Consider the following 56,794-nt stretch of genomic DNA (forward strand, 5'->3'; position numbering starts at 1 on the left):
GTGAGGTCGGTGCGGGTCGTGCGGTGGGCGAGGTTCTCTCCGGCGCATTCGGGACACAGCAGGTGGTAGAAGTCGTGGACCTGCCGGTAGTGGTTCTTGCAGACGTAGCAGCGTTGGGGGCGGTTCAGCAGTCGTGACGGCCCGTCACTGTCCGGCGTACGGTCCGGCAGCCGGCGCTCCGCAGACGGCCCGGGCCGCAGCTGAACGTATTCGCTGACCGTCAGGCCTCGTTCCGGCGGGGCCGGTGCGGGCAGAGCGGCGTCCATGACGCGGTCGCAGGCGCCCATCGCGGTGGCGGCGAGCAGCTTCGCGTCGGCTGCCGCCCGCGCCGCGCGTGCCTCGGCACGGCGTCGAAGGCGGCCGTCGCGGACGAGCTGGCCGGCGGCCTGTTCCAGCAGGCGGCGCTGGGCATCGTCCACGGGTAGCTGCCGTGCCTGGTTGATCAGGTCCAGGCAGGTCTGTATGCGCTCACTGTCCATGGGGTGCCTTAGGTGTGATGGATCGTCGGCGACTCTTCCCCCTACCCGGTGGAGTCCATCGCACGTGGACGAGCGGGCCCCGCGCGGTGAAGGGCAGCCGGGCGCCGGTGGGGATGACGGGGAAGGCGTGCTCACTACGGACGCGTAGCACGGGCGCCGCGTCCGGAGGTGGTGATCAGAATAGGCCGTGGGCAGGAAAGCCGGGTGCCATTTTCAGCCCGGCCCCTGCACCCGGCGAACAGCTCCCCGGGAGTACGCCTGGGCAGCTGTCGGCCGACGAGGGCTCTCCCGGCGTCAGGGGGAACGGGTGTGAACGGGTGTCACTCGCCGCTGATCACCGATCTGATCCGATTGGTGATCAGCCGCCATCGCCGCCGCCCTCGCCAGTAGGCGGGATCGTTCCTGGTGCCGAGGGTGTCGGGGTGGTCCGGCCCCAGTACGCGTTCCAGATCCGCGAGCAGCTCCTCGAAGGCCGTGGCCGCCCCGGACGCGCCCCCTGCCTCCCCCCGCCAGTAGGCGAGGTTGCCACGTGTGGACAGGGTGGCGGGGTGGTCGGGTCCCAGTACGCGTTCCAGATCGGTGAGCAGTTCCTCGAAGGCCGTGGCGGCCCCGGCAGCGTCCCCCGTCGCCCCCTGCCAGGAGCCGAGGTGGCTCCGGGCGGTGAGGGTGTCGGGGTGGTCGGGACTCAGCCGGTGCCGGGTGGTGTTGGCCACGTGCTGCATGTGGTGCCGGGCGGCCGCGACCTGGCCCGCCTCACCGAGGCTCAAGCCGGTGCGGATGAGGGCGGGGTGGGTATCGGGCTGGTAGAGGGCGTCCTCGGCGTGGAGGGTGAGCGCCTCGGTGCTGGCTCGCAGGGCCTGGGCGAGGGCGGTGTCGCGTTCGACTTCGGGCCAGGCTGCGATCAGGGCATCGGCGGCGGCCCGGGCGAGTTGATCGTGCCGGCCTGCGGGGAGGCGGTCGCGGATGGCACGCTGGAGGAGCTGGTGGACGCGGACGGTGTGGTGAGGGCTGTCGGGGGTGTGGTCGATCAGGCTGAGGCGGTGCAGCGCACGCAGTGCCTGTGTCGCGTCCGGGGCCGTGATCTCTCCGGCACCTGTGTGCTCCGGGCCGGCACTACGGTGCCGGGCGAGGTGGTCCAGCGCAGGCGGACTGGTCAGGACGGCGATGGGGATGCCGTTGGGGTCGAGCATCGAGGCGAGCTGCAGCATGGGGCGGGCAAGCCCTGCCGGCGGGAGGCGGTCGGCGCTCTCGATGGACAGGGACCAAGCGGCGGCGACGGTGGTGGCCTGGTCATCGGGCAGCCCGGACGGGTCGGGCAGCGCGTCGGAGAGGGAGCGCGCGCGGTCGCACAGCCTGCGCCGGTAGGTGGCACAGTCCAGGTCGACGTCGGTGAGGTAGGCGACGGCCTGGGACAGCGCCAGCGGCAGGTGGCCGAGGTCGTCGGCAAGGCCGAGGAGTTGGTCGGCGGGCTCGTGGCGATCGTGTGCGGCCAGGGACGTGGTGAGGTAGGCGGCTGCCTCGTCCTCGGTGAACAGGCCCATCGGTACCACCCGTCGGCCGTGTCCGGTCAGGGCGGCGTCGCGGCGGCGGGTGGTGACCAGCGTGCGGCCGTGGTTGCTGGCAGGAGGCCATAGGTTGCGCAGATCGGCAGGGTCTGCGAGGTCGTCCAGCACGACCAGCCAGCGGCGCTCGTTGGCGGGCTTGGGCTCCAGCCAGGCCAGGAACGAGCGCGCGGCGGACTCCGGGCCGGCGGGGTCCGCGCCGAGAATCTCGGCCGCCGCCTGGGCGTAGCCGGTGACGACCGCGTCACGGCTGGCCGCGGTGACCCACACCAGCAGGTCCAGCTGCTCCGTCTGCCACAGGGTACGGGCGTGGTGGGCAGCGAGCTGGGTCTTGCCGACTCCGCCGAGGCCGACCACCACGTGGTAGGGCGCCGCGGTCCCGTTCCCGTCCGGCCCGTGACTCAGCTCCCGGGCGGTGGCACGGTCCTGGAAGCAGTCGGCTTCCCTGGGCAGCACGCCGACCTGGTGCGGCCAGGTCACCGGGGGACGCGGCGCGGCGTGGAACTCGACCTTGCCGGCCCGGCCGACGGCGAGACTGTGATCGCTGGCGGAAACCCCTCCTGGTCCGGCGGAAACCCCTCCCGGTCCGCACAGGGAGTCAGGCGTCGGGCCGGAGAGCGGGCTGGGACTTGCCGATCCGCTTAGCCCTCAGGCGGATCCGCCGCCGGAGGGGGGCCGATGGACGCGCCTCCGTGTATGACCCCGGCTGCGATGGATCCCTCCTCGGCATGGATGTCCATGCCGCCGCCGGTGGCCACCCCGCCCGCCCCGGCCGTCACCCGCACCTCGGGGACGTGTTGGGCCAGCAGGGCACGCAGCTGGTCGGCTGCACGGCCGCGCTCTCCCTCGTCCAGGTTTTCCAGCACGGTCTCGATACGTGCCTGCCAGGAGGCTTCCTGGCTGATGCGCGCCCGCTCCGCCTGAGCCGGGTCCGCCGTCCGGAGGACGGTCACGGTCTTGTCCAACCGCTCCAGCTCCGCCCGCTCCTGCTCGGCGTCGCCCCGCCCGAACCAGCGCGCAACCGCCTGCCGGAACCCGGCCCACGCATCGGTCCCCGCAGCCTGCACCACCGCGCTACCGCTGGCCGCTGCCAGGGCCGTCAGCGCTTCCACCAGCATCTCCGGCCTCCTCACTCGGACGGCCTGTCCTTCCTCCAGCCGCCCGCTACACCCAGTTGACCTCCGCCCGCTCCAGCAGGGGGTCGTCCACCAGCTGGAACAGCGGCACGGCGAAGTTGCCGGAGCGGAACCTGCCGCCGAAGTGCAGGCCGAGCACCCGGTGGTCGGCGAGGTCGAAGACCGGTGAACCGCTGTTGCCGCCGAGGGTGGAGCAGTCGTGCGTCATCGTGGCACCGGCCCCGTCCGGGACCAGGCCCGTCGCCGTACCCGGCTGGAGCCGCTTCACGTTGTAGATGTCCATGAAGATGCGGCTCATGGCCTCCGGCTCGTTGCGGCGGCCGTCCGCTGCCGGATAGCCGACCACGTACACCGGACGCCCCGCCAGCTCCGGCGGGGCGTCGCCCGCGACCGCGAGCGGCGTCGGCAGCACGCCACCGCCGTGCGTCGAGGGGGAGACCCGCAGCAGTGCCATGTCGACGTCCGGGTGGATACCGATCACCTCGGTGACCTCGAACTCGAACGAGTCGTCGTCGGCCGCGGCGCCGAGCTCCTCGGCGGTGTCGAGGCGGGCTCCCATGCCCTGGCGGAAGGTGAACCCGCCCTCCCCGTCCGCGCGCGTGAACTCGGCGGCGACGTGCCGGTTGGTCATCACGGCGAACGGCGATACCAGGAAGCCCGTGCCCAGCCAGTCCAGTTCCGCGTGCCCGGTGACCTCCACCCGGCCGACCCGGGCGATCGACTCGCGGATGCCCGGCCGCTGCCCCTCCAGCAGGGCCCAGTCACCCTGGGGCGAGGCGAAGTCCTGGCCCTGGACCAGGATCGCCGGGCGGCCTTCGAGCAGGACGATCGCCTCCACCCCGAAGTACTCGTCCTCGTCCACGTCCCCGCCGCGGCCGGCCGCCAGCTTCTCCAGCCCGCGCGCCCCCGCCTCCAGCACCCCGGCTCGCTCCTCCAGTGCGGCGCGTCCGATCCGCCCCGCCGTCTCCTCCCGGGGCGTGAGCTCCTCGGCGGACTCTGGGATCTCCGCCTGCAGTCCCTTGCGTACGCGTGCGGCGACCTCCAGCAGGTCCTCCCTGAAGACCTGCTCGGGTCCCGTCGCCACCGGTGATCCGCCACCCATCTCACACCTCCTGTGCCTGTCCCTGCCGCGCCAGCGCCGACTGGGCCGCCGCGATCTCCTCGTAGACCTGCGCGCTGTGCTCGCGCAGGTGCTCCATGACGGCGCTCAGCTGCGTGCCCACGTTCACGAAGGCCGTGCTCTTGCCCTGGAAACTGACGTCGGACACCCGGCGCGTACCGCGGTGCAGCGCCACGACCGTCCAGTCGTCGGTCAGCACCGGCGACCCGGAGGAACCGCCCCGGGTGTCGGTGAAGTACCGCACGTCCCGGTCGTCCGCGTCGAAGGCGAGGTTGTTGCGCAGCGCGATCCGCTTCGGCTCGCCCCCCGGGTGCTGGATGATGTTGACCGGCACCGGCGTGTCCTTGGGCACGACAAGCGCCTGCGTGGCGACGCGGAGGAAGGGCCGAGGCCGTGCGTCGGCCAGCCGCAGCACCGCGTAGTCCAGTTCCTCGTCCCAGGCCGCGAGTTCGCTCGCCGCGGCCTCCTCGGCCGTCGGGTCGTCCTCGCTGACGTAGTCGAACCGGCAGCGCGCCCCCTGCGCCTGGAGCCGCAGGTCCGTCGGGTCCGCCGACTGCTGCTCGCCGGCGCTGCGCTTGCGGGCGTTGACCACGTGGTGGTTCGTGACGAGCAGGCCGGGAGCGATGAGCCAGCCGGTGCCGGTGTGCGGCAGTGCCACCGGCTGGAGCAGCGCGCCCCCCTGATACGGCAGCACCTTGACGCGCGCGACCGACGCGCCGGCCAGCGCGCCGCCGCCGAGGAACTCGAAGGGGACCGTGTCGTCCCGGAAGACGATCTCTTCCTTGGTCTCTCCGGTGGGCACGTCGGGTGCCACGTCGGGCTCTCCGGCGGCGTCGCGCGACACCCGGTCCAGGGCTTTCAGGAACACGTCGCGGGCGGCGGCGTCGGTGAGCTGGTCGGCGGCGTTCCCGAGCCACCGGGCGAGCGGCACGCTGCCGTCGATCAGCCGTTCCACGCGGTTCATCTCGTTGAGGTCCGACTGCACCTGCGGGCCGGGCGCCGAGAGGACCGGCAGCGAACCGCGGTACTTCGGGAGGATGCCCGCGAACAGAAGGGAGCGCCGGGCCGGATCGGCGAGATCCGATTCCACCGCGGCGTCGCGCAGCCGTACGACGTCGTCCTGGGACAGATAAGGGTCGCTCATGGTCGATCAGGCCGCTCTGTGGCCGTTCCCTTCGACGGGGGTGGGGGAGCCTCCTGCGGGAGGTGCCGCGGCCCGGTCGCCGTCGGCCGGGCCCCGTGCCAGGTGCCGCTCGGCCGTGCGGATGGCCTGCCCGGCGTCGGCGGGGGCGCCCGCGGCCATCGCAGCCGCCACCCCCGCGGCGAGCTCGCCACTGCGGTCGTCGAGGTGCAGCAGGCTCCCGGCGAGCCGGTCCAGCGTGCCGCGCGCCCGCGCGGCACGCAGGATGCCCAGCACCCCGGTGTGCGAACTGCCGGAGGAGAGCGCCCCGTCCGACGGGCCGGCGGCGTCCTCCAGCAGGCCCAGCAGCGGGCCGCGCAGCTCGGGGCGGCCGGCCACCACACGGTCGATGGCCTTCGCGAGGGACTCCAGGACCGCCTCCTCGGTCTCCGGGAGGCCCACCACGTTCAGGGTGCGTTCCAGGACCCCGGGGTGGTCGCGCCAGACCGCGGCGGCCGCGGCCCGCACCAGCGCGGGCCGGCCGGCCAGTTCGGCGTCCGGCAGCCGCCGCAGCCGCTCGGCGAGCCTGCCGTCGATCTCGTGGTTGTGCGCCTCGGTGCCCGCCGCCAGCCGTGCCCGCCCCAGCAGGGCGCCCAGCGCCTCGAAGTCCCTTCCCAGACCCGTGGCGGCCTCCTCGGCCTCGGCGAGGTCGTCGTCCGCCTCGCCCACGTCACCGTCCGCCTCGGCGAGCCGGGCCGACAGCAGCAGCAGTTCCAGCCGCAGCTCGGGGAAGCCGGCCTCGTCGGCGCCCTGTACCGCCGCTTCGGCGGCCGCCCTGGCCTCCGGCCGCCGCCCCAGCCGGTCCAGGGTCTCCGCCCACAGCGGGTGCAGCGGGCTGCCCGCGGTCCAGGGGCGCCGCCCGTCGAGCCGGGCGGCGGCCGCTTCGGCGTACCCCTGGGACAGCAGGCCCTCCACCTCGTTGGCCGTGATGCGCTCCCAGTCCTCCTGGTCGGCCTCCGCCATGACCTCGTCCGAGGCGTGGCCGCCGAGGCGTCCCGAGAGGTAGGCGGCGGACCGTCCCGCCATGTCCTGCTCGGCCCCGGCGAGCAGCCGCTCGACGCCCGGCATCCAGCGCAGCTCCACCTCGCGGGGGCTCTCGTTCAGCCGCAGCCTGTGGTAGATCTCCTCCGCCCGCGCCTCCAGACCGTCCTGGGCCGCGTAGTACGCGACGGCCAGCCACCCGACCGCGCGCATCTGGTCCGTACGGGCCCGGTCGGCCAGCCGCAGCATGATCGCCCGCAGGTCGGACCGGTGGCACACGGTTCCGGGACCGGCGGACTCCACCAGATCGAGCCGGGACAGCAGCCCGAAGAGGCGCTCGGCCTCCTCGTCGGATTCCACCACGAGCCCGCACGGCGCGGCGAGGACCTCTCTGATCAGCCGGGGGGTGATGGACCGCAGCCCCAGTCCCGCCTGGGCCAGCGCGCGGACCTCCGGGTCGCGGATGCGGCCCAGGAGGCGCTCGTACAGGGTCCCCTGGATGAGCATCTGGTCGACCGTGCGGAAGAAGTGCCGGCGCCGCCGCGGCAGGCTCTCGATCAGCGCGTTCAGGGACCGGGTCCCGTCGCCGCTGTCCTCGCCCCCCTCCCTGTCGCTTTCGGCCGCCTGCACGGCCGCCCGCGCGGCCAGCTTCAGGCTCAGGGGGTGCCCTCCCACGCGCTCGGCGAGCTTCTCGGCCAGCCGCTCGTCCGCGACGCCGCAGGACACCAGCAGTGCCACCGCGGCCTCGTGGTCGAGGTCGCGCAGCTCGATGGCCAGCGGCTGCACCACCCGGGCCGGATGCCTCTCCAGCAGCCGCCCGGCGACGACGGTCCGCAGCCGGGGATGGACCTTCTGGAGCCCCGCCCAGACGCCCCACATGCGGCCCAGCTCGGGGGAGCCGCTGTACTGGGCCTCCTCGAAGGAGTCGATCACCACCACCAGGGGCGGCTGCTCCGCCGCGGGCACGCCCACGGCGGCGACGACGAGGGTCGCGAGCTGCGCCGCCAGGACTCCCTCACGGGCGGCGGCCAGCGCGTGCAGCCCCGAAGCGGAGAGCCGTCCCATCGTGGCCCGGGTGGTGGACAGTCCGTAGAGCTCGTCCACCGTGTCCTCCGCGGTGCGGTGGACGCCCGCCGCCGCCTCGCATTCGTGGGCCAGGGCGTCGAAGGCGGCGCGCTGCTGCGGGTACTGGATGCCGAGCTGCCGGGCCATCTCGGCGATCAGCGTGGCCGGTTCGTGGACCGACAGCGTGGGCCGTTCGAAGTCGATGTAGGCGAAGGGGAATCCGGTGGGGGAGTCGTGCAGGCTCTCCAGGAGGAACTTGGCGAGCAGGGTGCTCTTGCCGACACCGCCGAGCCCGTGGATGAGCACCGGCCGTTCCGTCTCGCCCGCCCGGGACACCTCGCTGCGGATCTGCCGCAGGCGCTCCGGCAGGGTGCCCGCGGGCAGTCCGATGTACGTGCGCAGCTGGGCGAGTTCGTCGGCGCGCCCCTGGAAGGGGCTCTGCACCAACCGCTCCAGTGGTTGCAGCAGCCGCGCCCGCTCCAGCATCCCCTGGACCGCAGCGGTCTCGGGCAGGCCGGTCATGCCGGGAATCTGGGCGAGCCACAGGACGGCCTGGAGGGTGTGCGGCAGCTCGTCCGCATCCTGCCGGGCGAGGTCCGGGGGATCGCCCGCAAGGTAGGCCAGGACGGTGTGCTCGGGTCCGGGTCCGGGCGGGATCCGGTCCAGGTTGGCCGCCAGGGCCTGGCGGGCCTGCTGAGGACCGGCGAAGCCGCGCAGCGCCGCGTCGCGGACTTCCGACTTGAGCACCCAGGTGCAGATGTTGCGCGCCCCGGCGGTCCGGCAGTCCTGCACCAGTTCCAGAGCGGCTCGGCCCGAGGGCTCCTCCTCGCCGGGGAGCCGCAGCTGCGCCGGGTCGAACCGGGTCAGCAGCGAGGCCGCTTCCCGGTAGGCCCGGCGGAGGTCCGACACGGGTGCGGGGCCGGGGGAGGCCGCCGCGGCGCACAGCCGCTCGCGCAGCAGGGCGCCGAAGTCCTGGCCCGGGGTCAGGGAGCGGTAGAGGCGCACGGACTCCTCCGCCGCCGTGCAGAGCTTGCGCATGTAGCTGTCCGGGCCGGGGGCGTCGCCGGCCTGCAGGACGACGGGGACGGTGGCCTCCACGAGGGCGGACATCCGCTGTTCGGCCGGAGGCGCGGCAGGGTCCGTCGTGGTCGGGTCCGCCGCGGCCGGGTCCGCCGTTGCGCCCGGCGAGGCCGCTTCCGTCGCTTCTGCTTCTGCCGCAGGCGCTTCCCTCGCAGCCTCCGTGAAGAACTGCAGGTAGAACTGGCGCAGATCCTCCGGACCGAGCTGCCGCGCGATGTCCCGGACCTCGTTCTTGCGGATCTCGTACGGGAGCTGGCGCATGGTCGGCGAGTACCCGAGCAGTACGAGCCGGGGCGCGGCGTCCGGCCGTACAGGCCTGTGCTCGTAGATGGTCAGGGCCAGCTTGCCGATGCAGTCCCAGACGTCGGAATTGACGTCGAGCTTGTCGCAGTCGTCGAGGACGAACCAGTACTGTCCGCTCGCGGCGGTGGCCTGGCTGACGATGCGGTGGAGCGCCGTCTCCATCTCGGGTAGTGGATCGTTCAATTGTGTTGGATTCAACGGCGCGAGGGCCGCGTGCGGGTCGCCGACGAACTCGGAGAGCCGGAGGATCACCTGCTCCGCGGTCGAGGCCCGGTTCAGCGTCAGCCGGACCGGGCGGAAGCGGGAGTGCAGGCCTATGTGCCGGATCAGGTGGTAGGTGTACGAGCGGCCGCTGTCCGGTTCCCCGTCCACCACCAGGACCGTCTTGTCGGGGTCCTCGACGAACTCGCGAAGCCTGTTTCTCAGGTCCATCCGGTCGATGAACACCTCGGTGCCCTTCCCGAGCACCGTCGAGAGGAAAGGGTCCTGCGGTGAGAGGTGCAGCCGGGCGGCGTGCTCCAGCTCGGACTTGAGCCGCAGCACCTCCCTTCCGGCCGGCAGTGAACTCAGCGAGTCGAGCCGTACGAGGGTCTCGAGGAGGTGGAGCTGGGCGTCGATGCCGTCGTTGCGGACGGCCTCGACAAGGGCAATGGCGTTGTCGCTGGCCACGTAGTTGAGCGGGATCCTGCCCACGAACTCCGGTGTGAATCCGAACTGCACCAGCCGGGAACGGGGTTCACCGGAAATGAACAGGTGGTCGCGCACCCATTCGGTGACGAGGCCCCACTCGGTATCCTTGGGAGACATACCGCACCTGCACACCCGCCGAAGCGGCGCGTAATGACGGACTGCCTGATACCTGCAATGGTTTCACTCGGCCGGTCCGGCCGCAACGCGGCAACCGGTGCCCCTGCGGAGCCGGGCCGCCGCGCCCGGTGGCGGGCGGCCCGCACCCCATCAGTTCCCCAGGACCATGTCCTCGTAGGACTCCAGTCGCCGCCAGCGCCCCTCGGGTGCGCGCGTCAGGGGCATGAGGTCCACCGCAGGAAGCGGTCCGAGGTCGAGTCCGGTCAGCTCCGCGATGTCCGCCACCGGCACCTGGAACGTGCGGTACGCGCCCAGCGGGGGCGGGTCACCGGGCTTGGCGCCGGCCATCGCCCGCTCGCGGTCCCGGCTGAGGTCGGGGCTCTGGTCGAGGATGTACGCGGTCGAGGCCAGCGCCCCGCCCTGGATGAAGGCGGCCACCTTCCAGAAGCGCAGCGGCACCTGAATGCCCCGGTAGGGCGGGTCGGAGTCGTGCAGGACGGGGCCGGTGAAGACGCTCAGCTTGCGGTCGAAGCGGGCCGCGTGGTCGAGCAGGTGGTTCTCCAGCCCCTGCCACAGCTGCTTGCCCTGGTTGAAGACGTCCTGCTGCGGGGCCGCATTGGTGAAGTGGAACGTGTCCGTGTTCGCGCGGCCCGCCTCCGCCGCCGCGCCCCAGACCGGGTCCAGGCGGCGGACCAGGTGCCCGCGGTCCAGGGGGTTGTCGCGGTAGATGTCGTTGCCGGCCTGCTGGGACTCGGGCACCCGGGGGTCGAACGTCCAGGCGTCGTCCCTGGGTACGTCCTCCAGGAGCTTCTCGCCGTCGATGCAGACGGCGGTGGAGGCGGCCAGCCTGCGGTCGGGGCGCAGGACGACGGTGAAGTGGGTGTAGGGGAGGACCACGGTGTCGACCGCGGACGAGGCCGGGAGGGGCAGTGGGACGACGGGCCCCAGGAAGGCTTCGTCGTAGCCGGTCCGGTCGGCGAGGGCGTCGGGGTGCGCCGCGTGGCCCGACGCGCGGTCCGGCGGCGTCTCAATTGCGTTCATATGATGGGAATACCGCGCAGAGGTGATCATTTACGGGGGCTCGTCACCGGCCACCCGAACAGCGGCCACCCTCCCGTCGCCCCCCGGCAGGCCCGATCGGGCGGCTTCCCACCCGCCCCGGTTCGGACGGGGCGGGCCGCGGAACCCATCCTTCGACCCCCTCCGCCCGGCGCGCCCCTAGGAGCCCCCGTGCCCACTGGCCTTTCCCTTCACGTCGGCTTGAACAAGGTCGATCCCGCCGCCTACGACGGCTGGGACGGCACACTCCTGGCCTGCGAGAACGATGCCCGAGACATGGCGGCGGTAGCCCGCGCCGCCGGATTCGAAGACACCCTCGTCACCACCGGCGACGGCACGGTGGAGAACATCACCGGCGAGCTGCGCGCGGCGGCCGCACGGCTCAAGGCCGGGGACATCCTGCTCTTCACCTACTCGGGCCACGGCGGCCAGATGCCCAACACCACCGGATCGGACGCGGAGCCCGACCGGCAGGACGAGACGCTGGTGTTCTTCGACCGCCAGTTCCTCGACGACGAGCTGTACCGCGAGTTCCAGAGCTTCGAGGAGGGCGTCAGGATCGTCGCCCTGCTCGACTGCTGTCACAGCGGCAGCGCCATCGAGTCCGTGCACGAGCTGCTGACCCCCGAGGCCATGCGGTCACACTTCCAGACAAGCGACCCGGGCGGACTGGAGGCCGCCACCCGCATGATGCCGCTGTTCAGGCAGCAGCAGGCCTTCGAGCAGCACCGGGCCTTGTACGAGGGGCTCCAGCGCGAGCTCAGGGACGGGAACGGCGGCCGCCCGGCCCCCGGCGCCGTGCTCATCGCCGCCTGCCAGGACAACCAGGTCGCCTCCGACGGCGACGTGAACGGACTGTTCACCGCGCAGTTGCTCAAGGTGTGGAAGGAGGGCGCCTTCCGGGGCGACTACCGCACCTTCCACCGGGACATCCAGAAGCGCATGCCCGCCATCCAGAGCCCGAACTTCTACACGACGGGCAACCCGCCCGAGGACTTCCTCCGGCAGAAGCCGTTCACGGTCTGAGCGCCCCTGCACCGGGCGGCGAGTCGTGCGCTCGCCGCGGCCCTGATGACTACCGTCCGTCCGAGGACCGGCCGGCATCGACCGGCGTGGGCCACTTCTTCCCCTTCAGCGCGGTCACTTCCTTGGTCAGCGCCATCACTTGGGCGGACAGCGCCCCGATCTGCTTGCTCAGGGCTGCCAGACCGTCCTCCCGGCCCACACCACCGTCCCCGCTGACCGGGAGGCTCCGCGCTCGGGCGACCCCGGCCGGGACCCCGCTGATCCGGATGCCCACCTCCTGCCATGCCGACAGCACGGCCAGCTGTTCGGCGCTGCCGTCCCCGTACAATTCCGCGGCCTTCCGGTAGGTGGTATCCGCGAAATCCTGGAACTGCGTGTCGACACTGGAAGCCTTGAGCGATTCGTACCAGATGACTCCGGGAGCGCCCCACGCGAACCCGCCGATGCGCGCCGACGTCAGATAGAACGCCCTGTTCGGAATGCCGGAGTTGATGTGTACCCCGCCGTAGTCCCCTCTGTCGTTGTCCGGCAGGTTGGCGAAATTGCGCATGTGGTCCGGCTGGGGGTCCTTGCCGAACAGGGCGTTGTCGTAGGCCCGCCCGGGAGCCTTCATCGACCGCAAGGCGTCGGCATCGATCGCCGGGGTGAACACCTCTGCCCCGATCAGCCAGTCCGCCGTCTCGGCCGATTGGTTCAGCGACCACTGCTTGACCAGCGTCCCGAAGACGTCCGACATCGACTCGTTCAACGCACCGGACTGATTGTGATAGGCAAGCCCCGCAGTGAACTCGGTGACTCCGTGCGTCAACTCGTGGGCGATGACGTCCAGGGAACCGGTGAAGTCGGTGAACAGCCTTCCGTCCCCGTCACCGAAGATCATCTGTTGCCCGTCCCAGAACGCGTTGTTGTAATGCATGTCGAAGTGCACGTACCCATCGAGACGCATTCCCCGGTCGTCGAGCGAATTGCGCTGGAGCACCCCGCTGAAGAAATCGCGTGTCCTGGCAAGTCCGTCGAACGCCCGGTTGACGGACTCGTCCGAGGACGCCGGCCCGTCCTCGGACCGGGCCAGCTCGGCGGAGGGGAGGTACCTGCCCCGCCGGCAGTCGAAGATGGTCCGCCGGCCATGGCCGGCGGCGGCGCCGACCCAGGGCGCCCGGACTTCCCTCCCGCCACGCAGTCGAGCCGTGCTCAGCAGGGAGTCCAGGGCGGCTTGACGCACCTCACGGTCTTCGCTCTCCAAGAGCTTGTAGAGGATGTGCGGGGGGACGATGCAGTTGAGGCGGCGGGTCCTGCTCATGGGGATATCTCCTGTAAGAGAGGAGCGCGACAGTGAATGCCCGGCCAGTTGCCGGGTACTCCCCGAGGGACCTTCTTCCTCCAGCGGCGCGCACCGCTATGGGCTGAGGCAAGAAGTGGATGTCCGGCCATCTCAGAGGCAGGCAAGGATGCATGGGGCGAGCGGCGACAGAAGCGCTCGGCGTCCACCGGACCCGTTCGCGCGGCCCCCCACGCTGATATCAACATGTTCCCGCCGACCCTGGCCACCGGCAAACGCAGCGAGAGCCATGTCCGCACCGTTCGGTGAGCTTCGGCGAGGGTTCGGCTCCGCTACGGGCGGCGCCGGAACGAGAGCGCCTTCCGGCACCGGGCGGTGGTCAGAGGAACCGGCGGATCGGGGTGACGGCGAGCTCTCGCAGCCGTTGCGCCGCCGAGCGGTGGTTCCAGCGCGCTGGAACCATCTGCTCGCTGGCCTGCAAGTCCTCGTCGAAGTGGCGGTCCAGGGTTGAGGTGAACTCTTCGTCCAGGACCGCGAGCATGACCTCTTCGTCGTGGTCCAGGGAGCGACGGTTGAAATTGGTGGAACCGATGAGTGCCGCGATCTGGTCGACGGTGATGACCTTGGCGTGCATCATCGTCGGCTGGTATTCGAATATCTTCACCCCGCAGGCGAGGAGTTCCGCGTAGAAGTTCTGACCGGCCAGCAGGCATACGCGCTTGTCGGTGTAGGGGCCGGGCAGGAGTATCTCGACCTCGACGCCCCGACGTGCCGCTGCGCACAGCAGCTCGATGAAATAGGCGTCCGGGGCGAAGTAGGCGGTGGACAAGCGGAAGCGTTGCTGGGCGGATTCGATGGCGACCCGGATCAGGGTCTGCATGTCCTGCCAGCCGATGCTGGCCGAGCCCCGGACCACCTGCACCACCGCCTCGCCCTGTGGCGTGTGGCCGGTGAAGCGGTCCCGGTCGTCGAAGAGGGTGTCGTGGCACTCGGCCCAGTTCTGTGCGAAGGCGGCGGCAACACCGTCCACGGCGGGGCCGCGTAGCCGGACGTGGGTGTCGCGCCACTCGTTCTCGTTGCGGGCGTTGCCGCACCATTCCTCGGCGATGCCGACCCCGCCGGTGAACGCCGTCTCTTCGTCGACAACGAGCACTTTGCGGTGGCAGCGGTGGTTCTGCTTGAGCGGGGAGAGGTAGAGGGGCTTGCGGAACCAGGCCACTTCGGCCCCGGCGTCCTCCATGAGGTCGAGCAGGTCCTGCTCGATGAGCCGGCTGCCGAAGCCGTCCAGCAGCAGCCGTACCCGGACGCCTGCGCGGGCCCGGTCCGCCAACGCCTGTGCGAACTGCCGGGCTATCTCGCCGCGCCAGTAGACGAAGGTCATCATGTCGACGGTGTGTTCGGCGGCGCGGATGCTGTCCAGCATCGCGGTGAAGATCTCGTCCCCGTTGCGCAGGGCGAGCAATGAGTTTCCTTCGGTGGCGGCGATGCCGATCAGCCGCTCGAGGCGGCGACGCATCCGCTGCTTGCGCTCGGCCACCGAGGGCACGGGGGCGACGGTCGTCCCGCCGGGCAGCTGCGTCCCACTGGTTGCATTCGTCATGACTTCACCTGACCGGTCGGGGACGACCGCCCCGCACGTCCGGCAACCGCCGGGGCGAGCCGACTGTACACAGCCGCAGACCGGGAACGGGTGTGCGTACTCCCCTCATCAGAGTACTCACGGCGCCGGGCAGGCCGCGGCGCCCTCTCGTGGCCGGTGCCCGCTGCCGCCCCGGTGTGGCCCTTCCGCCCGCGACCGGTGCTGTTCGAGGCCGATTACCTCACTGCCGGACACGCGAAAATCTATGCTGGCCAGAGTAGATATTGGGTGGTGGCCTCGTTATGGTTTGTCTTGTAGGTAAGAGAGACAGCAGAGCCCGGCAGGGATGAACTGCCGGGGTGAGTGCAACGAAGTGAGCAGTACCAGCGGCACCGGTAGTGCCCGGTGCTCTGCTGGGTAAGTACTTGATCGCCGAGGGAAGAGCGGAGGAGCGAGCGCCATCAGGATCGCCCGGGCGGAACTTTTGAGCCCGGGTACCGCAGGACATCGATAGCGAGGTGGTCTCCGGTCAAGCAACTGCGATCCCCGCACCCCCGACATCGCTCAAGTCGGGCACGCGGAAACGGAAGCCCGGCTCAGAACTGGTGCCGGAAGATGGTGTAGAAGTTCCCTCGGGGCCCTGGTGCCGTACGGCGCCAGGGCCCCTCCACGTGTTTCAGAGAGAGGTGCAATGACAGCAGAGAATCCGACAGGCCCGCTCGGCGGCCACCTGGACGACGACGACTACCCCGCGTACACCATGGGGCGCGCCGCAGAGATGCTCGGCACGACCCCGGGCTTCCTGCGTGCCATCGGCGAAGCACGCCTGATCACGCCGCTCCGCTCCGAGGGCGGCCACCGCCGCTACTCCCGCTACCAGCTGCGCATCGCAGCCCGTGCCCGGGAACTCGTCGACCAGGGAACCCCCGTCGAGGCCGCCTGCCGCATCGTCATCCTCGAGGACCAGCTCGAGGAAGCCCAGCGCCTCAACGCCGAGTACCGCCGCGCCGCCGGGCCGTCCAGTCCGCCGACTGCGGTCTGAGGTGAGCGGGCCCGCCGGTCTCGGCGGGCCGCGCACCGGTCCTCGGGCAGCGAAGGGCAATCCCTCTGCTCGGGAAAGGGTTGCGCCCGGGCTGCAAATATCTGTCGCCGCGATGTCAGGATTTAGCGGCCCATGCGGAGAGGGTTTTTAGCGCGGCGGTCAGGGCGAATTGTTTTTCGTACGCAGACCGCCACGGCATGCTATTGTCGATCTCAGTTGCAGTTGTGGTTCCCAAAACTTCAAGTGCTTCCAGTCGGTCTCCGTGCCGCATGGGAGTGCTTTGTATTTCCGGGTCATTTTCCGGGCGGGGCATCATCGCGGCGACACGGTGTCCGCACAATGCGGATGCTGGTGTACTGCCCCAAAGGAGATTTGACATGGCATCTGGCACCGTGAAGTGGTTCAACGCGGCAAAGGGTTTCGGCTTCATCGAGCAGGACGGTGGCGGCGCTGACGTGTTCGCCCACTTCTCGAACATCGCCGCCCAGGGCTTCCGTGAGCTGGCTGAAGGCCAGAAGGTCACCTTCGACATCGCGCAGGGCCAGAAGGGTCCGACGGCCGAGAACATCGTTCCCGCCTGACGCTGACGCGCACATCGTAGCTGGGGCCCGCATCCTTCGGGGTGCGGGCCCCAGCTGCAGGCATGTCCCGCAATGGGTTCTCCTGTGGATGCCCAGTACCACCCCGGAGGCCCTTCTCCAGCAGGCGGGCCCCTTCGGATCTGCACCCGAGTCGATCTCGGGTATTTCACGTCCAGCGTCACCCGTTACAGCACCTGCGCTCGCACGGACTCCTTGCGGCCAGATTTGCTTTCGCGTTCCAGTCGGCCCGTTCTTGCGATTCCCCGCACTGTTCTTCTGATGCCGGAATTCCTTGATGCGCGCCGTATCAAGGACGGCCCGGCGCGTGAACGTGCGGCAGTCCGCCTTCAACGCGGCGGCGGCCTGACAGCCACGTGATCAGGAATCCGACCCATCTCTGCAGGAGGCACGTTTTGACGTTGGTCCAGATGCAACCCCGCGCGGTGAACGCCATCCCTGTGCACCAGGCGGTGGTCGATGCCATGGAGGCCGCCGGGCCGCAGGTCTGTGACGACATGACCGTCGAGGTGGCCTTGTCCGTCATGGCCAGTGCCCGCGCGGAACATCTGCTGGTATCCGACGAGGGCGGCCTGTGCGTCGGGCTGGTAACCCCGGCTCAGCTCGCCGCCGTCCGTGACGGCGACGCGTACACGGACCGAGTCCGGCTGCGCGAGGTCCTCGGTGACCGCGGGCCGTTCACCTCGCCCCTCACCACGATGGCCGAGGCCGAGCACGCGATGCGCTACCGCCGGCTCGATGCCCTGCCCGTCATCGACGAACAAGGCAGCGCCCTGGGCGTCCTCGCCCTTGCACGCTGAACCGCCTCACCGCGGTCGGACCGTTCCCTCTTCTCCCCGTGAGGCACCATGCGCTGCGTCATCGCCCGCTTCCCCTTCGACCTCACCAAGAGTGGCGTCCTGGAATCGATGAAGGGCATCAAGCCCGAGCCGGTCCTCGGCGCGTCCGTGATCATCGGCCGCCGCACCTACCCCGTCAAGCAGGTCGGCCAGGTCATCACCCGCCAGGACCCCCGCGACTTCAGCGTCGGCGAAGTCCTCCGGGCCATGACCCGGCTCGGCTTCACCTGCCGCGGAATTCCCCGGGCCGCCGCGACCGCGCGTGCCCTCGGCCCGCTGCAGCAGGCATCCGTGATGCTCGGCGCCCCACTGGCCGTCTGACCGACGGGACCTGCGCGAGCCCAGCCCCCGATTGCGTCGCCAGCGCTGACGCTCCAGACCGAGGAACAGGATGACCGGATGGATATCCTCCGCAGGAACAACGTGAAGGGCAGCGGATCGGCCGGCAGTCCCGTGGTGATGCTGGCGCACGGGTTCGGCTGTGATCAGAACATGTGGGGCCTGGTGGCCCCGGCACTTGCCGAGGGATTCCGGGTGGTCCTGTTCGACTACGTCGGGTCGGGCGGCTCCGACCCGTCCGCCTGGAGCGCCGAACGCTACGGGTCGCTGGACGGTTATGCCCGCGACGTGGTCGAGGTGTGCGAAGCCCTGGACCTGCGGGACGTGGCCTTCGTCGGGCATTCGGTCAGCGCGATGATCGGGGTCCGCGCGGCGGCCACCGCCCCCGAGCGGATCTCGTCCCTGGTCATGGTCGGCCCTTCACCTTGCTACATCGACGACGACACCTATCGCGGCGGCTTCAGCGCCGAGGACATCGACGAGCTGCTGGAGTCGCTCGAGTCCAACTACCTCGGCTGGTCGGCCGCCATGGCGCCGGTGATCATGGCCAACCCCGAACGTCCGGAACTGGGGGAGGAGCTGACCAACAGCTTCTGCGCCACCGATCCGGCCATCGCCCGCGTCTTCGCCCGCACCACCTTCCTCTCCGACAGCCGTGACGAACTGAAGTCGGTGGGCGTACCGACGCTGGTACTGGAATGCGCCCAGGACGTGATCGCGCCGCGAGAGGTCGGCAGTTACGTCCACGCGGCCATCCCCGGAAGCCGCCTGATCACCCTGGACGCAACGGGCCACTGCCCCCAGCTGAGCGCTCCCGAGGCCACCACGTCGGCCATCCGTGCGTTCCTGCGGGAGCTTCGGTGATGAGCCGCACCGCCCAGAACCCCGAGCGGCCGGAAGGCGAAGAGTCCACCACCAACGCGGTGTTCTCCTCCCTGCTGGAGGACACCGCCGAGGAACTCTACGAATCCGCCCCCTGCGGCTACCTGTCCACTTTGATGGACGGCACCATCGCCAGGATCAACGGAACGCTCCTGGACTGGCTCGGCCTCGCGCGTGAGGAAGTCGTGGGCCGCAGACGCTTCACCGACCTCCTCACGATCGGCGGCAAGCTCTACCACGAGACGCACTTCGCGCCGCTCCTGCGGATGCAGGGAAAGATCAGCGAGATAGCGCTGGAGCTCAAGGCGTCGGGCGGCGGACGCCTCCCGGTCCTGGTCACCTCCAGCGTGAAGACGAGCGGCGACGGCGAGCCGACGCTGATCCGCACCACCGTCTTCGACGCACGACAGCGCCGCGCCTACGAAGGCGAACTGCTCCGCGAGCGTCAGGTGGCGGAGGAAGCCCGGCGGCAGGCCGAAGCCGACAGGGAGCGACTGCGGGAAGCACTCGCGGTGCTCCAGCAGAGCCTGCTCCCCGCTGCCCTGCCCGCGGTGCCCGGGATGGAAGCGGCCTCCTACTACCACACCGCCTCCGTCGACCGGCTCGGCGGAGACTTCTACGACCTGTTCCCGCTGGACGAAAAGCGCTGGGCGTTCTTCCTCGGCGACGTCTGCGGCAAAGGCCCCCAGGCTGCCGCAGTGACCTCCCTGACCCGCTACACCCTGCGTGCCGCAGCCCTCCACGATTCCGACCCCGTAGCGGCGCTGACCACCTTGAACACCGTGTTGCACGAGCGGTTCACGCACGGGGACCCGCGCTACTGCACCGCGATCTTCGGCATTCTGGAACCGGACGCCACCACCGGGACGGTTGCCGTGCACCTGGCGTCCGGCGGCCATCCCCCCGCACTCGTCATGCGTGCCGACGGCCGGGCCGACTACCTCCCCACCCCCGGCGGCCTCCTCATCGGGATCCTGCCGGACCCCCACTTCACCCCTGCCGAGACCACGCTCGGCCCCGGCGACTCACTCCTGCTGTACACCGACGGCCTCACCGAAGCCCGCGTCGGCACGAACCGCGCACTCTACGGCGAAGACGCCCTGCGCACTTTCACCGCCGGCCTCGCACCTGCAGGGGCACATGAGCTGATCACCGCCCTCACCCGTCTCCTGGACGGCTTCGGCGAAGGCCTGGACGACGACACGGCTCTGCTCGCCCTTGGCGTGCCACATCCCCTCCCCGTTGCGCGAGAGCACGATCCGACATGAGCGCCCTGACGATCACCGCCCGGGACGCCGCCACCGGCCCCGTACTGGAAATCGCCGGCGACCTCGACTACGACCAGGCCCCCCGTTTCCGACAGGCCGTGACAGCCCTCAGCCTGGAACCAGGACAACGCCTCGTCCTGGACCTCTCCGGCATACAGTTCTGCGACTCCAGCGGTATCACCGCCCTCATCGTCGCGCGCAACCACGCTGTCGCCGCCCGGGCGGACATCGCCCTGGCGGCCGTCCCCGACAACACGATCCGCATCCTGCGCATCGTCGGCCTCGACAGGGTCTTCACCCTCCACGCCGACGTCGACACGGCCACAACTCGCCGACCGGCCACCGGACATCGCTGAAGACGCCGGTCCCGGCACCCAGGGAGGGTGCCGGGACCGGCGTCGTGGTGCGGGAACGGGATCAGGCGGGGCGGCCGCCGAAGGGGGCGCCGGTGCCGTAGTAGGTACCCAGCTCTTCCCGGTAGCCGGTGTCGCCGAGGTGCTTGTCCCGGTGGAACTCGGGGGCGTTCTTGATCTGTTCCTTGGTGCGGTCGACGAAGACCTTCCGCTCCTCCGGGTCGACCTTGACGACCGTGCTCGCCGGCAGCAGGACCTCCTTACCGAAGATCCACACGCCGGTGTCCACGACCAGGTAGGCGTCACCGACCTCGTCGGAGTGCTTGTCGACCTTGCCGATGCTCCCGTCGGTCGCCTCGACCTTGTAGCCGGTCAGGTCCGTACCGGCCAGGTGGCCCGACGTCGACTTGTAACTCCACACATGCTCAGTCACGCTAAAACAACTCCTCGGTCAATGGGGGACGGCGGGGAAATGCTTCTCCGCCGATCCTCCTTGTTCCGTACCTTGTGCGCGGCGGGTCGTGCTTTCCGCCTGAATTTCACTTGCCCCGCTTTCCGAGCTTCACGCACCCGGATCGTGGCGGGACGGCTACCAGCGGTACCAGCGGCCGCTACCGCCCTTCGGACGGGCGACAAATCCGATCAGCCACAGCACCAGGACTGCGATAGCCACCCACCAGAGAATCTTCACCGCGAAACCCGCGCCGACGAGGATCAGAACCAGCAGGAGAACGAGAAGCAGGGGAACCATAGTTATCAACCTCCGGAGCACCGTCTGCCCGACCGCACCGAGGGCATGCACGAAATTCCCATGTGCGTGTCATTCCGGCGGCCGGGCAGGAAAATCCGCCCGCTCTTCGAGGAAATCCGTGAGGACGCCTTACCCGACGGTGTCGACGAGCCGGCCGGCGGGGTTACGCGCTCGGGACGGCCAAGGGATCGGCCGGGGCGGTCTTCTTCGCCGTTTCCATCCGGGCGCCGAGTTCCGTGAGGCGGTTGCGGCCCATGGCCTTGCGGACCTCGGGGAACCACTCCTTCTCTTCCTCCTCGACGTGGTGGCGGACGCTTTCCATCAGGACCGTCATCTTGGCGTCGAACCGCTCGTCGCTCGCGTCGAGCCCCTTGAGTTCGGAGAGCATCCACAGAACGACGTGGTGCTCCTCGATGCTTTCGAGGACGTGGTCCTTGGTGTCGGGAGCGGCCTCGCGGGCAGCCGGGTAGAAGATCTTCTCCTCGATCCAGGTGTGGGTGGTGAGTTCCTCGATCACCTGGTCGGCGATCTTGCGCTTCGTCGCGTGCGCATTGTCGCCGGCTTTCTCAAACTGCTTGAACAGCTTCTCGACCGTCTTGTGGTCTTCCTTGAGCAGTACGATCCCGTCCACCGGGCCTCCTTCGATCGTCCATCGGAGGGCGCAGCCGACGCCCTGACCCCGTGTACCCGGTGGGGCGGTGGCGACACTGCTCTCCGGGCGGGATGCCTCGTACAGGCGACCTTCCCTACGCCGAACGCTGATGCTTCTCCTGCCTGTCGGGGGAACCCGGCTCCGGCGCGGGGCCGCGTTCGGCACTGCCGTGATGCCGGCGGATTCGAGGAGCCGCTCCGCGCCGTTCCAGCCGCCCATGGCCTTGCCGTGCCGGTACGCCTCGGTGACGAGCAGCAGTACGCGGGGTCGGGGGCTTCGGGAGGCCGGGCAGTGCCGGCCTTGCGTCGCGCGCACCGTATGCGTCCGCGCCGGCCTGGGGCACTCCGGCCAGCAGGACGGCATTGAATTCGACGGAGCGGGCGGCGGCGAAGGTCCGCTGAACGGCGATCGGGTCACCCGTGGAGTCGAGGGTGCCGCCGTTCGGGGCGACGCCGAGGGGCACCATGCCCGCGTCCAGGACGGCCTGGCGGGCGGTTCGTACGCCGTCCAGATCGGCCGCGGTGTCGGCGACGATGCCGATCACGCGGCCATCGGTCGGCCAGGTCGCTCCTCTCTGGGAGAGGGCGGGGCTGGGGTCGGCTGCGACGAGCGGTACGGTGGCGGCCGGTGCCGGCAGGCCGAGACCTGCGGTGACCTGTTCGCACAGGTCCGGATCGATGTTCGCCAGCACCTTCAGGGTGCGTTCCTTGATGGCCTGCTCGTAGCACTTGCCGAGTTCGAAGGTGTAGGCGGCGATGATGTGTTCGCGCTCGGGCGGGGTCATGCCCAGCCAGAAGAGGCGCGGTTGGGTGAAGTGGTCGGAGAACGAGGCGGGGCGCCTCACGGACCTTGCTTGCCTCGGGGACGGTGACGGGTGTCTCGATGAAGGCGGCCGTGTCGGCGCCGGCGAGGAAGGGGCAGCCGCCGTCGAGGCTGTTGGGGTGGTAGGGAGCGACGCCACGACGGGTCCGGTCAGCAGTCCGGAGGCGGGGCGGCTGCCGCCGCGCCGGCAAGGGCACCGGAACGGCGCGCCAACGCTCGGGCTTTCGGAGACGGGGAGGCTTGAGGAGACGCGGAGTCCGGCGGCATGACCGCGAGCGGTCCGCCGGCGCGCATGAAAGCGGCGTTCTGGCGCATGAGCGGCGTATGGAATGCGTGGTGTACGAGGAACGGTCGGGCCGGTCGGAGACGGTGGAGTGCGGCCTTCAGGACGAGGCATGCCGACTGGTGCTGAAGCGGTTGCGCGGCCTGGGCGACGGTGAATTCGGCTGGGTGCGACTCGTGGACCCGGCCGAGGGTGAACTCGTGCAGCTGGCCGAGGAACTCGGTCTGCACCCCCTGGCAGTGGAGGACGCCGTTCAGGCCCGCCAGCGGCCGAAGTGGGAGCGCTTCGGGGACGTCCTGGCCGTCGCGCTGAAGACCCTTTGGTACGTGGAGGAGGAAACGGCGGTGGAGACAGGCGAGTTGATGCTCTTCGTCGGGCCCCGCTACGTACTCACCGTCCGTCATGGCGTGGTGGACCCGGCAGCCGAGGCGGCCCGCCGACTGGAAGCAGATCCGTCCATGCTGCGCTTCGGCCCGCTCTCGGTTCTGCACGCCGTACTCGACGTCGTCGTCGACGCCTACAGCGAGGCCGCCGAGACGGTGCGCGCCGCGCTCAACCGGCTGGAGGACCGGGTCTTCTCGTCTTCCCGCGTCGACCACACCGAGGACATCTACTCCCTGAAGCGAGAGGTTCGTGAGTTCCGGGACGCCGTGCAGCCGCTGGTGCCTGTCCTGCCCGGCCTGCTGAGCGGCCTGGCCGAGGAGGAGCATCCGGCGAAGGTCCTGCCGTACTTCCGCGACGTGGCCGATCACCTGCACCGCACCGACACCGAGGTGGGGACGCTCGACGAACTGCTCACCTCGGTCCTCGACGCACAGCAGGCCCGAGTCGGCACCTGGCAGAACGACGACATGCGGCGCATCTCCGCCTGGGCCGCGATCTTCGCGGTCCCCACCATGATCGCCGGCGTCTACGGAATGAACTTCGAGCACATGCCGGAGCTCGGCTGGAGCTACGGCTATCCACTCGCCGTCGGCCTCATGGCGACGGCATCGGGCATCCTCTACCGCTCCTTCCGCCGCAACGGCTGGCTCTAGAAATCCGGATCCGGGGGCCGCTCCCCGCACGAGGGCCCTTTTCCCGGGTGCCGTACGGGCATGACTGGCGCTGTGGTGGAAAGCCGCCGGGTATGACCTCCCCGCCGAACCGGGACCAGGGCAGTGACCGTGATCGTGCCGACACCGGGCGGGACGCCGAGGCGGGCCCGGGCGAGCTGCTGGCGCTCTTCCCCGCCCTCCTGGTTCTCGTGTCCCTGCTCGGCCTGGCCGGGGAGTCGACGACCGCGCGGCTGTTGGACAACCTTCGGCGGCTGACGCCCGGCTCCGCCCGCGACGTGATCAGAGACGCCGTCGAGCAGCTGCAGGGCCGGAGCCGCGTCGGGTCGCTGATGGCCGTCGTCGGCCTCGTCGTGGCGCTGTGGTCCGCCTCCGGCTACGTGGCCGCGTTCATCCGCTCCGCGAACGCCGTCTATGACATGCCCGAGGCCCGGCCGGTGTGGAAGGTGCTACCGCTGCGCCTGGCGCTCACCGTCACCCTGATGGTCCTCGCCTGCGCCGACGCGTTGATCGTCGTCTTCACCGGCAGCCTGGCCCGTCAGCGTGCGATCGCCGGAGGGCTGCCCGAGGACGAGGAACCCTATGTCCGACCCCGCGAAACCCGCGCCTGGAGCGAGCAGGACCGCCGCCGCATGGAGGGGTGATCGCACAGGACCGTGCTGCCTGCGCAGAAGCATCTGCCCGTGGCGTGGGTGCTCGTTCGTTTACCGGGTAGGCGCGCCACGACAACGGCGTGCGCATCGTAAAGGGGGACACCCGCATGAGCACGATAGAGCGGCAGACCCACAGCACCGGTGAATCAGTGAGCGTGCTGGTCTCGCGCGCTTCCCAGCAGATATCCGAGCTGGTCCGCGAGGAGATGCAGCTGGCTCGGGCAGAAATGACTCAGAAGGGAAAACGCTTCGGGAAGGGCGGCGGCCTCTTCGGTGCCGCGGGCCTGATCGGAATCCTGGCAGCCCAAGCCCTGACCGCAACCTGCATCGCAGCCCTCGCGTTGATACTCCCGGTGTGGGCGGCGGCCCTGATCGTCACGGTGGTACTGGCGGTGGTTGCCGCAGTGACTGCCATGGCAGGGAAGAAGCAGATCGGCGAGGCCGGCGCCCCCGTCCCGGAGCAGACCATCGACAGCGTCAAAGCCGACCTGGCCGAGATCAAGGAGAGAGCGCACCGATGACCCACGAATCCCGAACCAATATCGGCACGCCCACCCCCGACGAGCTGCGCGAGCAGGTCGAGCGCACCCGCGACGAACTCGGGCAGACCATCGAGGCATTGGCGGGCAAAGCCGACATCAAGGCGCAGGCGAAAGGAAAGGCGGCCGCCGTCAAGCAACAGGCCGCCGACAAGACCGCCGTGGTCTCCGACCAGATCCGTGCGAAGGCCCAGCATGCGGCGCAGCTGGTGAACGACACGACGCCCGAGCAGCTTCTGGACAAGGCGGGCCGGGCCGCGAGCGTGGCACGCGCCAACCGCAAGCCGCTTCTCGCGGCCGGCGCTGTTCTGGTCGTCCTCCTGCTGGTGCGGCGCAGCCGTCGAAGCCGATGAAAGCGTCCAAGGTCGCGTACAAGCCGGTGGGCCTCGCCCTGGGTGCCGTCAGCGGCATGATCGCGGGTGCGGCGTTCAAACAGGTCTGGAAGATCGTCGAAGGAGAGGGCGACGCTCCCAGCGCGACGGACGAAGACCGTTCCTGGAGGCAGATCCTGATCGCCGCCGCCATCCAGGGCGCCATCTTCGCCGTGGTCAAGGCCGCCGTCGACCGCTCGGGGGCCGTGGCCACCCGTCGCGTGACGGGTACCTGGCCGGGCTGACCCCTGCGACGCCGCCGTTCTCTGCCGGAATTCCGTAAGAGAGATATCCCGTAGGCCGGCCGAATGAGGGTAGGCGCCAGACATGATTCCTACCGAAATTCTCGCGGCCGAAGGCCAAGGAGCGTATTTCCTCATGTTCGCCGGCGTGGTGGTGGTCGTCCTTTTGACCGGCGCGTTCTGGTACGGCAGCCGGCGCAGCGCGCGGCGCCGGGCCCCTGTCCGGCCGGCCGAGCAGAATCCCGTGGCGCGGGGGCGTGAGGACTCGTGGCAGACGCCGGACGGCAACGCCGGCGACCAGGGTCCCCGTGTGTGAGCCGGCCCCTGGGTCACGCCGGTCCCGCTGAGCGCGCTCGCCGGCCGGGAACCGTAGGTCGGCCGACGGCCGCGCCCAGGGCGCGGCCGTCCGGGAGGATCGGAGGCCGGGGACCGTTGCTTTTCAGCGAGCCGCGGTTCGGTGGCCGAACCAGTGACCACGACGGCGGGGGGCGTCCGCCACCGGAGGACCGGTCTCGGCGCGAGCGTCGTCGCGTTCCTCGATCAGATCTTCGCGGTCGCGGTCGACGGCGGCGGCCTCACGGCGTGATGTGCCGCGTTCCCGTCGGGCCTGTGCCGAGCGACGGGCCGAACGACGGGCGCCCATCATGACGAGAGTCAGACCCAAGAGGGCTACGGCTCCCACGATGATCCCGCTCAGAAAGAGAGATCCGGTCGAACCGGTTGCGTGGTAGCCGAAAATCGAGAAATCGCCGCCGACGCCGAGATCGTGCCCCGCGCCCGTATTGCCGAATACTCCGGCCAGGCCGACGACGATGGCGGCGATCAGAAGGATGAGCCCGAGGATGAGAATCATGGAATTTCTCCTTGGAACTGCGCCGGGGGAAAGTCGCCGGACACGACTGGCGCCTACCCCGGTTGTGAACCGTCACGCCAATACGGAAGATATTCCGCTTGCCCCCGGCAGCGCCGTCAGGGCACGCGCAGCGCCAGCACGACTACGTCGTCTCCGGGAGCCGGGTCCGCCGGCTCGCTGCTGATCCGGTTGAGGAGGACGTCGTGCTCCACCAGGGTGGTCACCCGGCCGTCGGGAGTACAGGGCAGTGGCGGCGGGTGGCCGGCGTTGGACCAGGTCAGCGTCCAGCCCGGACCGCCGTCGGCGAGGTCGAGGCGGGCGTGGCCCCGTGTGCCGCCAGCGTCCGTGGGCAGGGCTGAGCACGCGGCGTCGAGGGCGGGGCGCGGACCCCACGCCGGGCCGGCGCGCAGGGCGCACGGTGCCCTCCGAACCCGACGCGACCACCTGCGCGAACGGTGGGACGATGGCAGGACCGGGAACCAAGGACGCTTCCACCCCGACGGGCGAGGACCCCCGGGACCAGCCCGGCAAGCGCAGCCGTGGGTAGCGCAGCCTGGCGCTGTGCCTCCCGTGCGGCGCGCCGTCGAGTACGAGCGCCGGTCAGGCACACGAAGGGCCTCGCCCACTGATGGGGGTCGCCCGGCCGCCCGCGAAGAGACCGCCGGCCGAGGCCGAGCGTCACGGGGTCGGTGCACAGTTCAGTGCGTGTGGTCACGGCACGCTGTTCGTTCCGGTAGAAGGACTTCTCTCATGGCCGTCCGAAACCAGCTGATTCATCGGGCCCCTCAGGCGGTGTGGTCCGTGCTCGCCGATCCAAACCTGTACGGGGAGTGGGTGGTGGGCCCGTCGGAGTCCACGCCGCTCGATCAGTCCTGGCCGGAGGTCGGATCCCGGCTCCGCTACACCGTGCGGCTGGGTCCCTGGTCGACCGACGGGGTGACCACGGTCCGCCACCGGGAAACCGGCCGGGAGCTGGAACTGGAAGCGTCGTTCAAGTCGTTGGGCACCGCGAGGATCTTCCTCCAGCTCAGGCCGTGGGGCGAGGAGACCCTCGTCATCTGCGACGAGCACCCCCTGCGCGGCATCGGCGGAACCCTGCACAACCCCGCCGTGGAAGCCCTGCTCCAGCTCCGCCACCGAGGAATGCTGGCCCGCCTGGCCAGGATCGTGGAACGGGATCACGCAAGGCCCCGCCATGCCTGACGCGGTGGTGATCGGCGCCGGCCCCAACGGACTGGTGGCCGCGAACCTCCTGGTCGACGCCGGATGGAGCGTGGAAGTCCTGGAGGCGCAGCCGGAGCCGGGAGGGGCCGTGCGCAGCGACCGAGGCGTCCACCCGGACTACGTTTCGGACCTCTTCAGCGCGTTCTACCCGCTGGCCGCCGCCTCCCCGGTCCTCACCCGCCTCGACCTGGCCGCCGAGGGCCTGCGATGGAGCCACGCCCCCGCCGTACTGGCCCACCCGCTGAAGGACGGCAGGTGCGCCGTACTGGAACGTCGCGTGGAAGCAACCTCGGCCGGGCTGGCCGGATTCGCGGCGACTGACGGGGACGCCTGGCGGGACATGTACAAGATGTGGTGCCGCGCCGGTCCCGACGTGGTCCAAGCCCTCTTCGCTCCGTTCCCTCCGGTACGGTCCGGCCTCCGGCTCGCGGCGAAGTTGCGGGCCGCCGACGGGCTGCGGTTCGCCCGGAACCTGTCCCTGCCGGTGCGGCGCCTGGGCGAGGAGGAGTTCGCGGGGGACGGGGGCCGGCTCCTGCTGGCCGGCAATGCCCTGCACGCCGACCTGGCCCCGGAAGCCGCGGGCAGCGGCGGCTTCGGCTGGCTGATGTCGATGCTCGGACAGAGCCACGGCTTCCCGGTCCCCGTCGGCGGGGCCGGCGCCCTGACCGCGGCGCTCGTGAGCCGCCTGCAGCGCCGAGGTGGCGTTCTGCGCTGCGGTGAGCGGGTCGCGTCCGTCGTCGTACGCGGTGGCACGGCGGTCGGGATCAGCACCGCGGGCGGGGAGACCGTCAGCGCGCGGCGGGCCGTACTGGCCGACACGTCGGCACCGGCCCTCTACCGGGACCTCGTGGGCGAGGAACACCTCCCGCCCCGCCTCGTGCGGGACCTCAAGCGCTTCCAGTGGGACTTCGCGACGTTCAAGGTCGACTGGGCGCTGACCGGCCCGGTGCCGTGGACGGCGCCGCAGGCCGCCCGGGCGGGGACCGTCCACGTGGCCGACGGCGTCGACGGCCTGACCCGCTTCGCCTCGCAGATCGCCATGGGACTGGTCCCCGACGAGCCGTTCACCCTGTTCGGTCAGATGACCACGGCGGATCCCACCCGCTCACCCGCCGGCACGGAATCGGCGTGGGCCTACACGCACCTCCCGCAGCACATTGCCTCCGACGCGGGCCCCGACCGCATCACCGGCCGTTGGAACGCCCGCGAACAGGAAGCCATGGCCGACCGCATCGAGGCCCAGGTGGAACGGTTCGCGCCCGGCTTCCGTGAACTGATCGGCGCCCGCCGGATCCTCGCCCCCACCACCCTCCAGGCGATGAACGAGAACCTCCACAACGGCGCCATCAACAACGGCACCACCGCTCTTCACCAACAGGCGATCTTCCGCCCCATTCCCGGCACCGGCCGGCCCGAGACCCCCGTCAAGGGCCTCTACCTCGCCTCCGCGGCCGCCCACCCCGGCGGCGGCGTCCACGGCGCCCCTGGTGCGAACGCCGCCCGAGCCGCCCTGCGACCCCACGGGCTCCATGCCCTCCTCCACGGAGCGCAACGCATCTGACCCCCCCAGGCCGCCCCGGCCGCTTGTGTGGATGTGTGCTGGGACGTCCTGGCGTCCAGCGGGGGCGACGAAGGCCGAGCCGACTCGCCCGCGGGGCAAGGCGCGAAGGACCGTTCCCTGGATCGCACAGTGTGGCGAGGGTGAAGCGGGGCAGACGAGTGCCGCCGTACTGCCGATCCCGGAGGCCTGTTGATGTCCTGTGCGCCTACGTCTGCTCTGATCGTCGTCCGCCTCGACGCGCCGCGCGGCGGTGTGCCGCTCCTGGCCCGATTCTCGTACGACGCCGAGGACCCGTACGTGGTCCAGGCGACGTTCTTCGACGGCCCCACAGTCCTGGCCCGTTGGCACTTCGACCGGCAGATGCTCGCCGAGGGACTCCACCGCCCGGTGGGCGAGGGAGACGTCACCTTCGGCCCCCACACGGCAGGCGGCGAGGCCGACGAGCTCCGCGTTGCCTTGCGAGGCCCCGGCGACGAGGTGGAAGAGAGCGCTGTTCTCTTCGTGGAGGCCCGCCCGCTCACAGACTTCCTGGAGCAGTCGTACGCCGTCACGGGCGCAGGGGAGGAGTTCCTCGACGTCGACAGGCTCCTCGACGAGCTCCTGGCCCGCTGACGTGCAGCCGATGAGGGCGCCTCCCCGTGCGGTGGGCGGCGCAGCGGTCCGGGTGGGCCGATGACGCTCCGCGGCCCCGAAAGACGACTCGGCGGATGCCCGGCAACCTTTCGGGCTGCGGCGGCAACTGAGGGGTGAACAGAGCACCTCACCCCAAGGAGCCACCGTCCATGTCCGCTTCCCCCCACCGCCGCCCCACCGGACGTCGAAGGCTCGCCCTGGTCGGCGCGGCCACCCTGGTCGCCGCCGGTCTCGGCGCCGTGCCGCTGGTCGTGACGGCCGATGCCGTGGCACCCGCCGACCTCGCCCACGAGGTGCTGCCCGTCCGGGACGGCTGGGCCGCGAGCGGCTCGGGCACCACCGGTGGCCGGGCTGCGGCCGCGGCCCGCGTCTTCACCGTCTCCACCCGCGCCGAGCTGGCGAAAGCCCTGGCCGCGGGCCCGGCCGACGCCCCGCGGATCGTCCGGGTCAAGGGCCTGATCGACGCCGGCACCGACGACAGCGGGAGGCCGCAGAGCTGCGCCGACTACGCCGCGGGCACCGGCTACTCGCTCGACTCCTACCTCAAGGCCTACGATCCCGCCGTCTGGGGCCGTGCCAAGGTGCCCTCCGGTGCCCAGGAGAACGCCCGCAGGGCGGCCCAGGCCAGGCAGGCCGCCCGGATGGTGTTCACCGTGCCGGCGCGGACCACGGTCATAGGCGTGCCCGGCACCGGAGCGGGCATCACCGGCGGCAGCCTCGTGGTGAAGAACGCCGACAACGTGATCATCCGCAACCTGTCGCTCACCGACGTCCGGGACTGCTTCCCCCAGTGGGACCCGACCGACGGCTCCACCGGCAACTGGAATTCCGCCTACGACGCCGTCAGCCTGCGCGGCGCCACCCACGTCTGGGTCGACCACAACAGCTTCTCCGACGACCCGCACCCGGACTCCGGCAATCCGGTCCGCTTCGGCCGCGAGTACCAGGTCCACGACGGCGCCCTCGACATCACGAACGCCTCCGACCTGGTCACCGTCGGGTACAACACGTTCAGCAACCACGACAAGACCATGCTGATCGGCAGCAGCGACAAGGACACCAAACTGCGGGTGACGCTCCACCACAACGTGTTCCGGGGCATCGTCCAGCGCGCCCCCCTCGCCCGGGTGGGCCGGATCCACTTGTACGACAACTACTACGACACCACGGAGTCGGAGGGCTACGCGCACAGCTACAGCGTCAACTCCCGCGCTGGCGCCCAGGTCGTCGCGCAGAACAACCACTGGAAGCTCTCCTCCGACCGGAAGACCTCGCAACTGCTCGGCGGCGACGGCACCGGAGCCATCGCGGGCAGCGGCAACCTCGTCGGCGGCGCCCCCGTGGACCTGGTCGCCGCCCACAACTCCGCCAACCCCGGGAAGAAGATCAAGACCACCGTCGACTGGCGGCCCACCCTCACCGCCGGACTGGAACCCGCCGCCGGACTGCCGGCCAAGCTGGCGGCGAAGGCGGGCGCCGGCGTCCTCGCCGAGACCGGAGGCAAACAGGCCGCTCCCTCCGGTCCGGCCGGCGGTCGTACGCTGACGGTCGCCGCCGACGGCTCCGCAGCGCACCGCTCCGTGCAGGCAGCCGTCGACGCCGCCACCGCGGGCGACACCGTCCTCGTCGCGCGCGGCACCTACCGGGAAACGGTGAACGTCCCCGCCTCCAAGCACGGGCTGACCCTCAAGGGCGCCACCGGCAACGCCGAGGACGTCGTCATCACGTACGACAACGCCTCCGGCACGCCGAAGCCCGGAGGCGGTACGTACGGAACCGCGGGCAGCGCCACCGCGACCTTCTCGGCGAACGACATCACCGTCACAGGGGTGACGCTCGAGAACACGTGGGAGCGGTCGGCGCACCCGGACGTCAGGGACACCCAGGCCGTGGCGGTCAACGCGTCCGGCGACCGCCAGCAGTACCTCAACTCGCGCTTCGTCGGCCACCAGGACACCGTCCTGAACTGGGCTCCCTCGGCCACCGGCCAGTACCGGCAGTACTTCCGCCACTGCTTCATCGCGGGGGACGTCGACTTCGTCTTCGGCAACGCCACCGCCGTCTACGACCACGTCAACATCACCCTGCGCGACCGGGGCGCCGAGGCCGGCGGACTGGGCGGATACCTCGCTGCGCCGAACACCGACGCGGCCAAGCCGTACGGGATCCTCATCACCGACAGCACCATCGGCAGCCCCGCCCGGCCCGGGACCTACTACCTCGGCCGGCCCTGGCACCCGGGCCCGAGCGCGGTCGGCCGGCTGGTCATCCGCAACACGAGCCTGCCCGCAGCCGTCAAGACCGAGGGGCCGTGGACCGACATGGGGGGCTTCTCCTGGAAGTCCGCCCGGTTCGCCGAGTACGCCAACACGGGACCCGGCGCCGGAACCGGAGCGAACCGGCCCCAGCTCGGCGCGGACCAGGCCGCAGCCCACACCGCCCGCGCCTACCTGGCCGGCACCGACGGCTGGAACCCGACGGACTGATGGGCGTCACCGTGCGGACCAGGCCCGGGCGAACCGAGGGATCCGAACAGACATGCGAGCGGACTGCTACGCTCCGGCACCTGTCTGAGAACGCCCCCGCCGCACCGAGAGGCCGTACCGAGGCCATGACCGAAGACGAGGCGGCCGCAGAGTTCCACGCATTCTTCGAACGCCACCACGCCGAACTCTCCCGCCTGGCGTACCTGCTGACCGGAGAGGCGGACGCCGCCGACGACCTCGCCGCTGACGCGATGGTCGCGCTCTGGCACCGCTGGGACAGGGCTCGCCGTGCCGATTCCGCGGCGGCCTACGCCCGCGGGATCGTCGCCAACCTCGCCCGCAGCAGGATCCGGAGCGCGGTACGCGAGCGGCGGCGCGTCCTGCTGTTCTGGTCGCACCGCCCGGAGCGGACCGACGGCCCGGACATGGCCGCCGTCATGGACGTACGGGCCGCGCTGGACACCCTGCCGTTCCGCAAACGCGCCTGCGTGGTGCTGCGGTACGCCTTCGACCTCTCGGAGAAGGACACCGCGGCTGCGCTCGGGATATCGGTGGGTACGGTGAAGAGCCAGACCTCGAAGGGGACGGCGGAACTGCAGCGGTTGCTCGGCACCCGGGCTGCCGGCGAGCTGGTGGGAAGGGGAAGCCGGTGACCGACGAACTGCGCGGCCTGCTGCGCGAGAGCGCCGAAGACCACCTGCCCGACCGGGCCCGCATGTGGGCCCGGGTCGAGCGCGGCACGGCCCGCCCCGGCACCGCACGCCGACCGCGGGACCGCGAGCGAATCCGCGCCCTGTCCTGGCCGAAGATCGTCCTCGCGACCCTGGCCACCGCCGGAACCCTGACGGCGGGCGTTCTCACGGTGGTCACCGTCGTGCACGACCCGGACCCGCCACGGAATCCGACGGCCGCCGCCCCGTCGGCCGTTGCCCCGTCCACCACCGGCCGCGCGGAGCCGCCGAGGGAGGGCAGCCGGACCGAGGACGGTCCACTGTGGGCCGACGGCTCCGTCGACCCCCACAGCAACGTCTACTGGGCACAGAGCAACGTCACCCTGAAGACGGGGAAGCCGCTCACCGCGCTCGTCGTCGAGCTCCGCATCGCCCTCACCGAGGGGGTGAAGGACACCGGCAACTGGCGCACCCGCCCCCCCGCGGACTTCGACCTCTCCACCCGCCGGGAAGGTGGCTTCCTCGTCTACCGGTGGACCCTCAGACCCGGCAGGACCGTCCCGCCCGGCGAGCACGTCTTCGCCGGCCAGTACGACCACGCCGTCGGCGGACGCGACGCGAAGGGCGACACGTACCGGATCGACGCCACTGCCGGTGCCGCGGAGAGCGGAGCCGCCGTGTGGGGCGGCTTCGCGTAGGGCGCGTCCACGCCGCGCCGTTCCGGGCACGGGGGGTGCCGAACTGCCCTGCCGTGCCCCAGCAGGAGCCTCAGGTGACGACGACTGCGGTCGGCGAATCCATGGCGCACTCGGCGACGGCGGAGGCGGCGGCCTCGGCGCCCAGAACGCCGTCGACAAGGATCCCGAGCCCTTCCTGGCGAGCTGGGTCTACGTCGTGGTGTAGGGCGGATTCGCCATCCAGGGCCTGCTGCTCGCGGCGGCGTTCCGCGGCCGGGCCGGCGAGCTGCTCCCGGGGGCGACCCACCCGGTCCAGTCCTACCTCGCCGTCGTCGCCTCGGCGCTGGCGGCCTTCCACTGCATGCCCCGCCGCGCGCCCGGCCGGCTCCTGGTCGTCCTGACCTGGCTCGGCGGCGGTTCCATGCTCGCCTGGGGCTGCTGGACCCTGATCACCATGGGCCACACCCACCCCGACGCGGCCCTCGGCCACAACGGAACCACCGTGTACGTCCTGGCCACCCAGATGGAGATCGTGGCCGGCATGCTCGTCGGTGCGATCGGCGCCCACCTCCTGGCCGAGCGTTTCAGCGGGCCGCGTACTCAGGCCTCGCCCGGAGTGACGGGCTTGTAGATGAAGCCGGTCAGCGGTGCGAGGACCTTCCAGTCGAGCGTTTCGTAGAGGGCTCGGCCCGGGACGGTCGCGCCCAGGATGCCGGTGGCCGCACCGTTCTCGACGGCAGCGTTGGCGAGTGCGCCCATCACCACCGTGCCGAGGCCGAGGCGTTGGTGAGCCTCTTCGGTGACGATCTGGTCGAAGACGCAGGCGGCACCTGCCAGACCGATTTGACCGCGCGCGGCGAGCTCCCCGTCGGCGGCGCGAATGCGCACGCTGATGAGATCGCCGGCGGTCTCGGCGGTGGCTGTGTATCCGTCAGGCGCGCGCACGACGGACGGACGCAGGTCGACGGCCATCAGGAAGCCGGGATCGGTCGGCTCCCACTCGGGCGAGAACCACGGCTCCATGACGTCCGGTTCCAGAAAGGCCTTGATCCAGGTGGCCGGTTCGGTGATCGCGCCGATGAGCCCGCGGGCGGTCTCGGGATCGGCGTCGAGCAGGACGTGACGGACCACTTGGGTCGGCAGCCCGACCTGGATGCTCAGCCCCCACGGCTCGTCCACCGGCTTCGGTGCCCGCCGCGAGACGGTCCATCCGTCGACCCAAGAGCGCGCGAGCTCCCACATCCGGACACCCCTCCAAGTAATGACTGAGATTGGTATTCGGATATTACACAAGCCCTCCCGATGCTTCTGGGCAGTGTCCGGCTTCGATGGTCCCGGCGGACCCACCGCCAACACCCCGGCGCCTACCGGGGATTCATCCCACGGACCGCGCCGAGTATCTCCCCCGTCTGCGCAGACCGGAGGGGGCCCGGGCATGAGTGGCCGCCCCAGTCCCGGCCGCCCATGCTGTGGATGCCGAACCCCCGACCCAGTGGTGTGGAGGCGAGCTCGAGGGGCCATCCGTGCTGTGCCATGCCCCAGGCGTAGATCCGGGCGACGGAGTGCACCTGCTGCGCGGTGAGCGGCCGATGTGCGAATCCCGAGGTCTCCACCGAGAGCCACGACGGGTTGCCGGCGGACTGCGCCCAGGCCCGGTCGTGCGCGGAGACGTACTGTTCGATCTCGCCGGACTGCGAGACCCAGAAGTGCGAGGAACACTCCACTGCCGGATCACTGAAGCGATCGTGGAGCGAGGTCTCGCCCTCCTGCACGTGCAGGACCAGACCCCGCTTCTCCCTGATCCCGCCCGGAGTGAAGTTCACCGCCAGCGGCTTGCGGGTGGCGTCCGGCATCCACGCCTGCCCCGGTTCGGGAGTCGTTTCGGCAGGTGGACCCGCCCCGCTCTCGTCCTGCGTTTCCGTTCGGCCGGCCCCGGGGCCCCCGCCGGAGTCGACGACGACGCCGAGAGCGGTGGCGATGAGTCCGCCGCTGGTGCAGACCATGGCGGTACGGCGCGACACCAGCCGTGCTTTCGGTTTGCGGTGGCTCACGCGAGCGGCTCCGTACGTACGGCGCAGGGATCCGAGGTCCCGCCGCGAGGCCCGGATGCGAACCCCGGTCGGTACGGCCCGTCAGGCCGGTACGGCTCCCTGGTTCTGACCCTGACCCTGGCCCTGACCCGTCGGGAACGGAGCATCGGTAGATCCTTTTGCTGGACTGACCTTCTCCACCGGCATGCTTGCCGACCATTGGTGTCGGAATGAGACCGGATGATGACCGTTTCGTGACGGCCGCACGGGTGGGCCTCCCGCCCTGCACAGAGAGGTGCGCATACGACAGGCCTCCGCCAACCCACCGGCGGGCGCGGCTGCGCCGGGCGGCCGGTCCGTCGGGGTCAGCGCCTTTGCCGCTGCTGTCCTGGAGCGCGTCGTTCCAGCCGTTCCGCCCTGGCCGGTACGAGGAGTGGTCCCGCCCGTTTGGCGCGGCGCTGGATGAGGGCGGTCTCCATCCGGCCGATGCCGGGCAGCGACGCCAACTCGTCGGCCAGGTAGTCGTACAGGGCGGCGGTGTCGCGACACAGCACCATGGCGACGACCGCTGCCCGGCCCGTCGTGACTGCGGCGAAGGCCACCGCATCGTGTCGGGACAGCGCCTGCGTCACCTCGCCCAGCGCGGCCGGCGCCACCTCGAGCCACAGCAGCGCCTCCAGAGGGAAGCCGAAGCAGGAGGGGTCGACGTTCACCTCGAAGTGGAGCACCCCGGCGGCCCGCAGCCCGGCGATGCGACGGCGCACGGTCGAGGCCGACCAGCCGGTGACGGCGGCCAGCCGAACCACGTCCGCCCGCCCGTCCCGGGCCAGTTCACCGGCGAGCCGTGCCTCCGCCTCGCCCCAGCCGAGCGCTCCCGGGTCACCCGGTGGTTCCGGCGCGGGGCCGAGGAGCGCAGCCTGCTCGGACTCCTCCAGCGCGCTCGTCCGGCCTGCCCAGCCGCCGACGCCGGCAACCTGGCGCAGCACGCAGCCCGCCTCCACGTCCCGTATCCCCTGGGTCCGGAGCAGGTGGTCGAAGAGCGGGCGCTCACCGTCGGTACTCGCGGCCGGCGTGCGGACCATGCAGGTCAGCCGTGTTCCGCCGGCGAGCGGGGCGATCCACGAGGTGTCGTCCCGCAACGCGAGGGCGGTCGTGAGCGCGTCGGCGGCATCGGGCGTGCAGTCGATGCGGACGAACCAGTCGAGCATGCCGATCCGTTGGCTGTCGACGAGCCCGACCACCCTCACCACCAGGGCTGACCGGAGCCGGTGGTAGCGGCGGGCGACGGTGCGCTCGGGGACCCCGAGGACGGTGGCGATCCTGCTGAACGAGGCGCGCCCGTCGATCTGGAGGGCATGGATCAGACGCCGATCCAGCGCGTCGAGCATGACGGGTTGCGTCACGACGACGCCTCCGAACGTCTGATTGCGTCCATTGCGGCGACTGTACAGCGCGCACGGGAGCAGCTGGACGGGAGGCTGATGGCGACCGAACGAGAGAGGCAGACCATGTTGACCGTCCTTCCCATCAGGTACGTGGGCGACGTCGAGGCGTCCCGGGAGTTCTACGCGGGGCTGGGGCTCACTGTCCGGCAGGAGCCCGGTGCGGCCGTCTGGGTCCGGCTGACAGCAGCCGCGGGCGCCGTCGGCATCCATGCCAGCACCGTCTCGCAGGGGCGACCGCCCGGCACCACCGAACTGGGCTTCGCGACGGACGAGCCGCTGGAGGAGGTCGCGCAGCGGCTCCAACGGCGCGGCTACCCATACGAGCTCGTGGAGGAGAACTTCGGCCGCAGCATCCGGGTCACCGACCCGGACGGGGTCGTCGTGCAGATCCAGCGGATCGACCCGGACACCGTCCGCCGGTCGGCCGAGGCCCTGACCGGCGACGGCGCCTGACCGGCGACGGTGTCTGAGGCCCTGGTATGGAACCGCTCATCACACTCGTCACCGTCGCCGGCCTGTTGCTGCTCGCCGGGGAGCTCGGGGTCCTACGGTTCCGTCGGTCGACGGCCGCCCTGCGGGGCGGTCTGGCTGCCACGTTCCTGCTGACCGGGGGCGCGCATTTCGTCGGGATGCGTCAGGAGCTCGTCGCCATGGTGCCGCCCGCCCTGCCGGCGCCGGAGCTGCTCGTCACGCTGACCGGCGGCATCGAACTCGGCTGCGCACTGGGGCTCCTGTGGCCGAGGACCGTCCGGGGCTCGGCCGCCGTGCTCAGCGCACTGCTGGTCGTGATGTTCCCCGCCAACGTCTACGCCTCCGGCGGCGACGTGCCCTGGTGGGACCGGCTCGGCCCCCGGACGGCCATGCAGTGCGTCTTCCTCGCGGCCACCGTCATCGTCCTGGTCCGCCACGGCAGGGCGGTCGCGGAGGCCGCGCCCGACCCCCGGCTCAGCCCCCCGCCGCCTGGACCGTCGCCGGGTCGGCGCCGGTGGACCCGGCGGCTCTGATCCGGGCCTGAGCAGAGCGGGGTCCCGAACATCCGAGGTCAGTTGCCGTTCCCGCCCGCCATGACAGTGGTGCGGCGGCCGACGGTGACAGCGCCGTAGAGCGAGGGGAGGTGAGCGCCCGGCGCTCTGCACCGCGTGGGGCGACGCGTCATCTATGCTTCAAGGCGGTCGCGGGGCGGTGACTCGTCGCCGTGCTCGGCACCTGCAGAACGGTCGGTCCGGCCGGTCGCGGAGGGGGTCCTGTGCCGGGGCCTCGGTCCGGCAAGGAGACCACACACGGCGCCGATCATGAAGATCTTGGGGGATCCAGTGACCGCCGGCACGCGTCTCAGCGGTGTGGGGCGCCCAGCCCACCCGCTCGCGATCGGAAGACCCCCAGGGAGAAGTGAGGAATGGCAGTGATCTGCGTCGGAGGCATGATCGGGATCGGCAAGACGAGCGTGGCCGAAGTGCTCGCCAAGGAGCTGGGCAGCGAGGTCTTCTACGAGAGCGTGGAAGGCAACCCGATCCTCCCGCTCTTCTACACGGCGAGCCCCGAGGAGATCCAGACGAACCGTTACCCCTTCCTTCTCCAGCTCTACTTCCTGCAGACGCGGTTCGCCTCGATCAAGGAGGCGTACAAGCAGGGCGACAACGTCCTCGACCGGTCGATCTACGAGGACTGGTACTTCGCCAAGGTCAATCACGACCTGGGCCGGATCAGCTCGCTCGAGATGCAGGTGTACGAGGGACTGCTCCACGAGATGATGCGGGAGATCGACGGCCTGCCGTACCGCAAGGCACCCGATCTCATGGTCTACCTCAAGGCGGACTTCGAGACGGTGCTGCACCGCATCGGGCTGCGGGGCCGCGATTTCGAGCAGGACGAGAGCCTCGTCGAGTACTACCGGACGTTGTGGTCCGGCTACGACGACTGGGTGCACAAGCACTACTCGGCCAGCGACGTCCTCGTCGTCGACATGAGCCACACGGATGTGGTGAACAACCCCGAGGACGCGGCCCGCGTGGTGCAGGAGGTCAAGGACGCCCTGGCGGAGTCCAGGCGCCGGGCCTGAGTCGTTCCACCTGGATGCATTCTCATGCGGAGATCCCGGCCGCAGGTTCACCTCGCGCGGACGAGGAGCACGACTCCTGCGGCCCGGGCTTCGACGTCCCCGCCTTCAGCCCGGTCTCCGCTGGAGTAGGAGACCAGCTCGGCCCGCCTGGCACTGCGGCGGACGATCACCCCGTGCTGCCGGTCGGACACGCATCGTCGGCTGGTCGACATGGCGCCCGTAGCCATGGCGGCCCGGCGCGACGGTGCGACGGCGCGCGATGCGGGGATGTCCTCAGCGGATCGTCGGTCTCCGCGTAGAGTGCAGTCGCGCGAAGTCCAACTCTGTCTTCACCCACCGGTGTTGGACGCCCTCGCCCATGCGCGCAGCCGATCCCCTGGAACATCATGATCCTTCCCAAAGATCGCGATCCCCGCTTCATCACCATCCGCCGTGGGGGGACGCTCACGGACTCCGACCATCGGCTCCTGGCCTTGTGGGCTGCCGCGTGCGCGGAGCACGTTCTGCACCTCTTCGAGTCGGCGCAGCCCTCGGACCCGCGACCCCGCGAGGCGATCGAGCAGATCCGGGCGTGGACGCGCGGCGAGATCCGGATGTCTCAGTCCCGAGCGGCGGGCGGCCATGCCATGGCTGCGGCAAGGGAGTTGCGCGGTGCAGCTCGGCATGCCGCATATGCGGCCGGCCAGGCGGCGGTGGTGGCGCACGTCGCCGCACACGAGCTCGGCGCTGCGGCCTACGCGATCAAGGCCGTGCGCGCGGCGGCTCCCGTACCGCAGAGCGAGAGCGCCGGCAGGCTCGAGTGCCGTTGGCAGCGCGAACAGCTCCCGGCTGTGATTCGTGAACTCGTCCTGGACGACCAGCGGTTGCGAAACGAGATCTGCTGGTCGGTCTTCGACTGCTGACGGGTCTGACGGCTACCGGAAGTCTCCGGTTCCGGCGTGCGGAGGCATGCGCCGCCGTGATCGTGGCGGGTTCCTCGCCGGTTGGGCGAGTCGCGTGTGGATCAGGGCGGAAGGAGCGGATTTTCCGACCCGAGGAAGGGGCGGGGAGCCCTTGCCGGTCTCATGGTGAAATTGATCTGTCGTCACAACGCAGGGAAACTCCGTATTTGTCTCAGTGAATGCGGGGAGTGGTTGCCCGCGATGCGAGGTGTATTGCTTCGTGGTCACCGCCCGGTCGGATGATCGCCGATTTTCCCAGCCGACGGTGGGCCTTAACGGCGGATGCTCCTCCGGATGTGTCTTTGTGCGTATTCCGTGGATGAGTGTGAATAGGGGGAGTGGGGGTGAAGGTTATTTCTCCTTCGGCGGGAGTGGGGGACGCTGCCGGACGTCGGAGCGGGGCTCGCGGACGGGTCGGCTGAAGGATCTGCTGGCCGGTGGCAGTGCGCGGCACGGCATCTCGGGCTCTGCGGGGGAGTGCAGTGGTGCTCCGCCCGCGGTCGTACCGTCCCCGGGTCGAGCTCTTTGCGGCGGTCGGAACCGCCCCTGCCGCCGACGGGACCGCCGGGTGTCAAGGAAATAGTGGCGGTTAGTTGAACTCCCTCCCACCCGCTGTGATGGAAATGCTGCTTGCGGCAAAGTCCAGAATGTCCTGGGGGCCTCGATCGAGGCTCGCCCGACCCCGTCTATGTGTGTTGACCGGCACATACGGGCGGGTATGCTGTGCCTCGCGCTTCGGGAACTGGATGCGTTCCCGCTGCGGTACGACCACAGGGGGAGCGGTAAGTGCTGGAGAGTATCGGCCTTGAGAATCGAGACCACGACGTTTATCGAGCGCTTCTCGTCCACCCCGGCTGGGATATGGCGGACATTGGGCAGAATCTCGGCATGGGGGAGTCCGAGGTCCGCGAGACGCTGGACCGGCTGACCAGGTTCTCGCTCCTTCGCTCTGCCTCCGGAGCCGAAGCGCTCGTGCCGGCCAGCCCGGAGCTCGGACTCCTTCCGCTGCTGCAGGATCTCGAAGCCGAACTGGATGAACGCCGCGCCAGGCTGTCACGGGACCGGGCGATGCTCACCGCTCTGACGTCCGAGTACACCGCGCGGCGCGTGCAGAACGACGTGGCGGGCGTCGAGCGCCTCGTGGGCCTGGAGGCGGTGCGCTCGCACCTGGCCCAGCTCGCCCAGGGAGCCGCCTCCGAAGTGCGCGCGTTCATGCCGGGGCCGGCGCTCAGTCAGGCGGCCCTGGACGCGTCACGCCCCCTCGACGTGCAGAACCTGGCGCGGGGCGTCCGGATGCAGACCATCTACCTGGAGACCGTGCGCAAGGATCCGGCGACGGTCGAGTACGCCACCTGGTTCGCCGAGCAGGGCGGCCAGACGCGCACCATGCCCTCGCTGCCGATGCGCCTCATCCTCTGTGACCGCTCCGTGGCCGTGCTCCCGGTGAAGCCGGACGCGAGCGGGCAGGGGGCGTTCGTCATCCGGCTCACCAGCATCGTCGCCGCGCTCAACCAGCTCTTCGATCTGACGTGGGAGCGCGCCACCCCGCTGGGAGAAGCCTCCGCACCCCACTGCGACGGGCCCAGCGAGCGCGAACTGGCGCTGCTCAGGATGCTCGAGGACGGTCACACCGACGAAGTCATCGCACGAAAGCTCGGGGTGTCCATCCGCACGGTCCGGCGCCTGATGTCGGACCTGCTCAAGACACTGAACGCCGAAAGCCGTTTCCAGGCAGGCGTGCAGGCCGCACGGCGAGGGTGGATCTGACAACGCGCGGCAATGGCCGAGAGCCTCGAGAGCCTCATCGCGGGGCCCTCAGGCCACGCGGTGCTTGTTCACCGGCACCTCGCATGGTATCGATGAGGGGCATGCCGCGCGTGACGCCCGCAAAGCCGGGCCCGTCGGTCTCCGTCGGGTGTTCCGGTCGAACTCCCGTAATATCGGCGAGAATGCGCCGGCGTTCATCCTGGAGCAATCGGGGCTGCCCATGGCCGCCTCGTGCCATGGCATGAGGCGGCCGTATCAGACATCATTTGATGTGCTCAAAGGCTGGCTATGGTATTCCCTGTGTATGCCATCAAGGTGTTCCTGCAGTCGCCGAACGGCGCTCGAACCCCCGGCCTGGCGGGCAGCGCCGACATCGGGGACCGACTCCTCGGCGACCCCCAGCCCGGAGTCGCCCACGTGAGTCTGGTCCCGCTCTCCTCACAGGTCGTGGCCATGACCTTCGTGGTCGCCGCCGACCTCGGGGCCGCCGAACGGCTGGCCGCCGCAGCATGGGACGCCTGGCTCGACCGTGAATGGTCCGCGGGCTGGAAAGTGTCCTCGTACGGGGCCGACCTGCTGCTGGGTGTCTCGGCGGCCGCGGAGGCGTTCCTCCGCGAATCTGGCTCAAACTGACCGGTTGGTGCCATGGCCTACATGGGCCATCCGGAATCATCGACACCGGGTGCTGGCTGCGACCAATATCAGTCAGGACGGGGGGCGGCGCACTGCGTCGGACGATGACGCAGAACTGCCCAATTTTTTCTTGTGCCTTCCACACTTACCCGTGTGGTTCCGGCATGCATTTCCTTGAGGGGTATCCGTGCACGACCGCATGAACCGAGTATTCCGGGCAGCTGTTCTCTCCCTTCTGTTCGCCCTTCCGGTCCTTTTCACCAGCGGTGCGTTCCCCGACGAGACCGCGGCGCCCGCTCCGGTGGCCCACGAGGAAGTGCACGTGGTGGCGGCCCCCGAGAACTGGGCCTGGGACTAAGGGATTCCCTCCGGCTCGATCCTTTCGCCGGCCGGACGAGCGAGGACGATTTCAAGACGTCCGCGTCCTCCTGCGGCAACGAGCGGGTTCCGTGCGTTTCGCACCGTGACGGACATCGGGCGCGGGTTCCGGTGGCCGGAACCCGCCCTGCCGGTCTCCCCCTCCCCGCTCCGCTCCGCAAGAGCGTGGGCGGTACCCACCGACTGACGACTCCCGGCGCGAGCCGAGAAAGAAGCAGCTACCGATGCAGACCGACATGACGCCGGGCGAGCTCACCGACCGCGTACGGACCATCTGGGTCGAGGTCCTCGGCCGTTCCGACTTCAGCGACAGTGACAGCTTCTTCGAGGCGGGCGGGCACTCCCTGCTCGCGTCCAAGGTCATGGCACGGCTCGGCCGTTCCGTCGGCGTACGGCTCTCCATGCAGCTGATCTTCGACCACCGCACCGTGGAGCAGCTGGCAGGCGCCGTGTACGCCCAGCTGTCCGCGCAGGACACCACCGCCCGTCCGGAGACGACGACGGCGTGACCGCCCCGGCGCCGTGCGACGCGAGCGGCGGTCGCGGCATCGCCCGCCGGTACCCGTCGTCGCACGACCGGCCGCGCAGGTCACAAGCGCCACGACCCACCAGGTGGGCTCGCCCGCGGGCGACGGCGTGACCAGCACCTTCGGCCCGAGGCCCGGAACAGCGAACCGCCCCTATTCTTCCTGGAGTCACCCCCATGTCCCATCTCGTCGTCGTCAACGGTGAAGGCCAGCACTCGCTGTGGCCGCAGGCCGTGGGCGTTCCCTCCGGCTGGCAGGCCACCGGATTCTCCGGCACCGAGGAGGACTGCCTCGGCCACATCGCGGAGGTCTGGACCGACATGCGCCCCCGCTCCCTGCGGGACCTGTCCGCGACCGAGCCGAACGTCCTGGCAACCGAGCGGTTCGTCCTGCGGGAGCTGACCGCCGACCAGGTCGCCGCGCTGCTCCGGGACGATGCGCCGGACGACGACCGGGCACCCGGCTACCCCCTCGCCGGGACGCTCGCCGCGGCCGGCGGGTTCGGGAAGCGGACCGCGGACCAGCACGTACGGGGATTCGGCATGTACCAGGTCGTACGGTGCGCCGACGGCCGGGTGATCGGCGACATCGGCTTCCACACCCCGCCGCAGGAGGGCACCGTCGAGGTGGGCTTCGGCCTCGTGGAATCCGGCCGCGGCGCCGGGTACGCGAGCGGCGCGCTCCATGAGCTGACGCGCTGGGCGCTGGCCCAGCCCGGCGTCACCACCGTCGTCGCACGCACGCTGAAGGACAACACCGCGTCGCAGGCCGTACTGGAGCGGGTCGGCTTCCACCGGACCGGCGAAGAGGCGGAGCTGCTCCACTACGCGCTCGGCACCGAAGGCAGTGAAGGCACCGAAGGCACCGACGCCATTGAAGGCAGCGAGCAGGCCGGTTCGCGCCCGGTCGGCCGCGGTCCCGTCGCCGACGGCGGACGGAGCGGCGCATGACGGCGATCCGCCGGCCGAGCGCCGTGCTCTCGCACACCAAAAACATCCCGCCCTCCGCGACGATCCACGCAGGTGTGGCCGCCGCTGCCGCACTGCATCCCGACGCGATCGCCCTGCGGTACGGGGACGGTCTGACCGTCAGCTACGGAGAACTGGACGCGGCGGCGAACCGGCTCGCCGGGGAGCTGCTGGAACGGGGCATCGGAGAGGGCGACTTCGTACCGGTCCTGGTTCCGCCCGGTCCGGTACTGCCCGCCGTACTCCTGGCCGTACTCAAGACCGGTGCGGCGTACGCGGCGCTGCCCGTGGACTGGCCGGCCGGGCGGCTCCAGCAGATCGTCGACAGGTGCGACGCCCCCGTCCTGCTCGTCGCGGACGCCGTGGCGGTCGCGCCGACGGGACGGGAGAGCGTGCGGGTCCCGGCCGACGTCGCGGCCCTCGCGCCGGACCGGACCGGAGAGGCGGTCCCCGCCGCCGGCTCGGCGGACTCGCCGGCCTGCGTCTTCTTCACCTCCGGCTCCACCGGAGAGCCCAAGGGGGCCGTGTCACCGCACGCGGCGACCCTGCGGCTCTTCACGCCCACCCCCTATTCCTGCGAGCCCGTCGCGCCATTCGACGACCTCCCGGACCTGCTCGCCGGCCAGGCTCCGATCGGGCACTTCGGTCCGCGTACCGTCACGCTGCGCACCTCCTCGGTGGCCTGGGACCTGGCCTCCATGGAGACGTGGGCGCCGCTGCTGAGCGGCGGGTCGGTGGCCTACGGCGCCCCCGGTCCGCTCACGCCCGCCGCCCTCCGGGACGCGGTGAGGGTCCACGGAGTCAACACGCTCACGATCACGCCGTCGCTCCTGAACACCCTCGTGGACGAGGCCCCGCAGTGCTTCGACGGCATCGCCCAGGTGATGTCCGGGGGCGAGCGCATGTCGACGGAGCACGCGCGACGGCTGCTGACGGCCCACCCGGCGCTTCACCTGGTGAACGGATACGGCCCGGTCGAATGCACCATCCTGGCCACGGCGGTTCGCGTCCACGACGCGAAGGCCCTCGAGCACGCCGTCGACGTGCCCATCGGCACGGCGGTGCCCGGCACCCTCCTGATCGTCACCCGGGAGGACGGAAGCGTCGCGGACCGGGGCGAGATCGGCGAGATCGTGCTGGGCGGTCCCGGACTCGTCCGCGAGTACCTCGGCGACCCGCGGCAGACGGCGGAGCGCTTCGTCGAGTCGGTGCTCCCGCCGGAGATCACCGGCCTTCCCGAGGGCACCCCCGTCCGGCTCTACCGGACCGGCGACCTCGGCGTCCTCGACGAGGACGGAGTGCTCTGGTACCGCGGCCGGGCAGACCGCCAGCTCAAGATCCGTGGGGTCCGTGTCGAGCCGGCGGAGACCGAGGCCGCACTGCGCCGCGAGCCGGGCGTGCACGACGCCGCCGTGGTTCCGCTGCGCGATGAGCACGAACGCCCCGTCGGGCTCGCCGCCTGGATCACCGGAGCCGAGGGGCTGGACGTCGCAGCGCTGCGGGAGCGTCTGGCCTCGCTGCTGCCCGGGCCACTGGCGCCGCGGTGGATCGGCCGGCTCGACGCGTACCCGCGCAACAACTCGGGCAAGACCGACTACCCGGAGCTGGAACGCCGCGCCGCCCGCCAGGCCACCGCGGTGACCGGTTCCATGCCCGCGCGGGGCCCGGAAGAGGAGGCGGTGGCAGCCGTGTTCGCCGCCGTCCTGGGCGCCCCGCGGGCCTGGGCGGACACGCACCTGATCCACTCCGGCGGCGATTCCCTCGCCGCCGTCCGGATCGCGCACCGCCTCACCCTCGGCACGGGCCGCCGTGTCACGGCCGCCGACGTGCTGTCGGCCCCACGGGTCGCGGAACTCGCGGCGCGCCTCAGCGGGCTGCCCCGGGCCTCCGGTGCCGCGCCGAGCGCCGACGACGGGAGCAGGACCGCCGACTCGCCGCTGTCCGCGGGCCAGATACGGATCTGGCTCACCGAGCAGCTCGCCCCGGGATGCCCGCAGAACCTGGTCCACCGCACGACCGCATTCGAAGGACCGCTGGACCTCCCGGCGCTGCGAGCCGCCCTGGGCGATGTGATCGACTGCCATCCGACGCTCCGGACGGTCTACTTCGATGACGAAGACGGCGTTCCGTTCCAGCGGATCCTGCCGCCCGGTGGCGTCCCGCCGCTGGACGAGATCCGGATCCCCGCGGCGGACATGCCGGCGCGGGTCCGAGCGGTCGCCGCCACCCCGGTGGACCTCACCACGGGCCCCGTGCTGAGGCTCACCGTGCTGCACGACCCGGACGAGCCGGGACGAGCCACCGCCGTGCTGGCCGTGCACCACATCGCGGTGGACGGCTGGTCCCTGCCGGTCATCTTCGAGGACCTGCGCTCCGCCTACGAGGCACGCTCCCGCGGGATCGCCCCCGTCCTGCCGGCGGAGGCCGTCGGATACGCGTCCTGGCACCGGGCGGAGGCGGCCGTGGCCGACCCCGCCGAACGGGAGCGGCGCGTCCGGGCGTGGCGCGAGGAACTCGCGGGCGTCCAGGACGTGCCGCGGACCGCACCGCCCGCGACGGGCACCGCCACCCGGGGCACCGCCACCGGGGGCGCGGCTGCCGCCGGCGAGGACGTCGGCGTCATCGCGGCTCCCGCCGCGGCCGGGCCCGTCGCCGCGGTACGCGACATCGCCCGCTCGGTCGCCGCGACCCCGGCCGTCGTGCTGCTCGCGGTGTTCGCGCAGGCGGTGTCCGACATCACCGGCGCGCGCCGGTTCTGCGTGGCCGTACCGGTGGCCGGCCGGTCGGACCCCAGGCTCGACCGCACGGTGGGGTTCTGTGTGAACACCCTCCCCGTGCGCGTCGACACCGAGCCCGGAGCGGACCCGCTCTCGCTCGTGCCGATGCTGCGCGAGCGGTTCCTGCGGGCGCTGCGCGACGAGCTGCCGTTCAACGACATTGTCGCGGCGGTCGGCGGGGACCGCGGTCACCGGATGCCCCTCGTACAGGTCTGCATGGCCTACCAGACGGATGCCGACGCCGTCCTGACCCTGCCGCCCGCGCTCTCGCGCCCCGCGCCGACTCCGGCCGGCGACGGTGGCTTCGAGCTCACCTGGGAACTCTGGCCGGGTCACACCGCCGCCGAGGTCGCGGGCACGGTGCAGTTCCGCGCCGCGGCCTTCCCCGCCGACACGGCCCGAGCGCTGCGGGAGCGGCTCGACGCGCTGCTCAGCGCGCTGGACGCCCCGCTCACGCCTTCCTGTCCCGCAGAAAGCGACACCACCGAATGAACCCCCTGGAAGAAGCCGCGCCCAGCCCCGTGGGGCCGCGGGCCCTGCCCCCGGACGCCTGGAACGACACCGTTCGCCCCTTCGACCGGGAGGCCACCCTCCCCTCCCTGCTCCGCGAGGCAGCGCGTCGGGTGCCCGACCGCCCGGCCCTCCTCGCCGGTACCCGCACCCTGACGCACGCCGAACTCGACCAGCGGGCAGAGCGGTTGGCGAACCACCTGCGCACCCTGGGCATCGGCAGGGGCTCCCACGTCGGCCTGCTGTCCACCCGCTCGGCGGCGGCCGTGGTCAGCCTCCTCGCCGTGCTCAAAGCGGGTGCCACCTATGTGCCGCTGGACATCCGGTGGCCACAGTCCCGGATCCGGTCGCTCCTCTCCGGTCTCGGCGTCAGCGCCCTGCTCACCTCGAGCGACCAGCTCCCCACCGTCGGAGCGATCCGGTGGGACGTCCCCACCCTGCGGCACGTGGTCGTGCACGACCTCACGACCGAGGACACCTGGGCGGACTCGTTCGACGAGGAGGCGGTCGGCGACCTCTGGAACTACGTGGCGGAACTGCCGGACCCCCTGCAGGCCGCCGGCTTCAACATCGGCACCTCCGGCGACGTCTACAGCGCGGACGACGTGGCGGCCTACCGGGACCACGTCGTACGACTGGCCCGGGAGGCGATGCCCACCGCAGGCGCGGTCCTGGAGATCGGCTGCGGTTCAGGGCTGATCACGCAGGCCCTCTCGCCGCACGCCGCGCGGTACACCGCCGTCGACCCGGCGGCCTCCGCCGTGGCGGCCGTACAGGAGCGGGCGGCCCGGGCGGGCCTGCCGCTCGCCGGCGCCACGCTGTTCGCCCACGAGGCCACGACCGCCCTCGACCGGCCGGTGGACCTCGTGGTGCTCGCGAGCACCGTCCAGTTCTTCCCCGACATGGACTACCTGGTGCGCGTCCTGTCGGACGTGCTGCCGATGCTGGCCGAGGGCGGCTCCGTCGTGCTCGCCGATCTCGTCGATCCCGAGCTGGGCCGGCACACCGGTCTCAGCGTGCCGCGGTCGTTCTTCGCGGCGCTGGGCAGAGCCGTCCCCGGGGCCGTGGTCAAGGTGCTCGGCCGTGACGGGGCGCAGTGGCCCGCGGACCTGGCCGCCCGCTACGACGTGGTGATCACGGCCTCGGCCCGGATACCCGAGGACAACGGGCTGCGGGCGCTGCGCTCCTGGACCGGATGGCACGTCGACCGGCGCCCGACCACACCGGTACGGAACGAGCCCGCTCCGCAGGACATCGCGTACGTCATCTTCACTTCCGGATCGACGGGAGCGCCGAAGGGCGTCATGGTCGACCACCGGGCCGTGGTCAACCTCATCGACTGGATCAACCGCGTCCACGAGGTGGGTGAAGCGGACCGGCTGCTGTTCGTCACCTCGTTCTGCTTCGACCTGTCGGTGTACGACATGTTCGGCGTGCTCGCCGCGGGCGGCTCGGTCCGGGTGGTTCCCGACGGGGCTCTGACGGAACCGGACGCCCTGGTGGACCTGCTCGAACAGGAGCCGATCACCATCTGGGACTCCGCTCCCGCGGCGATGGCCCATGTGATGCCGTTCCTGGAATGCCGTGACCCGCAGGGACGCGGCGACCTTCGGCTCGTCATGCTCAGCGGTGACTGGATCCCGGTGACCCTGCCGGACGAGATCCGCGGCGAGTTCCCCGGAGCGCAGGTGGTGGCGCTGGGCGGTGCGACCGAGTGCGCCGTCTGGTCGAACCGTTTCGCGGTGGGGGAGGTGGACCCGGCCTGGCCGAGCGTCCCGTACGGCCGTCCCATGCAGAACGCCCGGTACTACGTGCTCGACGCCGGGATGGAACCCTGCCCGATCGGGGTTCCCGGCGACCTCTACATCGCCGGCACGTGCGTGGCCCTGGGCTACGCGGGGGCTCCCCGGCTGACTGCCGCCCGCTTCCTGCCGGACCCGTTCGTTCCCGAGGGAGCCCCGGACGGGGCCGAGGCCAGGATGTACCGCACCGGCGACCGGGCCCGCTGGCTGCCGGACGGGAACCTCGAATTCCTCGGCCGTCTCGACGACCAGGTCAAGGTCCGGGGATACCGCATCGAACTGGGCGAGGTGCAAGCGGCGTTGACCCGGTGCCCAGGGGTCAAGTCCGCTGTCGTCCTCGCCCCGGAGACCGCGCACGGGCGGGAGTTGGCCGCTTTCTACATCCCGGAGCGGACGGCGGCCGACGGTGCTCCGGCCGTGACACCGGACGAGGTGCTGACGGCTCTCGGCGGCCTCCTTCCCGCGTACATGCTGCCCAGCCGTCTCACCGGCGTCCCCTCCTTCCCGGTCGGCCCCACCGGGAAGATCGCCAGGGACCGGCTCCTCGCGGACGCCGGGCCGGGGAACACCACCGGCGGCTCGCGGTGACCGGGCCGGCCCCGACCCGGACGAAGGGCCCCGGGCCCCTCGCCACCGGTGACCGTGACGTCGGGATCCGGGTCTGGTCGATGCGCGTGCCGTCGGCCCGGGAACTCGACGCCTTCGACCTGTCCGTGCTCGACGCGGAGGAACGCCGGCGCATGACGGCTTTCCGGCGCCCTGACGATCGTGTCCGCTACGGCTTCGCGCACGTCGCCCTGCGGCGGATCCTGGCCGCGCGGCTCGACGTCGAGCCGTACGAGGTGAGGTTCGGGCGGGATCCCTGCCCGGTCTGCGCAGGGCCGCACGGGCGGCCCGTGCTGGACGCGCCCTCCGCGCGGACGCGGTTCTCCCTCTCCCACTGCGGGCAGTGGGTGCTGATCGCCCTCGCGGAGCTGACGGTCGGCGTCGATGTGGAAGGCATCCCGGGCGACACGACCGTCACGGACGTGGTCCGCGCCCTGCACCCGGCAGAGCGTGCCGCGGTCGAGGCCGTGCCGCTCGCCGAGCGGGGGGCCGCGTTCGCCCGCGTGTGGGCGCGCAAAGAGGCGTATCTCAAAGGCATCGGCACCGGCCTGGGCCGAGACCTCGCCCAGGACGACACCGGGGCGCCGATCCCGGGGTGGCGGCTCGTCGACCTGCCCGTGGACGACGAGCACGCGGCGGCCCTCGCCGTGCACTCGCCACGTCCACCGGCGATCGACATGCACCACGCGCTGCCGTAGAAACGGCACCGGAATTAATTCCTGCCCCTCTTGAATTGATTCAGAAAAAGGTTGACAGAGCCGATCTCGGTCAACATAGTTAAGGTGAACCGATCAAGGAACCCCGCACTGCTGGTGCGATGCCCCGCTTACGAGCGTGTCATCTTCCGCGTCGCCCACCGGGGATTTTCCCAGAACCTCACCTGACACTCTTGTCGCTGCAAGACCATGCACGGGGGATTCTTTATGCATTTCGACGAAGGAGAACTCGGCCTCCCCGGACTCTTGCTGATGGAGCTCGATTCTTGGCGGCAGTCGCCGGTGGCCGACGAATTTCCCTCTTCCAGGGTCGTGCGCTACATCAGATCCGTCGGTAAGCACTTTCTCGCGACGCCCGTCGTCGAGGAGCTCGTCCGGGTTCGCGCCGGCCAATCCGAGATCGTCGGCGACGACGACAGCCGCGAACACCTGCGGCGATTCCTGTCCGTGGTGCTGGACAAGCACGACGGGACCTACGACTACACCACCTACACGGCCCTTGACCTGCTGCGGCCACGGAACCCGGAGCCGCTTCCGGACTTCGAGGAGGAGGTCGCCACCCGCATAGCGTTCCTCCTCTACGATGCTCTCGCATTCGAATGCGGGGCGGCACTCGGGTATCGCTCACAACTGCCGTGCATGCGGCCGTCCCGGGAAGCCGTGGAAAAAAGACTGCGGCACGGGCTCCGTGTTGCAACCGAAATGGACAGGCTGAGCGCCAAACCCATCACGCCGAAGGTATCCTCCCTGCAGGAGCGATACGATCAGCTCGTCGACGTGCTCGAAGGAGCACCTCCCGGGATGGCGCCCAGGCTGGAGCAGACCCTTCTGCCGGTCTACATCATTCACGATGAATATCTCTTCATCCGAGTGCTCCAGTCGTTCGAGTCGATATTCGAGCACCTGGCCCGATTGGCGTCCGAGGCAATTACCAGGCTCGAAGCCCGGGATGCGGAAGAGGCTATTCTGCTGCTTTCCTCGATCACCCGGGTGCTGAGTCACGGGCTTCCGCTCTTCTCCCTGCTCGCCACGATGCAGCGCGAGTCCTTCGAGTTCTTCAGGAAGTTCACCGAGGGCGCCAGCGCCATCCAGTCGGTCAACTACAAGACGTTCGAAGCCCTGTGCGGCACGCCCCCGCCGGCACGCGTCGAGTCCCCGGCCTTCCAGTCCGTTCCCGAGGTGCGCGGCCGCGTCCTGCAGAGCATGACCACCGTGCGCGGGGCCGCCGACGCCCTGATCGCGAGCGGTGCTCACGGCGCGGAGGTCGAAGCCCGCCTGGCCCGGGCGATGGCGCAGATCGAAGCCGTCCACCAACGCTGGAAGCGAACCCACTACCGGCTGGCCGTCCGCATGATCGGTTCGGTCAGCGGCACGGGCTACACCGAGGGCACCCCGTACTTGAGATCCGTCATCGACAACAGGCTGTTCCGCCGAGCTGAGGAGACTACGAACTAATGGCACGACGCATCGAAGAAGGCCGGCCCGGCGAGGCCAAGGCGGTTCTCAACCCCAGCGAGCCCAACCCGCTCCTGCGCTTCGAGTACGACCGCGGCAGCAACTACGAGATGGACACCCGGATCACCCTCGCGATGGCCGCGCTGGTCCCCGAGGACGAACTGATCAACTCCGATCACCGGATGTTCCAGATCGTCCACCTGGTCAACGAGTACGTGTGGTGCTCGATGCACAACGAACTGGGGCGCGTGGCCGGGGCCCTCGACAACGACGACTTCGGGCTGGCCGCCCGGCTCATCGCCCGGACGAACGGACTGGCGGAGCTGCCCGTCCAGTGCGTCCGGATTCTGATGGACCACCTGCCCCAGGCGAGCTTCCTGCGCATGCGCGACCACCTTCCGGCGAACACCAGCGGTCTGGACTCGCCGGGCGGACGCAACCTGCGCCGGGTCTGCAGGGCGGTGTGGAAGTCGTTCGAAGCCGCGATGAAGCGGCACGACGTGACGTCCAAGGACCTGATCGAGGAGTTCGCCCGGGAGGGCGGCGAGGCGTCGGCCGCGTGGCTGAACGGGCTGTCGACGGTGCAGACCGGACTCCACGGGCTCGACTGCAAGCTCATGGAGTGGAACCAGCTCCACCTGCGTCTGGTCCGTCAGCACCTGGGCGGTCACCCTGCGGCGCGCGCCGAGTCGGCCCCCGCGGCCGCAGACGGCCCGACCAGCCTGCGCGGTGAGCCCGTGAACGAGCTCGAGCGGCTGTCCGAGCGGTCCGTCTTCCCGCTCCTGTGGAAGAGCGTCGACGACGCCTACCGGCAGGCGACCCCGGACCGGACCGCGCAGATATGAGCAATGTCGTCACCGCCGGAGCCGAGCAGCTCGACCTCTGGCTGGCCGCGAGCCAGGAACCGGAATCCTCCCGCTACAACGTTCCCATCTGCCTGACCTTCCGGGGCCGGGTCGACGAAACGGCCGTACGGGCGGCGCTCGTGCGACTGTACGAGCGCCACCCGGCACTGCGTTCGTCGTTCCGGACGGACGACGACGGCGCGGTGCAGCAGATCGTCGCCGCGCGCGTCGAGCCGTCCCTCCGGGTCGTCCGGTCCGCCGAGGACCTCGACGACGCGGGCAGGACGGCATGGGCCGAGCAGGTCGGACTCCGGCCCCTCGACATGACGACGCCCGGCCTGCTGCGCTCCGATCTCCTGCTGGAGCCCGGTGGGGCCGTGCTGGTCATGACGGGCCACCACATCGTCCTCGACGCCGCTTCGGTCGACGTCCTCGTGGACGACCTCTGCTCGTTCTACGAGCAGGCGGTCGAGCCGCGGACGGCCGAGGCCGACGCCGAGAAGAGCCGGCCGGACGTCGAGGAGCCGGGCGGGGAACCGGCGGAGGACCTCGCCTACTGGCTCGGCCTTCTCCACGACTCGTCCGAGACGCTGGAGCCCCTGCCGGACCTGGTCCGGGGCGTGCGGCCGTCGTCCGCGGGATGCGAGGAGGCCTCGATCACCGGCGCGTCGGTGTCGGCCCTCCGGGCGCACTTCGAGTCCGCCCTGGTCTCCCCGGCGATCGGGGTCCTCGCGGCGTGGACCGCGGTCCTCCACCAGTGGAGCGGCCAGGCCGAAGGTCTCCTGGGCATCCCGTTCAGCGGGCGGTTCGGTTCGGGCGGTGACGACACGGTCGGCCTCGTTGCGCGCGTACTGCCGGTGCGGTCCTCCTTCGCCCCGCAGACGCCGTGGACCGACCATCTGACCGCCGTCCGCGGCCAGGTGATCGAGTCCTTCGAGCATTCGGGCGTGGACACCGGCACCCTCCGTGCGGAACTCGCGGCGAGGGGACAGCGGTACCCCACGTTCCGGGCCACTTTCACGCACCGCACCCAACCCGACGTCAGGCGCCTGTGTTCCGGTACCACCGTCACACGGGTCGATGTGCAGCTCGGCGCCGTGAAACACGACGTCGCGCTGATGGCGGTCGAAGGCGACGGCGGCCTCACGCTGAAGCTGGACTACGACGCCGGCATCTACCGGCGGTCGACCGCCCGGGCGATGCTCGACCAGGTCCTCGGCCTCCTCCTCGCCGCTGCGGCGAGCCCCTCGACGCCCATGGGCACCCTGCTGCTGGAATCCGACGCCGTCACCGCACCCGCGGGCGGCGCCCCGGCCCCCGCCCCCCACCCGACCAGGACGCCGCCGGAGATGGTCGTCGACGCCGCGACGTCCGATCCGGACCGCATCGCGGTGATCCACGGCACGGAGTCGCTCACCTACGGTGAGCTGGTCGCAGCGTCCGCTCAGGTCGCCCGATGGCTCCTTCAGGACGACCACCACGCCGCGTGCTCCGGGCAGGAGCCCGGGGAACTCGTGGCGGTCCTGCTCTCCGAGGGCATCGACGCCGTCGTCTCGTTCCTCGGCATCGCCCTGGCGGGCAAGGCGTACCTCCCGCTGGAGCCCGGCTATCCCGACGAGAAACTCGAGTCGATCCTCCGGGACTCCGGCGTCCGCCGGGTCCTCACCTCGCCCGACGGCGTGGAGCGCGTCTCACGTCTCGGCCACCCGGCGCACTCCGTCACCGACGTGAGGGCCGCGGCCTCCGGCCTCCCGGCCGTCCCGCCCGCCGTCGGGTTGCACCCCGACATGCTCCTCAACGTGCTCTACACCTCCGGATCGACCGGACGGCCCAAGGGCGTGATGCTGTCGCACCTGGGCGTCTCCCGGCTGATGCAGGGCAATGGCTACGTCCGGCTCGAACCGGACGACAGGATCGCCCACTTGTCCCCGTTGAACTTCGACGGCGCGACCTACGAGATCTGGGGTGCACTGACCCACGGCGCACGCCTGGTGATCCTCGACCGGGAGCTGGCGCTCTCACCCGCCGAGCTGCGCGACGCCATCGCGGAACACGGCGTCACCATGCTCATGGTCACCACCCCTCTGTTCCACAACCTCGTCACCGAGGCCCCCGATCTCTTCCAGCACCTCCGGGTGATGGTCTTCGGCGGTGACACCGCCGCGATCCCGCAGGTGGCGCGCGCCGTGAAGTGGTGCGGTCCCGGCGTGCTGCTGCACGGCTACGGCCCCACCGAGAACTCCTTCACGTCGATGTTCACCAAGGTCGACGCGGTGGAGGACGGGAGCCGCACGCTCTCGATCGGCCGCTGCGTCCCGGGAACGGAGGCGTACGTCGTCCACGAGGGGACCTTCGACCTCGCTCCCGTGGGATGCCCCGGCGAGTTGCTGCTCGGCGGCGTCGGCCTCGCCCGGGGTTACCTCGGCGACCCGCGCCGTACGGCCGAGGCCTTCGTGCCGGATCCGTTCAGCGGCCTGCCGGGCCGCCGTCTCTACCGGACGGGCGACCGGGTCCGCCTCCTGCCCGGCGGCGAGATCGAGTTCGTCGGGCGCATGGACGAGCAGGTGAAGATCCGCAGTCAGCGCATCGAGCTCGGCGAGATCCGGTCGGCCCTGCTCGCCGATCCCGCCGTCCGCGCCTGCCACGTCACGACCTGGCGCAATCCGCGCGACGAGAAGGAGATCGCGGCCTACCTGGTGATGCAGTCGGGCGGCACCTGGCAGGACGTGCGCTCCCGGATGGGCTCGGTCCTCCCGGACTTCGCCGTGCCGACCGCCTGGGCGGAACTGGACGAACTCCCGCTCAACGCCAACGGCAAGGTCGACTGGCGCCGGCTGCCCGCTCCGCACCGCCGGTCCGGGGCGCGCCCGGCCGCCGTCCCCACGGTGGTCGCACAGCGCGGCCTCGATGCCGTGCGGGCCGCATGGTCCGAGGTGCTCGGCGAGGTCCCGCCGGACGACGACGCGAACTTCTTCGAGGCCGGAGGCCATTCGCTTCTGCTGGTGCGCCTCCAGGCCATGCTGAAGAGGCACGCCGGTCTGGAGCTGAGCGTCGCCGAACTGCTCAGGTTCACCTCCGTCCGCGCCCAGGCGGCACGGCTGGGGAGCCCGGACGGGCTTGCCCCGGCCGCCCCGGCCGCAACTCCCGCCGCCGACGAGCCGATCGCCATCATCGGCGTCGCCGGACGCTTCGCCCTCGCGCCGGACGTGTACGCCTTCTGGGACAACCTGCGGGACGCCCGCGACTGCGTCGCGGGTGCGGGCACCCCGGCGGTCGCGCTCGGCGACGGCCGGCTGCGCATCGACCGCTGGGGACTGCTCGACCGTGCACGCGCGTTCGACGCCGAGCTCTTCCGGCTGTCTCCGGTCGAGGCGCGGGCGACCGACCCGCAGCACGCGCTGCTCCACGAATGTCTGTGGGCGGCCATGGAGAACGCCGCGGTCACGCTGGACCAGCTGCGGGGACGCACCAGCATCTACGCGGGCTGTGCGGAGACCGAGGCACAGGATCCGGTCGGCGGGGGCTCCCTCGCGGAAGGGCTCTCCCAGGCCTTCTCCTCCAGGCCCTCCTTCGCCGCCACCCGGTACTCCTACCGCCACGACTTCCAGGGCGAGAGCGTCATGGTCGACACGGCCTGCTCCACCTCGCTGGTGGCGGTTCACCTGGCCTGCGCGAGCCTGCGGTCCGGCGCCAGCGACTACGCCTTCGCAGGCGGGGTGTCGATCGCCGACCCGGCGGACGGCGGATACGTCTACGAGCCCGGCATGATCTACGCCACCGACGGTGTGTGCCGGCCCTTCGACGTCCGGGCGACCGGAACCGTGGGCGGGGACGGCGCCGGCGTCGTCCTGCTCAAGAGGCTCTCCGACGCGCTCCGTGACGGG

General features: G+C 70.8%; 54 protein-coding genes and 1 pseudogene (2 of these 55 running past the window's edge). 36 read left to right on the forward strand and 19 right to left on the reverse strand.

Annotated elements, in window-relative coordinates:
• From OG472_RS37940 to OG472_RS37970, 7 genes are all read right to left on the reverse strand, one after another.
• Positions 1-479, reverse strand: partial view of an SDR family NAD(P)-dependent oxidoreductase gene (locus tag OG472_RS37940; protein WP_405942653.1) — the start only. Its footprint begins 1,030 nt before the window's first position; the window shows 479 of its 1,509 coding nt (coding positions 1-479); its start codon is at positions 477-479; its stop codon lies beyond the left edge, outside the window.
• A 320-nt stretch (positions 480-799) separates the two neighbouring features.
• On the reverse strand, positions 800-2,521 hold the full coding sequence (locus tag OG472_RS37945) for a tetratricopeptide repeat protein (RefSeq protein ID WP_405942654.1): 1,722 nt from the start codon (positions 2,519-2,521) through the stop codon (positions 800-802).
• A gap of 161 nt (positions 2,522-2,682) precedes the next feature.
• Positions 2,683-3,159 carry a hypothetical protein gene (locus tag OG472_RS37950; RefSeq protein ID WP_405942655.1) on the reverse strand — a complete coding sequence of 159 codons (477 nt, stop codon included), beginning with the start codon at positions 3,157-3,159 and terminating at the stop codon, positions 2,683-2,685.
• 46 nt (positions 3,160-3,205) lie between these two features.
• Positions 3,206-4,279, reverse strand: a complete 1,074-nt coding sequence (locus tag OG472_RS37955; RefSeq protein ID WP_401605974.1) for a trypsin-like serine peptidase — start codon at positions 4,277-4,279, stop codon at positions 3,206-3,208.
• A gap of 1 nt (position 4,280) precedes the next feature.
• Complete coding sequence (locus OG472_RS37960; RefSeq protein ID WP_405942656.1) at positions 4,281-5,441, reverse strand: trypsin-like peptidase domain-containing protein; 1,161 nt, start codon at positions 5,439-5,441, stop codon at positions 4,281-4,283.
• Between the two features lie 6 nt (positions 5,442-5,447).
• Positions 5,448-9,713, reverse strand: a complete 4,266-nt coding sequence (locus tag OG472_RS37965) for an AAA family ATPase (protein ID WP_405942657.1) — start codon at positions 9,711-9,713, stop codon at positions 5,448-5,450.
• Between the two features lie 150 nt (positions 9,714-9,863).
• Positions 9,864-10,754 carry a DNA/RNA non-specific endonuclease gene (locus OG472_RS37970; RefSeq protein WP_405942658.1) on the reverse strand — a complete coding sequence of 297 codons (891 nt, stop codon included), beginning with the start codon at positions 10,752-10,754 and terminating at the stop codon, positions 9,864-9,866.
• A 189-nt stretch (positions 10,755-10,943) separates the two neighbouring features.
• Between OG472_RS37970 and OG472_RS37975 the strand changes: the two genes are divergently transcribed.
• Positions 10,944-11,798, forward strand: a complete 855-nt coding sequence (locus tag OG472_RS37975; protein WP_401605983.1) for a caspase family protein — start codon at positions 10,944-10,946, stop codon at positions 11,796-11,798.
• Positions 11,799-11,847: 49 nt separating this feature from the next.
• Here OG472_RS37975 and OG472_RS37980 read toward each other — a convergent pair whose 3' ends face one another.
• Complete coding sequence (locus tag OG472_RS37980; RefSeq protein WP_401605986.1) at positions 11,848-13,041, reverse strand: M4 family metallopeptidase; 1,194 nt, start codon at positions 13,039-13,041, stop codon at positions 11,848-11,850.
• Between the two features lie 415 nt (positions 13,042-13,456).
• Positions 13,457-14,677: a phosphatidylserine/phosphatidylglycerophosphate/cardiolipin synthase family protein gene (locus tag OG472_RS37985; RefSeq protein ID WP_401605988.1), complete on the reverse strand. Its 1,221-nt coding sequence runs from the start codon at positions 14,675-14,677 to the stop codon at positions 13,457-13,459.
• A gap of 670 nt (positions 14,678-15,347) precedes the next feature.
• Here OG472_RS37985 and OG472_RS37990 point away from each other — a divergent pair.
• The 7 genes from OG472_RS37990 (at position 15,348) to OG472_RS38020 (ending at position 19,981) form a co-directional block, all read left to right on the forward strand.
• The gene (locus OG472_RS37990; RefSeq protein ID WP_362854153.1) at positions 15,348-15,698 is read left to right on the forward strand and encodes a MerR family transcriptional regulator; all 351 of its coding nucleotides are present in this window, start codon (positions 15,348-15,350) and stop codon (positions 15,696-15,698) included.
• 377 nt (positions 15,699-16,075) lie between these two features.
• On the forward strand, positions 16,076-16,279 hold the full coding sequence (locus OG472_RS37995; RefSeq protein WP_030722003.1) for a cold-shock protein: 204 nt from the start codon (positions 16,076-16,078) through the stop codon (positions 16,277-16,279).
• A 413-nt stretch (positions 16,280-16,692) separates the two neighbouring features.
• Positions 16,693-17,097 carry a CBS domain-containing protein gene (locus OG472_RS38000; RefSeq protein WP_405942659.1) on the forward strand — a complete coding sequence of 135 codons (405 nt, stop codon included), beginning with the start codon at positions 16,693-16,695 and terminating at the stop codon, positions 17,095-17,097.
• A gap of 48 nt (positions 17,098-17,145) precedes the next feature.
• Positions 17,146-17,457: an SCO5918 family protein gene (locus tag OG472_RS38005; protein WP_401605994.1), complete on the forward strand. Its 312-nt coding sequence runs from the start codon at positions 17,146-17,148 to the stop codon at positions 17,455-17,457.
• A 78-nt stretch (positions 17,458-17,535) separates the two neighbouring features.
• Positions 17,536-18,339 carry an alpha/beta fold hydrolase gene (locus OG472_RS38010; protein WP_405942660.1) on the forward strand — a complete coding sequence of 268 codons (804 nt, stop codon included), beginning with the start codon at positions 17,536-17,538 and terminating at the stop codon, positions 18,337-18,339.
• Positions 18,339-19,625: a PP2C family protein-serine/threonine phosphatase gene (locus tag OG472_RS38015; protein WP_405942661.1), complete on the forward strand. Its 1,287-nt coding sequence runs from the start codon at positions 18,339-18,341 to the stop codon at positions 19,623-19,625. The genes OG472_RS38010 and OG472_RS38015 overlap by 1 nt, the downstream gene beginning before the upstream one ends.
• Positions 19,622-19,981 carry an STAS domain-containing protein gene (locus OG472_RS38020; protein ID WP_405942662.1) on the forward strand — a complete coding sequence of 120 codons (360 nt, stop codon included), beginning with the start codon at positions 19,622-19,624 and terminating at the stop codon, positions 19,979-19,981. The genes OG472_RS38015 and OG472_RS38020 overlap by 4 nt, the downstream gene beginning before the upstream one ends.
• A gap of 61 nt (positions 19,982-20,042) precedes the next feature.
• On the opposite strand, the gene OG472_RS38025 is transcribed toward OG472_RS38020, so the two are convergent.
• From OG472_RS38025 to OG472_RS38040, 4 genes and pseudogenes are all read right to left on the reverse strand, one after another.
• Positions 20,043-20,411, reverse strand: a complete 369-nt coding sequence (locus OG472_RS38025; protein ID WP_401606002.1) for a PRC-barrel domain-containing protein — start codon at positions 20,409-20,411, stop codon at positions 20,043-20,045.
• Between the two features lie 156 nt (positions 20,412-20,567).
• A complete protein-coding gene (locus OG472_RS38030; RefSeq protein WP_405833601.1) occupies positions 20,568-20,729 on the reverse strand; it encodes a hydrophobic protein in 162 nt (53 codons plus the stop codon).
• Between the two features lie 163 nt (positions 20,730-20,892).
• A complete protein-coding gene (locus tag OG472_RS38035; RefSeq protein WP_401606468.1) occupies positions 20,893-21,360 on the reverse strand; it encodes a hemerythrin domain-containing protein in 468 nt (155 codons plus the stop codon).
• A gap of 192 nt (positions 21,361-21,552) precedes the next feature.
• Positions 21,553-22,343 (reverse strand): annotated as a pseudogene (locus OG472_RS38040) (catalase-related domain-containing protein); the annotation flags it as partial.
• Positions 22,344-22,527: 184 nt separating this feature from the next.
• On the opposite strand from OG472_RS38040, the gene OG472_RS38045 reads away from it, so the two are divergent.
• The 6 genes from OG472_RS38045 (at position 22,528) to OG472_RS38070 (ending at position 25,662) form a co-directional block, all read left to right on the forward strand.
• Positions 22,528-23,523 (forward strand): magnesium and cobalt transport protein CorA, encoded by a 996-nt coding sequence (locus OG472_RS38045; protein ID WP_405942663.1) that lies wholly within the window; start codon positions 22,528-22,530, stop codon positions 23,521-23,523.
• 92 nt (positions 23,524-23,615) lie between these two features.
• A complete protein-coding gene (locus OG472_RS38050) occupies positions 23,616-24,185 on the forward strand; it encodes a YihY/virulence factor BrkB family protein (protein WP_405942664.1) in 570 nt (189 codons plus the stop codon).
• A 116-nt stretch (positions 24,186-24,301) separates the two neighbouring features.
• Entirely contained in the window at positions 24,302-24,715 is a 414-nt protein-coding gene (locus tag OG472_RS38055; protein WP_401606010.1) for a phage holin family protein, read from the forward strand.
• Positions 24,712-25,086, forward strand: a complete 375-nt coding sequence (locus OG472_RS38060) for a DUF3618 domain-containing protein (protein ID WP_401606013.1) — start codon at positions 24,712-24,714, stop codon at positions 25,084-25,086. Before OG472_RS38055 ends, OG472_RS38060 begins: the two co-directional genes overlap by 4 nt.
• Positions 25,083-25,349 carry a DUF4235 domain-containing protein gene (locus tag OG472_RS38065; protein ID WP_401606016.1) on the forward strand — a complete coding sequence of 89 codons (267 nt, stop codon included), beginning with the start codon at positions 25,083-25,085 and terminating at the stop codon, positions 25,347-25,349. The genes OG472_RS38060 and OG472_RS38065 overlap by 4 nt, the downstream gene beginning before the upstream one ends.
• Positions 25,350-25,431: 82 nt before the next feature.
• Positions 25,432-25,662 (forward strand): DUF6479 family protein, encoded by a 231-nt coding sequence (locus tag OG472_RS38070; RefSeq protein ID WP_401606019.1) that lies wholly within the window; start codon positions 25,432-25,434, stop codon positions 25,660-25,662.
• Positions 25,663-25,785: 123 nt separating this feature from the next.
• Here the strand turns inward: OG472_RS38070 and OG472_RS38075 are convergent, their stop codons facing one another.
• A complete protein-coding gene (locus OG472_RS38075; protein ID WP_401606020.1) occupies positions 25,786-26,199 on the reverse strand; it encodes a hypothetical protein in 414 nt (137 codons plus the stop codon).
• A gap of 750 nt (positions 26,200-26,949) precedes the next feature.
• Between OG472_RS38075 and OG472_RS38080 the strand changes: the two genes are divergently transcribed.
• The 6 genes from OG472_RS38080 to OG472_RS38105 all read left to right on the forward strand — a co-directional run bounded on the left by OG472_RS38080 (position 26,950) and on the right by OG472_RS38105 (position 33,472).
• Positions 26,950-27,402 (forward strand): SRPBCC family protein, encoded by a 453-nt coding sequence (locus OG472_RS38080; RefSeq protein WP_401606024.1) that lies wholly within the window; start codon positions 26,950-26,952, stop codon positions 27,400-27,402.
• On the forward strand, positions 27,395-28,984 hold the full coding sequence (locus OG472_RS38085) for a phytoene desaturase family protein (RefSeq protein WP_405942665.1): 1,590 nt from the start codon (positions 27,395-27,397) through the stop codon (positions 28,982-28,984). Before OG472_RS38080 ends, OG472_RS38085 begins: the two co-directional genes overlap by 8 nt.
• A gap of 192 nt (positions 28,985-29,176) precedes the next feature.
• The gene (locus OG472_RS38090) at positions 29,177-29,596 is read left to right on the forward strand and encodes an SsgA family sporulation/cell division regulator (protein ID WP_401606029.1); all 420 of its coding nucleotides are present in this window, start codon (positions 29,177-29,179) and stop codon (positions 29,594-29,596) included.
• A gap of 170 nt (positions 29,597-29,766) precedes the next feature.
• Complete coding sequence (locus tag OG472_RS38095; protein ID WP_405833614.1) at positions 29,767-32,103, forward strand: pectinesterase family protein; 2,337 nt, start codon at positions 29,767-29,769, stop codon at positions 32,101-32,103.
• Between the two features lie 125 nt (positions 32,104-32,228).
• Positions 32,229-32,756: a SigE family RNA polymerase sigma factor gene (locus OG472_RS38100; RefSeq protein ID WP_401606033.1), complete on the forward strand. Its 528-nt coding sequence runs from the start codon at positions 32,229-32,231 to the stop codon at positions 32,754-32,756.
• On the forward strand, positions 32,753-33,472 hold the full coding sequence (locus OG472_RS38105; protein ID WP_405942666.1) for a hypothetical protein: 720 nt from the start codon (positions 32,753-32,755) through the stop codon (positions 33,470-33,472). Before OG472_RS38100 ends, OG472_RS38105 begins: the two co-directional genes overlap by 4 nt.
• Before the next feature lie 70 nt (positions 33,473-33,542).
• Here the strand turns inward: OG472_RS38105 and OG472_RS38110 are convergent, their stop codons facing one another.
• Positions 33,543-33,758, reverse strand: a complete 216-nt coding sequence (locus OG472_RS38110) for a hypothetical protein (RefSeq protein ID WP_405942667.1) — start codon at positions 33,756-33,758, stop codon at positions 33,543-33,545.
• 54 nt (positions 33,759-33,812) lie between these two features.
• Between OG472_RS38110 and OG472_RS38115 the strand changes: the two genes are divergently transcribed.
• Positions 33,813-34,082, forward strand: a complete 270-nt coding sequence (locus OG472_RS38115) for a hypothetical protein (protein ID WP_405942668.1) — start codon at positions 33,813-33,815, stop codon at positions 34,080-34,082.
• On the opposite strand, the gene OG472_RS38120 is transcribed toward OG472_RS38115, so the two are convergent.
• From OG472_RS38120 to OG472_RS38130, 3 genes are all read right to left on the reverse strand, one after another.
• Positions 34,052-34,693, reverse strand: coding sequence for a GNAT family N-acetyltransferase (locus OG472_RS38120; protein ID WP_405942669.1), 642 nt, complete (start codon positions 34,691-34,693; stop codon positions 34,052-34,054). The two genes, OG472_RS38115 and OG472_RS38120, sit on opposite strands and share 31 nt — an antisense overlap.
• A 122-nt stretch (positions 34,694-34,815) precedes the next feature.
• The gene (locus OG472_RS38125; protein WP_405942670.1) at positions 34,816-35,502 is read right to left on the reverse strand and encodes an N-acetylmuramoyl-L-alanine amidase; all 687 of its coding nucleotides are present in this window, start codon (positions 35,500-35,502) and stop codon (positions 34,816-34,818) included.
• A 344-nt stretch (positions 35,503-35,846) separates the two neighbouring features.
• On the reverse strand, positions 35,847-36,884 hold the full coding sequence (locus tag OG472_RS38130; protein ID WP_405833623.1) for an Lrp/AsnC family transcriptional regulator: 1,038 nt from the start codon (positions 36,882-36,884) through the stop codon (positions 35,847-35,849).
• 105 nt (positions 36,885-36,989) lie between these two features.
• On the opposite strand from OG472_RS38130, the gene OG472_RS38135 reads away from it, so the two are divergent.
• From OG472_RS38135 to OG472_RS38145, 3 genes are all read left to right on the forward strand, one after another.
• Positions 36,990-37,379, forward strand: coding sequence for a VOC family protein (locus tag OG472_RS38135; RefSeq protein WP_405942671.1), 390 nt, complete (start codon positions 36,990-36,992; stop codon positions 37,377-37,379).
• A gap of 26 nt (positions 37,380-37,405) precedes the next feature.
• A complete protein-coding gene (locus tag OG472_RS38140) occupies positions 37,406-37,930 on the forward strand; it encodes a hypothetical protein (protein ID WP_405942672.1) in 525 nt (174 codons plus the stop codon).
• Positions 37,931-38,322: 392 nt separating this feature from the next.
• Positions 38,323-38,985, forward strand: a complete 663-nt coding sequence (locus tag OG472_RS38145) for a deoxynucleoside kinase (RefSeq protein ID WP_405942673.1) — start codon at positions 38,323-38,325, stop codon at positions 38,983-38,985.
• Positions 38,986-39,032: 47 nt separating this feature from the next.
• Here OG472_RS38145 and OG472_RS38150 read toward each other — a convergent pair whose 3' ends face one another.
• On the reverse strand, positions 39,033-39,176 hold the full coding sequence (locus OG472_RS38150; RefSeq protein WP_405942674.1) for a hypothetical protein: 144 nt from the start codon (positions 39,174-39,176) through the stop codon (positions 39,033-39,035).
• Between the two features lie 195 nt (positions 39,177-39,371).
• Between OG472_RS38150 and OG472_RS38155 the strand changes: the two genes are divergently transcribed.
• The 12 genes from OG472_RS38155 to OG472_RS38210 form a co-directional block, all read left to right on the forward strand.
• A complete protein-coding gene (locus tag OG472_RS38155; protein WP_401606058.1) occupies positions 39,372-39,887 on the forward strand; it encodes a putative immunity protein in 516 nt (171 codons plus the stop codon).
• Between the two features lie 825 nt (positions 39,888-40,712).
• Positions 40,713-41,693, forward strand: a complete 981-nt coding sequence (locus tag OG472_RS38160) for a LuxR C-terminal-related transcriptional regulator (RefSeq protein ID WP_401606060.1) — start codon at positions 40,713-40,715, stop codon at positions 41,691-41,693.
• Positions 41,694-41,993: 300 nt separating this feature from the next.
• Positions 41,994-42,326: a hypothetical protein gene (locus OG472_RS38165; protein ID WP_401606062.1), complete on the forward strand. Its 333-nt coding sequence runs from the start codon at positions 41,994-41,996 to the stop codon at positions 42,324-42,326.
• Positions 42,327-42,525: 199 nt separating this feature from the next.
• A complete protein-coding gene (locus OG472_RS38170; protein ID WP_401606065.1) occupies positions 42,526-42,684 on the forward strand; it encodes a hypothetical protein in 159 nt (52 codons plus the stop codon).
• 244 nt (positions 42,685-42,928) lie between these two features.
• Complete coding sequence (locus tag OG472_RS38175; protein ID WP_405833630.1) at positions 42,929-43,213, forward strand: phosphopantetheine-binding protein; 285 nt, start codon at positions 42,929-42,931, stop codon at positions 43,211-43,213.
• A 194-nt stretch (positions 43,214-43,407) separates the two neighbouring features.
• Positions 43,408-44,181: a GNAT family N-acetyltransferase gene (locus OG472_RS38180; RefSeq protein ID WP_405942675.1), complete on the forward strand. Its 774-nt coding sequence runs from the start codon at positions 43,408-43,410 to the stop codon at positions 44,179-44,181.
• Positions 44,178-47,468 carry an AMP-binding protein gene (locus OG472_RS38185; protein WP_405942676.1) on the forward strand — a complete coding sequence of 1,097 codons (3,291 nt, stop codon included), beginning with the start codon at positions 44,178-44,180 and terminating at the stop codon, positions 47,466-47,468. The genes OG472_RS38180 and OG472_RS38185 overlap by 4 nt, the downstream gene beginning before the upstream one ends.
• Positions 47,465-49,876, forward strand: a complete 2,412-nt coding sequence (locus OG472_RS38190; protein ID WP_405942677.1) for an amino acid adenylation domain-containing protein — start codon at positions 47,465-47,467, stop codon at positions 49,874-49,876. The genes OG472_RS38185 and OG472_RS38190 overlap by 4 nt, the downstream gene beginning before the upstream one ends.
• The gene (locus OG472_RS38195; RefSeq protein ID WP_405942678.1) at positions 49,873-50,592 is read left to right on the forward strand and encodes a 4'-phosphopantetheinyl transferase family protein; all 720 of its coding nucleotides are present in this window, start codon (positions 49,873-49,875) and stop codon (positions 50,590-50,592) included. The genes OG472_RS38190 and OG472_RS38195 overlap by 4 nt, the downstream gene beginning before the upstream one ends.
• 225 nt (positions 50,593-50,817) lie before the next feature.
• A complete protein-coding gene (locus tag OG472_RS38200; RefSeq protein WP_405942679.1) occupies positions 50,818-52,065 on the forward strand; it encodes a tryptophan 2,3-dioxygenase in 1,248 nt (415 codons plus the stop codon).
• Positions 52,065-52,910 carry a hypothetical protein gene (locus OG472_RS38205; RefSeq protein ID WP_383576577.1) on the forward strand — a complete coding sequence of 282 codons (846 nt, stop codon included), beginning with the start codon at positions 52,065-52,067 and terminating at the stop codon, positions 52,908-52,910. The genes OG472_RS38200 and OG472_RS38205 overlap by 1 nt, the downstream gene beginning before the upstream one ends.
• On the forward strand, positions 52,907-56,794 hold the 5' portion of the coding sequence (locus OG472_RS38210; protein ID WP_405942680.1) for an amino acid adenylation domain-containing protein. 537 nt of this gene lie beyond the right edge of the window; the window shows 3,888 of its 4,425 coding nt (coding positions 1-3,888); the start codon lies at positions 52,907-52,909; its stop codon lies beyond the right edge, outside the window. Before OG472_RS38205 ends, OG472_RS38210 begins: the two co-directional genes overlap by 4 nt.

The organism is Streptomyces sp. NBC_00207 (assembly GCF_045160965.1).
Lineage (GTDB): Bacteria > Actinomycetota > Actinomycetes > Streptomycetales > Streptomycetaceae > Streptomyces.

Bases quoted from the DNA above. Each gene is read 5' to 3' on its own strand.
- OG472_RS37950 (WP_405942655.1), bottom strand. From the start codon at position 3,159: ATGCTGGTGGAAGCGCTGACGGCCCTGGCAGCGGCCAGCGGTAGCGCG.
- OG472_RS37955 (WP_401605974.1), bottom strand. From the start codon at position 4,279: ATGGGTGGCGGATCACCGGTGGCGACGGGACCCGAGCAGGTCTTCAGG.
- OG472_RS37960 (WP_405942656.1), bottom strand. From the start codon at position 5,441: ATGAGCGACCCTTATCTGTCCCAGGACGACGTCGTACGGCTGCGCGAC.
- OG472_RS37965 (WP_405942657.1), bottom strand. From the start codon at position 9,713: ATGTCTCCCAAGGATACCGAGTGGGGCCTCGTCACCGAATGGGTGCGC.
- OG472_RS37970 (WP_405942658.1), bottom strand. From the start codon at position 10,754: ATGAACGCAATTGAGACGCCGCCGGACCGCGCGTCGGGCCACGCGGCG.
- OG472_RS37985 (WP_401605988.1), bottom strand. From the start codon at position 14,677: ATGACGAATGCAACCAGTGGGACGCAGCTGCCCGGCGGGACGACCGTC.
- OG472_RS37990 (WP_362854153.1), top strand. From the start codon at position 15,348: ATGACAGCAGAGAATCCGACAGGCCCGCTCGGCGGCCACCTGGACGAC.
- OG472_RS37995 (WP_030722003.1), top strand. From the start codon at position 16,076: ATGGCATCTGGCACCGTGAAGTGGTTCAACGCGGCAAAGGGTTTCGGC.
- OG472_RS38005 (WP_401605994.1), top strand. From the start codon at position 17,146: ATGCGCTGCGTCATCGCCCGCTTCCCCTTCGACCTCACCAAGAGTGGC.
- OG472_RS38010 (WP_405942660.1), top strand. From the start codon at position 17,536: ATGGATATCCTCCGCAGGAACAACGTGAAGGGCAGCGGATCGGCCGGC.
- OG472_RS38015 (WP_405942661.1), top strand. From the start codon at position 18,339: ATGAGCCGCACCGCCCAGAACCCCGAGCGGCCGGAAGGCGAAGAGTCC.
- OG472_RS38020 (WP_405942662.1), top strand. From the start codon at position 19,622: ATGAGCGCCCTGACGATCACCGCCCGGGACGCCGCCACCGGCCCCGTA.
- OG472_RS38030 (WP_405833601.1), bottom strand. From the start codon at position 20,729: ATGGTTCCCCTGCTTCTCGTTCTCCTGCTGGTTCTGATCCTCGTCGGC.
- OG472_RS38045 (WP_405942663.1), top strand. From the start codon at position 22,528: ATGGAATGCGTGGTGTACGAGGAACGGTCGGGCCGGTCGGAGACGGTG.
- OG472_RS38050 (WP_405942664.1), top strand. From the start codon at position 23,616: ATGACCTCCCCGCCGAACCGGGACCAGGGCAGTGACCGTGATCGTGCC.
- OG472_RS38055 (WP_401606010.1), top strand. From the start codon at position 24,302: ATGAGCACGATAGAGCGGCAGACCCACAGCACCGGTGAATCAGTGAGC.
- OG472_RS38060 (WP_401606013.1), top strand. From the start codon at position 24,712: ATGACCCACGAATCCCGAACCAATATCGGCACGCCCACCCCCGACGAG.
- OG472_RS38065 (WP_401606016.1), top strand. From the start codon at position 25,083: ATGAAAGCGTCCAAGGTCGCGTACAAGCCGGTGGGCCTCGCCCTGGGT.
- OG472_RS38070 (WP_401606019.1), top strand. From the start codon at position 25,432: ATGATTCCTACCGAAATTCTCGCGGCCGAAGGCCAAGGAGCGTATTTC.
- OG472_RS38075 (WP_401606020.1), bottom strand. From the start codon at position 26,199: ATGATTCTCATCCTCGGGCTCATCCTTCTGATCGCCGCCATCGTCGTC.
- OG472_RS38080 (WP_401606024.1), top strand. From the start codon at position 26,950: ATGGCCGTCCGAAACCAGCTGATTCATCGGGCCCCTCAGGCGGTGTGG.
- OG472_RS38085 (WP_405942665.1), top strand. From the start codon at position 27,395: ATGCCTGACGCGGTGGTGATCGGCGCCGGCCCCAACGGACTGGTGGCC.
- OG472_RS38090 (WP_401606029.1), top strand. From the start codon at position 29,177: ATGTCCTGTGCGCCTACGTCTGCTCTGATCGTCGTCCGCCTCGACGCG.
- OG472_RS38095 (WP_405833614.1), top strand. From the start codon at position 29,767: ATGTCCGCTTCCCCCCACCGCCGCCCCACCGGACGTCGAAGGCTCGCC.
- OG472_RS38100 (WP_401606033.1), top strand. From the start codon at position 32,229: ATGACCGAAGACGAGGCGGCCGCAGAGTTCCACGCATTCTTCGAACGC.
- OG472_RS38115 (WP_405942668.1), top strand. From the start codon at position 33,813: ATGCCCCGCCGCGCGCCCGGCCGGCTCCTGGTCGTCCTGACCTGGCTC.
- OG472_RS38120 (WP_405942669.1), bottom strand. From the start codon at position 34,693: ATGTGGGAGCTCGCGCGCTCTTGGGTCGACGGATGGACCGTCTCGCGG.
- OG472_RS38135 (WP_405942671.1), top strand. From the start codon at position 36,990: ATGTTGACCGTCCTTCCCATCAGGTACGTGGGCGACGTCGAGGCGTCC.
- OG472_RS38140 (WP_405942672.1), top strand. From the start codon at position 37,406: ATGGAACCGCTCATCACACTCGTCACCGTCGCCGGCCTGTTGCTGCTC.
- OG472_RS38145 (WP_405942673.1), top strand. From the start codon at position 38,323: ATGGCAGTGATCTGCGTCGGAGGCATGATCGGGATCGGCAAGACGAGC.
- OG472_RS38155 (WP_401606058.1), top strand. From the start codon at position 39,372: ATGATCCTTCCCAAAGATCGCGATCCCCGCTTCATCACCATCCGCCGT.
- OG472_RS38170 (WP_401606065.1), top strand. From the start codon at position 42,526: ATGAACCGAGTATTCCGGGCAGCTGTTCTCTCCCTTCTGTTCGCCCTT.
- OG472_RS38175 (WP_405833630.1), top strand. From the start codon at position 42,929: ATGCAGACCGACATGACGCCGGGCGAGCTCACCGACCGCGTACGGACC.
- OG472_RS38180 (WP_405942675.1), top strand. From the start codon at position 43,408: ATGTCCCATCTCGTCGTCGTCAACGGTGAAGGCCAGCACTCGCTGTGG.
- OG472_RS38185 (WP_405942676.1), top strand. From the start codon at position 44,178: ATGACGGCGATCCGCCGGCCGAGCGCCGTGCTCTCGCACACCAAAAAC.
- OG472_RS38190 (WP_405942677.1), top strand. From the start codon at position 47,465: ATGAACCCCCTGGAAGAAGCCGCGCCCAGCCCCGTGGGGCCGCGGGCC.
- OG472_RS38200 (WP_405942679.1), top strand. From the start codon at position 50,818: ATGCATTTCGACGAAGGAGAACTCGGCCTCCCCGGACTCTTGCTGATG.
- OG472_RS38205 (WP_383576577.1), top strand. From the start codon at position 52,065: ATGGCACGACGCATCGAAGAAGGCCGGCCCGGCGAGGCCAAGGCGGTT.